The organism is Streptomyces sp. NPDC057287 (assembly GCF_042667905.1).
GTDB lineage: Bacteria > Actinomycetota > Actinomycetes > Streptomycetales > Streptomycetaceae > Streptomyces.
Genome location: NZ_JBHUYV010000009.1, coordinates 115344 through 173014, shown reverse-complemented (window position 1 = coordinate 173014; position 57671 = coordinate 115344). Strand labels below are relative to the sequence as shown.

Genomic DNA, 57671 nt, shown 5'->3' with positions numbered 1-57671 from the left:
GAGCTGCTCCAGACCGCCAGCGGTGTGGGTCCCCGGCTCGCCCAGGCGATGCTCGCCACGCACAGCCCGGACGCCCTGCGCGCCGCGGTCGCCACCGGTGACGAGAAGGCACTCACCGCGGTCTCCGGCATCGGCAAGAAGGGTGCCCAGAAGCTCCTCCTCGAGCTCAAGGACCGGCTCGGCGAGCCGGTCGGCGCACACATCGGCCGGCAGGGCATCGGCACCCCCGTCAGCTCCTCCTGGCGCGACCAGCTGCAGGCCGCGCTGATCGGCCTCGGCTACGCCACCCGCGAGGCCGACGAGGCGGTGAGCGCCGTCGCCCCGCAGGCCGAGGCGGCGATCGCCGGCGGCGGCCAGGCGCCCGTGCCGCAGCTGCTGCGCGCCGCTCTGCAGACACTCAACCGCGCACGCTGACCCCAGGGGCCGCGCGCCCCCGTACCGCCGGCCGGAGCACCGCACGGCCCGGCACCGAAACACCCGAGGCGGGACTGACGAGATGAACTGGGACGAGACCGGATCCAGCACCGGCGACCTTGACGACGAGCGGCTGGACGACCGGCTGGTCGACGCCGGCGCCGACGGCGAGGACACCGCGGTCGAGGCCGCCCTTCGACCGAAGGACCTCCACGAGTTCGTCGGCCAGGAGAAGGTGCGCGAGCAGCTCGACCTGGTGCTCAAGGCCGCCCGCGCCCGGGGCGCCACCGCCGACCACGTCCTGCTCTCCGGAGCCCCGGGGCTCGGCAAGACCACCCTCTCCATGATCATCGCGGCCGAGATGGGCGCCCCGATCCGGATCACGTCGGGCCCCGCCATCCAGCACGCCGGAGACCTCGCGGCGATCCTCTCGTCGCTCCAGGAGGGCGAAGTCCTCTTCCTCGACGAGATCCACCGCATGTCGCGGCCCGCCGAGGAGATGCTCTACATGGCGATGGAGGACTTCCGCGTCGACGTGATCGTCGGCAAGGGGCCCGGCGCCACGGCCATCCCGCTGGAACTGCCGCCGTTCACGCTTGTCGGCGCCACCACCAGGGCCGGACTGCTGCCGCCCCCGCTGCGTGACCGCTTCGGCTTCACCGGCCACATGGAGTTCTACGCCCCCACCGAGCTGGAGCGGGTCATCCACCGCTCCGCCGGACTGCTCGACGTCGCCATAGACACAGCGGGGGCGGCCGAGATCGCCGGACGCTCCAGGGGCACGCCCCGCATCGCCAACCGGCTGCTGCGCCGTGTCCGGGACTATGCCCAGGTCAAGGCCGAGGGGCGGATCGACCGGGACATCGCCGCCGCGGCCCTGCGCGTCTACGAGGTCGACGCCCGGGGGCTCGACCGTCTCGACCGGGCGGTGCTCGGCGCCCTGCTGAAGCTCTTCGGCGGAGGCCCCGTCGGGCTCTCCACCCTCGCGGTGGCCGTGGGGGAGGAGCGGGAGACGGTCGAGGAGGTCGCCGAGCCCTTCCTCGTACGGGAGGGGCTGCTCGCCAGGACGCCCCGGGGCAGGGTCGCCACCCCCGCTGCCTGGGCACACCTCGGGCTGGTGCCCCCGCAGCAGGGCGCAAAGGGACAACAGGGCCTGTTCGGGGCGTGACGGAGCGTGGGTTGGCCAGCAGGGGAACCACGGTGCGATGCTGGACGTTGTTCCAATGATGCGGACTCGCTTAGACTCCGCCGATGCCGCCCTTACAGGTCGGTGTACCCACCCCCGTAGACCAGGCCGCGTGATTCCAGCGTGGTCGTGCGAAGGAAGTTCCGTCCCGTGAGTCTCGTGACCCTCCTCCCCTTCATCGTGCTCATCGGGGCCATGTTCCTGATGACCCGGTCCGCCAAGAAGAAGCAGCAGGCGGCTGCGCAGATGCGCAACGACATGCAGCCCGGCACCGGCGTCCGGACGATCGGGGGCATGTATGCCACCGTCAAGGAGATCCAGGACGACACGGTCATCCTCGAGGTCGCGCCGGGCGTCCACGCCGTCTACGCCAAGAACTCCATCGGTGCCGTCCTGGACGACGCGGAGTACAACCGCATCGTGCACGGCGACGACGAGCTGGAGGACGAGGGCACGGTCGTGCCCGACGACGCCTCCTCTCTCACCGCCGGTGAGGCCACGGACACGGACGGCGACGTCGCGAAGATCGACCTGGGCAAGAAGGCCGAGGACGCCGACGCGCCCAAGGACGCCGAGGTAAAGGGCTCCGAGGCCAAGGCCGACGGCGAGGGCGACGCGAAGTAGTTCCACGACCCAGAGACGCCGGACACCCACGGGTGTCCGGCGTCTCACGGGCCGTGCGGTCTTCTGCGGGGGCGGGTCCCCACAACACTTCGTGGCCGCTCGGGCGCGTACCCGGCGCGGGGCGGTTGGACAGGGAGAAACGAAAAGGTGGCAGCACCGAAGAAAGGCCGGGGCTCAACCGGTGGACAGGGCAGGCCGGGCCGCGCCCTGGCGCTGATCCTGATTGCCATGGTCGCCCTGACCGGCGGGATGTTCCTGTCCGGTCACACCACGCCCCGGCTCGGTATCGACCTGGCCGGCGGCACATCGATCACGCTCAAGGCGAAGAGCCAGCCCGGCAAGCCTGACGCGATCAACGAGACCAACATGAACACCGCGGTCAGCATCATCGAACGCCGTGTCAATGGTCTGGGTGTCTCCGAGGCCGAGGTTCAGACCCAGGGCGCATCGAACATCATCGTCAACATCCCCAAGGGTACGAACTCGAAGCAGGCCCGGGACCAGGTCGGCACGACCGCCCAGCTCTACTTCCGGCCCGTGCTCACGGTCACCGACGGTGGACCGACGCCCAAGGGCTCCGCGAGCCCGTCGGCGAGCGGTTCCGGGAAGCCGAGCGCCACGCCCAGTGCGAAGGCGAGCGACCCGGAGACCGCCTCGGGTTCGAAGGCGACGCCCTCGGCGAGCGCCACCACCCAGGGCCGTGCCGTCACGGACGCCCTGAAGAAGGACGCGACGCCGACGCCCTCCGGTGCGGCGAAGTCGGACGCCCCCGCGGCGACCGAGACGCCCGACCCGGCCACCGCCGCACTCGAGAAGAAGTTCACGGCGCTGGACTGCTCCGACAAGTCCGCCCGCGCCAAGGCCGGAGACGGCGTCAAGCCCGAGGACCCCACGGTCGCGTGCAGCTCCGAGGGTGACGCCAAGTACCTCCTCGGCCCGGCCGAGGTCTCCGGTACGGACGTCGACGACGCGAAGGCCCAGTTCGACCAGCAGCGCGGCATCTGGCTCGTCTCCATGGAGTTCACCGACAAGGGCTCCAAGAAGTTCCAGACGATCACCAAGAAGCTGTCGACGCAGCAGTCCCCGCAGAACCAGTTCGCGATCTCCCTCGACGGTGAGGTCGTCTCCGCACCCCAGGTGAACGAGACGCTCAGCGGCAGCGCCGAGATCTCCGGCAGCTTCACCCAGCAGTCCGCGGAGGACCTGGCCAACGTGCTGTCATACGGTGCGCTCCCGTTGTCCTTCAGCGAGGACACGGTCACCACCGTCACCGCCGCCCTCGGTGGCGAGCAGCTGGAGGCCGGTCTCATCGCCGGCGCCATCGGCCTCGCCCTGGTCGTCATCTACCTGGTGGCCTACTACCGCGGCCTGGCGCTGATCGCTCTCTTCAGCCTGCTGGTCTCCGGCATCCTGACGTACACGATCATGGCTCTGCTCGGCCCGGCCATCGGCTTCGCGCTGAACCTCCCGGCCGTCTGCGGTGCCATCGTGGCGATCGGAATCACGGCGGACTCGTTCATCGTCTACTTCGAACGCATCCGCGACGAGATCCGTGAGGGCCGTACGCTCCGTCCGGCCGTGGAACGCGCCTGGCCCAGGGCCCGTCGCACCATTCTGGTCTCCGACTTCGTGTCGTTCCTCGCAGCGGCCGTGCTCTTCCTCGTCACCGTCGGCAAGGTCCAGGGCTTCGCGTTCACGCTGGGCCTCACCACCCTGCTGGACGTCGTCGTGGTGTTCCTCTTCACCAAGCCGGTCATGACACTGATGGCCCGCACGAAGTTCTTCGGCAGCGGTCACCCGTGGTCCGGCCTGGACCCGAAGCGCCTCGGCGCCAAGCCGCCGCTGCGCCGCTCCCGCCGCATCAACCACCCGAAGGAGGCGTGAGATGTCGCGACTCGGCGATCTCGGCGCCCGGCTCTACCGTGGCGAGGTCGGTTACGACTTCATCGGCAAGCGCAAGATCTGGTACGGCGTCTCGATCCTGATCACCATCACGGCCATCCTCGGCCTGGCGGTCAGCGGCCTGAACATGGGCATCGAGTTCAAGGGCGGTGCCGTCTTCACGACGGACACCAAGGCCAAGGTGTCCGTCTCCCAGGCCCACGAGGACGCGGTCGCGGCCTCCGGCCACGAGGCGATCGTCCAGGAGCTCGGCAACGGCGGGCTCCGGATCCAGATCACCGAGGTCGACACCGCCAAGGCCGACCAGATCAAGACCCAGCTCTCCGAGGACCTCGGTGTCCCCGAGGCGAAGATCAACGCGGACCTCGTCGGCCCCAGCTGGGGTGAGCAGATCGCCAACAAGGCCTGGGCGGGCCTCGGCATCTTCATGGTCCTCGTGGTGGTCTACCTGGCCATCGCCTTCGAGTGGCGGATGGCCATCGCCGCGCTCGTCGCGCTGATCCACGACATCACCATCACGGTCGGTGTCTACGCCCTGGTCGGCTTCGAGGTCACCCCGGGCACCGTGATCGGTCTGCTGACCATCCTCGGTTACTCCCTCTACGACACGGTCGTCGTCTTCGACAGCCTCAAGGAGGGCACGAAGGGGATCACCAAGCAGACCCGCTGGACCTACAGCGAGATCGCCAACCGCTCCATCAACGGCACGCTGGTGCGCTCCATCAACACCACCGTCGTCGCGCTGCTGCCGGTCGCCGGTCTGCTGTTCATCGGTGGCGGTGTCCTCGGCGCCGGCATGCTGAACGACATCTCGCTGTCCCTCTTCGTCGGCCTCGCCGCCGGCGCGTACTCCTCGATCTTCATCGCCACCCCGCTGGTCGCCGACCTCAAGGAGCGCGAGCCGCAGATAAAGGCACTGAAGAAGCGGATCCTCGCCAAGAGGGCCGCGGCCGCCGCCAAGGGCGAGTCCGTCGAGGACGAGCGTGACGACCGGGCGGACGACCTCGACGAGGACGACGAGCGCGCGGGGGCCGTCGTCGGCCAGCGCCGGCAGACCGGAGGCCACGGCCGTTCCCCGAGGAACCGCCGATGACCAGCACGGACGTCGACGACGCCACCCGGGAGCTGCTGCTCAGCCGGATCCGTGACGTACCGGACTATCCGAAGCCCGGAGTGCTGTTCAAGGACATCACCCCGCTGCTCGCGGACCCGGTGGCCTTCTCCGCGCTCACGGACTGGTTCGCGGAGCTCTGCGTGCGCCACGGGGCCACTAAGATCGTCGGCCTCGAGGCGCGCGGATTCATCCTGGCCGCGCCGGTCTCGGTCCGGGCCGGGATCGGGTTCGTACCCGTGCGCAAGGCGGGGAAGCTGCCGGGCGCCACGCTCGGGCAGGCCTACGAGCTGGAGTACGGCACCGCGGAGATCGAGATCCACGCCGAGGACCTCTCCGCCGACGACCGCGTCATGGTCATCGACGACGTCCTTGCCACCGGTGGCACCGCGGAGGCCTCGCTGGAGCTGATCCGGCGGGCCGGTGCCCAGGTCGCGGGGGTCTCGGTCCTCATGGAGCTCGGCTTCCTCGCCGGCCGCGGGCGACTGGAGGCAGGGCTGCGGGACGCCCCGCTGGAGGCTCTGATCAGCCTCTGACCTGCACCGCGCGACCGTAGCGCGCGTAAGGACCTACAGGACGGGTATCCGGGAACATCCGGGTACCCGTCCTGTGTTGTGAGGGGTTCCGCAGTCCCCGGGCGAGGACCTGCCCGGGGGTCGATACCATGGGCTTTCCGGTAGCCCGGATCCGCACGAGGAGCGCTCTTGCCAGACGAGGCCCAGCCCGCCGCCGCCCCGCAGCCCGAAAGGCCCGAGGCGGCCTCCGCCACGCCCGGGAAGGCGCAGTCCGACGGGGCCGCCGAGCCCGGGACCGCCGGCGAGCACACGCAGGGCCCCGCCGAGGCTCCGGCCCCCCAGGCGCCCGCCACACAGGCTAAGCCGACCCCGCCTCCCGGGACGAAGGCCGTGCCCTCCTCCGGGACGAAGCCCGCACCCCCCGCCGAGCCCTCCGGGGCCCCCGCCGCGAAGCCCGTGACCGGAGCTCCGGCACCGAAGACCCCGGCGCCAGCGGCGAAGCCTCCGGCGCCCGCGCCCGTCGCGAAGCCCCCGGCCAGGTCCGCCGCCACCCCGCCGACCGCGCCCGCACGCTCCGGTGGCTCCTCCAACCGCGTCAGGGCCCGCCTCGCCCGACTGGGGGTACAGCGCTCCAGCCCGTACAACCCGGTCCTCGAACCCCTCCTGCGCACGGTGCGCGGCAACGATCCCAAGATCGAGTCCGCCACTCTCCGCCAGATCGAGAAGGCCTACCAGGTCGCCGAGCGCTGGCACCGGGGCCAGAAGCGCAAGAGCGGCGACCCCTACATCACCCATCCGCTCGCCGTCACCACGATCCTCGCCGAGCTCGGCATGGACCCGGCGACCCTGATGGCCGGTCTGCTGCACGACACCGTCGAGGACACCGAGTACGGCCTGGACACCCTGCGCAAGGACTTCGGCGACCAGGTCGCCCTGCTCGTCGACGGCGTCACCAAGCTCGACAAGGTCAAGTTCGGCGAGGCCGCCCAGGCCGAGACCGTGCGCAAGATGGTCGTCGCCATGGCGAAGGACCCCCGGGTCCTCGTCATCAAGCTCGCCGACCGGCTGCACAACATGCGCACCATGCGCTACCTCAAGCGGGAGAAGCAGGAGAAGAAGGCCCGCGAGACCCTCGAGATCTACGCGCCGCTGGCCCACCGCCTGGGCATGAACACCATCAAGTGGGAGCTGGAGGACCTCGCCTTCGCGATCCTCTACCCCAAGATGTACGACGAGATCGTCCGCCTCGTCGCCGAGCGTGCGCCCAAGCGCGACGAATACCTCGCCATAGTGACCGACGAGGTCCAGTCCGACCTGCGCGCCGCCCGCATCAAGGCCACCGTCACGGGGCGGCCGAAGCACTACTACAGCGTGTACCAGAAGATGATCGTGCGGGGCCGCGACTTCGCCGAGATCTACGACCTGGTGGGCATCCGCGTCCTCGTCGACACCGTCCGCGACTGCTACGCGGCGCTCGGCACCGTCCACGCCCGGTGGAATCCGGTGCCCGGGCGGTTCAAGGACTACATCGCGATGCCGAAGTTCAACATGTACCAGTCGCTGCACACCACGGTGATCGGCCCCAGCGGCAAGCCCGTCGAGCTCCAGATCCGTACGTTCGACATGCACCGCCGCGCCGAGTACGGCATCGCCGCGCACTGGAAGTACAAGCAGGAGGCCGTCGCGGGCGCCTCCAAGGTGCGTACGGACGTCCCCAAGAACACGGGCGGCCGCGGCCAGGACACCGTCAACGACATGGCGTGGCTGCGCCAGCTCCTGGACTGGCAGAAGGAGACCGAGGACCCCAGCGAGTTCCTGGAGTCCCTGCGCTTCGACCTCTCGCGCAACGAGGTCTTCGTCTTCACCCCGAAGGGCGACGTGATAGCGCTGCCCGCCGGTGCGACGTCGGTCGACTTCGCGTACGCCGTCCACACGGAGGTCGGCCACCGGACCATAGGAGCACGGGTCAACGGTCGGCTCGTGCCACTTGAGTCGACCCTCGACAACGGCGACCTGGTGGAGGTCTTCACCTCCAAGGCGGCCGGCGCCGGGCCCTCCCGGGACTGGCTGCAGTTCGTCAAGTCGCCCCGGGCGCGCAACAAGATCCGCGCGTGGTTCTCCAAGGAGCGGCGTGACGAGGCGATCGAGCAGGGCAAGGACGCCATCGCGCGGGCCATGCGCAAGCAGAACCTGCCGATCCAGCGCATCCTGACCGGCGACTCCCTGGTCACGCTGGCGCACGAGATGCGCTACCCCGACATCTCGTCTCTGTACGCGGCGATCGGCGAAGGGCACGTCGCCGCGGCGGGTGTCGTCCAGAAGCTCGTCCAGGCGCTCGGCGGCGAGGACGCGGCCAACGAGGACCTGGCGGAGAGCTCGCCGCCCTCGCACGGTCGCAACAAGCGCCGGGCCAAGGCGGATCCCGGTGTGGTCGTCAAGGGCGTCGATGACGTCTGGGTCAAACTGGCCCGCTGCTGCACGCCTGTTCCCGGCGACCCCATCATCGGGTTCGTGACCCGGGGCAGCGGAGTCTCCGTGCACCGCGCGGACTGCGTGAACGTCGACTCGCTCTCGCAGCAGCCCGAGCGGATCCTGGACGTCGAGTGGGCGCCCACCCAGTCGTCGGTCTTCCTCGTCGCCATCCAGGTCGAGGCGCTGGACCGGTCACGGCTGCTCTCCGACGTCACCCGCGTCCTGTCCGACCAGCACGTGAACATCCTGTCGGCAGCCGTGCAGACCTCCCGGGACAGGGTGGCCACCTCGCGCTTCACCTTCGAGATGGGCGACCCCAAGCACCTGGGACACGTCCTGAAGGCCGTGCGGGGCGTGGAGGGCGTCTACGACGTCTACCGGGTCACCTCGGCGCGCAGGCCCTGAGGACGCCGTGTCCGGCAGGCGCTCAGCCTGCCGGACACGGCGGCCCCGGCCGTCTACGCGTCGACCTCGTACCGGCCGTACTCCAGGAAGTAGCGCATCTCCTCGGGCGTGCCGTCGACGGCCTCCTGGACCGCGGCGCGCAACGCGGCGCTGATGCCGGGGCGGTTCAGGATGCTGACGATGGCGACGCGGTCGTCCTCGGCCTGGGCGACGCGGTAGCCGGTTTCGAGCCAGGTGCGCATTTCGTCGGGGGTGCCGTTGTCGAGGAGTGTGTTGATCTCCTTGACGACCCTCCTGCCGGAGTCCGGGTCGGCGAGTATGCGGGAGAGGGCGACGCGGACGTCGTCGTCGGACATCTCGTCCACCGGGGTCTCCAGGACCACGACCGCCGGCGACACAGCCACAGGGGCGGGTGAGGAGACGGGTCCGGCGGCGAAGGCCGGGCCGGCCAGAAGGAGAGCCGGGGCCAGGGCGGTGGCCGCGACGGTCAGGGCGGCACGAGTGGATCTCATGGGTGAACCTGCCCCAAGGTCGTAGCGAACCCGGTGCCGGCACAGTGCGCGTGCCGACGTGGAGATCATCGCGCCCGGGTCTGACAATCACCGGCGGACTCCGGCAGCGCCGCATGGTTCCGCGTTGCCGTCCACATGCGAGAGGGGCTCCCGTACGCCAGGCGTACGGGAGCCCCTCTCGTTCGGGACGGGATCGCCCGGCTCAGCCGCCGAACTCCTCCAGGCCCTTCAGCGCCTGGTCCAGCAGCGCCTGCCGGCCCTCGAGCTCGCGGGAGAGCTTGTCCGCCCGGGCGTTGTTGCCCGAGGCACGGGCCGTGTCGATCTGCGTGCGCAGCTTGTCGACGGCTCCCTGGAGCTGCCCGGTCAGACCCGCGGCGCGCGCCCGCGCCTCCGGGTTCGTCCGGCGCCACTCGGACTCCTCGGCCTCCTGGAGGGCCCGCTCCACGGCGTGCACCCTGCCCTCGACCTTCGGGCGGGCGTCGCGCGGGACGTGGCCGACGGCCTCCCAGCGCTCGTTGATGGAACGGAAGGCCGCCCTGGCCGCCTTCAGGTCCGTCACCGGGACCAGCTTCTCGGCCTCGGCGGCGAGCTCCTCCTTGACCTTGAGGTTCTCGCCCTGCTCGGCGTCCCGCTCGGCGAAGACTCCGCTGCGGGCGGCGAAGAACACGTCCTGGGCACCGCGGAATCGGTTCCACAGGTCGTCCTCGGACTCGCGCTGGGCGCGGCCCGCGGCCTTCCACTCGGTCATCAGGTCGCGGTAACGCGCGGCCGTCGTACCCCAGTCGGTAGAGCCGGAGAGCGACTCGGCCTCGGCGACCAGCCGCTCCTTGACCTTGCGGGCGTCCTCGCGCTGGGCGTCCAGCGCGGCGAAGTGGGCCTTGCGGCGCTTGGAGAAGGCGGAACGCGCGTGCGAGAAGCGGTGCCACAGCTCGTCGTCGGACTTGCGGTCCAGACGGGGCAGCCCCTTCCACGTGTCGACCAGCGCCCGCAGGCGCTCACCGGCCGACCGCCACTGCTCGCTCTGCGCCAGCTCCTCGGCCTCGACGACGAGCGCCTCCTTGGCCTGACGGGCCTCGTCGGTCTGCTTCGCCTTCTGGACCTTGCGCTCCTCGCGCCGGGAGTCGACCGTCGCGACGAGCGCGTCCAGCCGCTTGCCGAGCGCGGCGAGGTCGCCGACTGCATGGTGCTCGTCGACCTGCTGACGCAGGTGATCGATCGCCGCCGTGGCGTCCTTGGCCGAGAGGTCGGTGGTCTTCACCCGCCGCTCGAGGAGGCCGATCTCGACCACCAAGCCCTCGTACTTGCGCTCGAAATAGGCCAGAGCCTCCTCAGGGGAACCGGCCTGCCACGATCCGACGACCTGCTCGCCGTCGGCTGTACGCACGTACACGGTGCCTGTCTCGTCGACACGGCCCCACGGGTCGCTGCTCACAGCGCCTCCTCCACCTGATGCATCGAGGGGGTTCGCCCCCCGTGCATCGTCCACAGTTTCCTGGGGCGGGCAGCGCCCGCCCTGCACAACGCCAATCTAGGCGACCGGCCGCCCGGCTGTCCGCACTCAGCGCGGCTGAAATTCTCCGGTGCGGTCCGTGACCCCGCGCCGGGCGGCCCCGCGCACGGTCAGGCCTTGTCGACCGTCGCCTTCTCGACCGTGACGGTCTTCTTCGGGGCGCCGTCCCCCGCGCCACCGGTGACGCCCGCCTCGGCGACCTTCTTGACCGCCTTCAGACCGGCATCGTCCATGGTGCCGAACGGCGTGTAGCTGGGCGGCAGTTGGGTGTCCTTGTAGACCAGGAAGAACTGGCTGCCGCCGGTGCTCGGCTGGCCGGTGTTCGCCATCGCGACGGTGCCCGCCGGATACGTCACCGAGCCCTCGGCGCCCGCCTTGCCCAGCGCGGTCAGATTCTCGTCCGGGATCGTGTAGCCGGGACCACCCGTGCCGTCGCCCTTCGGGTCACCGCACTGCAGGACGAAGATGCCCTCCGTGGTCAGCCGGTGACACTTCGTGTCGTCGAAGTACCCCTTGTCCGCGAGGGCCTTGAACGAGTTCGTGGTGTGCGGGGTCTTCGCCGCGTCCATCGCGATGCCGATGTCGCCCTGGCTCGTCTTGAGCGACATCGAGTACTTGGCCTTCTTGTCGATCTTCATCGCGGGCTCGGGAGCCTTGCTCTCGCTCTCCGAGGGCGAGGGCGAAGGCGTCGCCGACGGGTCGGCGCTCGCGGCCGCGTCCGCGGAGCTCTTCGAGTCGTCGTCGCCGCGGGCGAGGTAGGCGCCGGCACCGATGACCGCCACCACGGCCACCGACGACGCGATGATCATCGTGAGACGCCTGGTCCTCCGGCGCGCTTCCTCCCGGCGCGTCTGCTGCCGCTCGAACTTCTCCCGGGCGAGCTGCCGCCGCCGCTGATCGCTGCTGACCACCGGATGGTCTCCTTGTGCGTCGTGTGATCGGACCTGGAATGCCCGTACGGTATATGGGTTAGCTGTGGAATGAGGAGCGCCGGTAGTCTCTGGTCTGCCGCATTTCCCTCCGCGGCCCTCCTCGTCGGACGAAACACTAAGGACGATCGTGCTCATTGCCGGGTTCCCCGCCGGGGCCTGGGGGACCAATTGCTACCTGGTCGCCCCTGCCGCCGGTGAGGAGTGCGTGATCATCGACCCGGGCCACCAGGCCGCCCAGGGCGTCGAGGAAACGCTGAAGAAGCATCGGCTCAAGCCCGTCGCCGTCGTCCTCACCCACGGCCACATCGACCACGTCGCCTCGGTCGTCCCCGTGTGCGGTGCCCATGACGTGCCCGCCTGGATCCACCCCGAGGACCGCTACATGATGAGCGACCCGGAGAAGGCGCTCGGCCGGTCCATCGGGATGCCGCTGATGGGCGAGCTGACCGTGGGCGAGCCGGACGACGTGCACGAGCTGGGCGACGGCGCCGTGCTGAATCTGGCGGGCCTGGAGTTCGGCGTCGCGCACGCGCCGGGGCATACGAAGGGGTCGGTGACGTTCAGGATGCCCGAGGCCGCGGATGTCCCGCAGGTCCTCTTCTCGGGCGACCTGCTCTTCGCCGGCTCCGTCGGACGCACCGACATGCCCGGCGGCGACCCGGCCGAGCTGCTCGATTCGCTGGCCCGCGTGTGCCTGCCGCTCGACGACTCGACCGTGGTGCTGTCCGGCCACGGCCCCCAGACGACCATCGGCCGCGAGCGCGCCTCCAACCCGTACATGAACGGTCTGGCAGCGCCCCGCCGAGGAATGTGACGAGAGAAAAACACCGTGAGCACCTTCCAGGCCCCCAAGGGCACGTACGACCTGACCCCGCCGCGCTCCGCGAAGTTCCTCGCGGTGCGCGAGGCGATCTCCGCACCCCTGAAGAACTCCGGTTACGGCTACATCGAGACGCCCGGCTTCGAGGACGTCGCCCTCTTCGCGCGCGGTGTCGGTGAGTCCACCGACATCGTCTCCAAGGAGATGTACGCCTTCGAGACCAAGGGCGGCGACAAGCTCGCGCTGCGCCCCGAGGGCACGGCCTCCGTGCTGCGCGCGGCGCTGGAGGCCAACCTCCACAAGGCGGGCAACCTCCCGGTCAAGCTCTGGTACTCCGGCTCGTACTACCGCTACGAGCGCCCGCAGGCGGGCCGCTACCGCCACTTCTCGCAGGTCGGTGCCGAGGCCATCGGCACCGAGGACCCGGCGCTCGACGCCGAGCTGATCATCCTCGCCGACCAGGCGTACCGCTCCCTCGGCCTCAGCCAGTTCCGCATCCTGCTGAACTCGCTGGGCGACAAGGAGTGCCGCCCCGTCTACCGCGAGGCCCTCCAGGCGTTCCTGCGCGACCTCGACCTCGACGAGGAGACCCGCCGGCGCATCGAGATCAACCCGCTCCGGGTGCTCGACGACAAGCGGGCCGACGTCCAGAAGCAGCTGACCGGCGCCCCGATGCTCCGCGACTTCCTCTGCGACGCCTGCAAGGCGTACCACGAGGAGGTCCGCGACCTGCTGACGGCGGCGGGCGTGGCGTACGAGGACGACGAGAAGCTGGTCCGGGGTCTCGACTACTACACCCGCACGACCTTCGAGTTCGTCCACGACGGACTGGGCTCCCAGTCCGCGGTGGGCGGCGGCGGCCGGTACGACGGGCTGTCCGAGATGATCGGCGGCCCGGCCCTGCCGTCCGTCGGCTGGGCCCTCGGCGTGGACCGCACGGTGCTGGCGCTGGAGGCGGAGGGCGTCGAGCTGGAGACCCCGTCGGCCACCAGCGTGTACGCCGTGCCCCTCGGGGAGGAGGCCCGGCGGGTGCTCTTCGGCCTCGTGACGGAGCTCCGCAAGGCCGGCGTCGCCACGGACTTCGCCTTCGGCGGCCGTGGGCTGAAGGGCGCGATGAAGAGCGCGAACCGTTCCGGCGCCCGTTTCACGGTCGTGGCCGGTGAGCGCGATCTCGCCGAAGGCGCGGTCCAGCTCAAGGACATGGAGTCCGGCGAGCAGGAGCCGGTCGCGCTCGACGCGCTCGTGGCCACGGTGCGCGCGAAGCTGGCCTGATCCGCACCTGTTCCCACCGCTGTGCCCGCCCGGTCCGTCCGGGCGGGCACAGTGCGTCCGGGCGCCGGAGAACCGCCGCTCGACACCGGTGGTCCCCGTACCGTCAACTCCGCGCAAGCGGATTCATCCTCCGGGCCGCTTCGGGTACGGGGCGCCCGCCCTCACCCGGCGCGGTGCCCGTCGCGGGGACGGCGTTCGACGGCCGCGCCCCCTCCTGCCGCGCAGGATCCGCGCGGCGCCGCCTCCGTCCCGTTCACCGGGACCGCGTGCTCCGCGGTGCCGGACCGCCCGGGCGCGGGCGCTGCGCGCGCACATTTATGCCGATCGAACAGCTGGCCGCAACACCGGTGCGGCACAATGACCCTGCCCGGCTGACTACTCAGTGATGGAACGGCGATATGACGATGGCAGCGGTAGATCATCCCTCCTCCCGACAGGACGAGGACAACGGCGCGAAGACATTCGGCGGCAGCCGCGCCCTCGCGCTGCTGCTGGTGATCACCGGCGCGGCCGGGCTGCTGGCCGCCTGGGTGATCACGATCGACAAGTTCAAGCTGCTGGAGGACCCGAGCTTCACCCCGGGCTGCAGCCTGAACCCGGTGGTCGCGTGCGGCAACATCATGAAGAGCGAGCAGGCGGCCGCCTTCGGCTTCCCCAACCCGATGCTCGGCATCGCCACCTTCTCGGTGGTCATCGGCATCGGCATGGCACTCCTCGCCGGCGCACGCTTCCGCTCCTGGTACTGGCTGGGCCTCAACGCGGGCACCCTCTTCGGCGTCGGCTTCTGCACCTGGCTGCAGTACCAGTCGCTGTACAACATCAACTCGCTCTGCCTGTGGTGCTGCCTGGCCTGGGTCGCCACGATCTTCATGTTCTGCTACGTCACCACGCACAACATCAAGCACGGCATCCTGCCCGCACCCGCCTGGCTGCGGAACACGCTCACCGAATTCCACTGGGTGCCGCCGGTGCTCTGGATCGGGATCATCGGCATGCTGATCCTGACCCGCTGGTGGGACTTCTGGACCAGCTGACTCGGCAGGGGGTCCTGTCAGTGGGGTGACATAGGCTTCTGAGCGTGGAGCCCGACCTCTTTACCGCAGCAGCCGAAGACCGCCAGGAGAAGGACCCGTCCAGCAGCCCCCTCGCTGTCCGGATGCGTCCTCGCACGCTGGAGGAGGTCGTCGGCCAGCAGCATCTGCTCAAGCCGGGCTCACCCCTCCGCCGGCTCGTCGGCGAGGGCAGCGGAGGTCCCGCCGGCCCCTCCTCGGTGATCCTCTGGGGCCCGCCCGGCACGGGGAAGACGACCCTGGCGTACGTGGTCAGCAAGGCCACCAACAAGCGCTTCGTGGAGCTCTCCGCGATCACCGCGGGCGTCAAGGAGGTGCGGGCCGTCATCGAGGGCGCACGCCGCGCCACCGGCGGCTTCGGCAAGGAGACCGTCCTCTTCCTCGACGAGATCCACCGCTTCTCCAAGGCGCAGCAGGACTCCCTGCTCCCGGCCGTCGAGAACCGCTGGGTCACGCTGATCGCCGCCACCACGGAGAATCCGTACTTCTCGATCATCTCCCCGCTCCTGTCGCGCTCGCTGCTCCTGACGCTGGAACCGCTCGGGGACGAGGATCTGCGGTCCCTCCTGCGCCGGGCCGTGGCGGACGAGCGGGGGCTGGGCGGGGCCGTCACCATGCCCGAGGACGCCGAAGCACATCTGCTGCGGATCGCGGGGGGAGACGCCAGGCGGGTGCTGACCGCGCTGGAGGCGGCCGCCGGTGCCGCGCTCTCCAAGCACGAGCAGGAGATCACGCTGGAGACGCTCGAGGAGACCGTCGACCGGGCCGCCGTGAAGTACGACCGCGACGGAGACCAGCACTACGACGTGGCGAGTGCCCTGATCAAGTCGATCCGCGGCTCCGACGTGGACGCCGCCCTGCACTACCTGGCCCGGATGATCGAGGCGGGAGAGGACCCGCGCTTCATCGCCCGGCGGCTGATGATCTCCGCGAGCGAGGACATCGGGCTGGCCGATCCGACGGCCCTGCCCACGGCCGTCGCGGCGGCCCAGGCCGTAGCCATGATCGGCTTCCCCGAGGCGGCGCTCACCCTCAGCCACGCGACGATCGCGCTGGCGCTCGCCCCCAAGTCCAACGCGGCGACGCTGGCGATCTCCGCCGCGCAGGAAGACGTGCGCCGGGGCCTCGCGGGACCGGTCCCCGCCCATCTGCGCGACGGCCACTACAAGGGCGCGGCCAAGCTGGGCCATGCCCAGGGCTACGTCTACCCGCACGACGTGCCCGGCGGGATCGCCGCCCAGGAGTACGCCCCGGAAGCGGTCCGGGGCAGGCGCTACTACGAACCCACGCGGTACGGCGCGGAGGCGCGCTACGCCGACGTCGCGGACCGGGTCCGCGAGCGGCTCGGCCGGAGCGAACCGGGTGGTCCGGCCTCTTCGTGACCGTCCCGGGTCAGCAGGACGCCGCCTCGAAGAGGGTGTGCATCGCCCGGCGCAGCTCGCCGATGTCACGTACGGGGTCGGGAAATTCGAACCGGGCGTCGAAGCAGGCGCTCCCGTCCTCGACGAACCGCACCCGGAGGCCGAAGCGGTCCAGCGCCACCGGGACGGCGTCGAGCCGGTGCTCCGCACAGCCGCACTCGGCCCGGTCACCGAGCAGCGCGGAGAGTGTGGCCATCTGCTCGCCGTGGGCGGCGTGCAGGTGCTGGAGCAGCTCGGCCTCGTGAGTGACCAGCGGGTCGGCGACGGCGTCCCGGAAGGCCTCCGGCTCCACCTCCTCGAATCCCCACAGATCGTCGACGGACGCCTCCCCGGTCTCCAGCCGGAGCATCATCCGGCCGGGCTGTGCCAGCCCGGGGACGGCGGTGAGCCAGCCGCCGATCCGGGCGCGGCCGCGGATCCGGTGCGGGACGGAGACGGGCGCGACATCGGTGATCTCCAGCACGGCGGTCAGCTCGTCCCCCAGGGCGCGCGTCGCGGCCCGTACGACCGGGGAATCGGCGGGGAAGCCGAGGAACAGGTCCCCCTCGGGACCGATGCTCCTGCTGTCGGGCATCAGCTGGTCCGGATGGATGACCGACAGCCCCGGTACGAGCAGCACCGCGGAGCAGGTACTCTGTACGAGAGTTCGTGTGCGCTCGGCTGCTGACGGCATCCGAGTGTTTTCAAGCCCGCTGGGACGCGGCTGACCACGATCAGATCGGCCTTCCGTCGTAGCAGCACCTTCAGGTGTGCTGCCGCTGTCTGTGCTGTCCGTGACGTGTGTGGTGTTCCCAGGGCGAGACATGCGATCTCCTTGAGTAAGGTAAGCCTAACCTAACCTACAACGGAGGTCTGGAGAACGTGCCTAACCAGTCGCGTCCCAAGGTCAAGAAGTCGCGTGCCCTCGGCATCGCCCTGACGCCGAAGGCTGTCAAGTACTTCGAAGCCCGCCCCTACCCGCCGGGCGAGCACGGCCGTGGCCGCAAGCAGAACTCGGACTACAAGGTCCGTCTGCTCGAGAAGCAGCGTCTCCGTGCGCAGTACGACATCAGCGAGCGCCAGATGGCGCGCGCCTACGACCGTGCCCGTAAGGCCGAGGGCAAGACGGGCGAGGCGCTGGTCGTCGAGCTCGAGCGCCGTCTCGACGCCCTGGTCCTGCGTTCGGGCATCGCCCGCACCATCTACCAGGCCCGTCAGATGGTCGTCCACGGCCACATCGAGGTCAACGGTGGCAAGGTCGACAAGCCGTCCTTCCGCGTGCGCCCCGACGACGTCGTGATGGTCCGCGAGCGCAGCCGCTCCAAGGTCCCCTTCCAGGTGGCCCGTGAGGGTGGTTACGACACCGACGGCGAGACCCCGCGCTACCTCCAGGTGAACCTGAAGGCCCTGGCCTTCCGCCTGGACCGTGACCCGAACCGCAAGGAAATTCCGGTCATCTGCGACGAGCAGCTCGTCGTCGAGTACTACGCCCGCTGATCCAGGCGTAGCTCTCAACCGAGCTCGGGCCCGCCCCTCCCTGTCGTACGGGAGGCGGCGGGCCTTCGCGTTTCCCCGGACGCCCCGGCTCCGGTGGCCCCCTCCGCGGCCGGGGCCTCGTCCGCCCCGGTCCCGGACGTCGTCTCCCGGCCCGCTCCGCCGTCCGTCCCTGCCCGGAGCGCCCGCGTCACCACGGCGTTCGGGTCCAGCCGGCGCCCGGAGCGCCGCTGCGCGTCGTACCGCGCGTCGCCGAGCTCCGCCCTGGCCCGCTCCTCGCAGTCGGCACGGGGCCTGCCGTAGTGCGCGGACCCGAACAGGGGCAGGCCCACCGACGGCCAGATCCGGTCCGCCGCGCCCTGGAGCACCGCCGCCTCCGCCGCGTCGCCCTCGGTCACCGTGATGAGGGCCAGCAGCTCCAGCGAGAGGACGGTGCCCAGCAGATCGTGGAAGGCGTGCGCGATGGACAGCGACTCCCCGAGCATCCGGCGCGCCCGCCCGCTCAGCCCGGCGTGCAGCGCCGCGTAGCCCAGGACGTACAGCGCGTAGGCCAGGGTCCACCGCTCGCCGTGGTCCTCGCAGATCTCGCGGACCTCGTCGCAGATCGCCGCGGCCCCGTCCAGATCCCCGCGGAACGCCACGGCCATGCCCAGTTCGACCTGGGCCATCAGCACGTTGCTGTTCAGCTCGCCGATCTCCCGGTAGCGCCCGAGCGCCTCGCGCAGCAGCTCCTCGGCCCGGACCGGGTCGTCCGTGACGATCGCGAGACAGCCCGTGCGGTGCACGGCGTAGGCCACCGCCGTGGCGTCCCCCGAGCGCTCGCCCTCCTCGCGGCACTCCTGCAGGGCCGACACCGCGCCGATCGGATCGCCCTGCAGCACCGCGACGTAACCGAGCACCCACAGGGCCTTCAGCCGCGAGTGGTCATAGGGGGTCTCCTCCTCCAGGACGTGGTCCAGCCAGTGGCGGCCCTCGGAGAGGCGTCCGCAGCCCGCCCAGTAGAACCAGAGGGTGCCCGCCAGGTACTGCGCGAGGTGGACCTCCTCCGGGCTCTCCATCGAGCACTCCATCGCCCGGCGGAGATTGGGCAGTTCGCTGTCGATCCGGGCCGCGGCCTCGGCCTGCCGGGGGCTGAACCAGTCGAGCTCGCACCAGGTCGCGAGCCCCAGGTACCAGTCCCGGTGCCTGCGGCGCAGCCGCTCGGCGTCCCCGGTCGCCCGCAGCCACTCGGCGCCGTACTCCCGCACCGTGTCCAGCAGCCGGTAGCGGCTGCCGACGGCGGAGTCCTCGCGCAGCACCACGGACTGCGCCAGCAGTTCGTCCAGTACGTCCAGCACGGAGTCGGCCGGCAGGCCGGGACCGCTGCAGATGTACTCGACGGCCTCCAGGTCGAACTGACCGGCGAACACCGAGAGCCGAGCCCACAGCAGCCGCTGCTCGGGAGCGCACAGCTCATGGCTCCAGCCGATGGCCGTGCGCAGCGTCTGGTGGCGGGGGAGCGCGCTCGGGCTGCCTCCGGTCAGCAGCCGGAAACGGTCGTCGAGACGGTGGAGCACCTGCTCCACCGTGAGGGCCCGCAGCCGCCCGGCTGCGAGCTCCAGGGCCAGCGGGATGCCGTCGAGCCGACGGCAGAGCTCGCGCGCGGTCTCCCGGCCCGAGTCCGTCAGCCGGAACCCGGGCCGGACCGCGGCGGCCCGTCGGGTGAAGAGTTCCAGGGCGTCGCTGTCGGTCATCGGCGCCAGCGGGAAGGTGAGTTCGCCGTCCACCCGCAGCGGACGGCGCCCCGCCGCGAGGACCTGGAGGCCGGGCGCCCGGCGCAGCAACTCCCGGACGAGTTCCGCGCACGCGTCATTGAGGTGCTCGAAACCGTCGATCACGAGCAGGAGCCGGCGTCCCGCGCAGTGCTCGACCAGTATGGCGCGCGGCGGCCTGCTGGTGTGGTCGGTGAGCCCGAGTGCGTCGGCGAGCGCGTGTTCGAGGAGCTCCGGGTCGTGGACGGCCGACAGCTCGGCGAGCCAGACGCCATCGCAGTACCGTTTCTCCATCAGGGCGGCGATCCGGGTGGCGAAACGGGTCTTGCCGACCCCCGCGACCCCTGCCACGGTGACGAGCCTGGACTTGCCCAGGAGCGAACGGAGTTCGGCCAGTTCGGCGTCCCGCCCGACGAAGGCGTTCAGTTCTGCCGGGAGATTTCCGCGCACGGGGACGGGCTCCGGGTCGTCGGGTGCGGGGGAGGGGCGCTGAGGGCGTCGCATGAAACACGCAGAGTACTGGCACGTAAGCTCTCCGTACAATCGCCCCGCGTCCGGGGCCCGCGCCGCACGCCCGTAATGCGGTACGGCGCGCGACGCCCGGCGCGATAGGCTCGGGGGACGACGATCGGCAGTGGCGGCAGGACGCGCCGGCCGAGCGGCGACAGGCAGAAACCGGCCGGGGGAGGTCCCGGCCGACGAGGGCGACGAGCAGAGAGCGGTGCACTGTGTCCGGTGGAGAGGTGGCCGGCATCCTGGTGGCTGTCTTCTGGGCGATCCTGGTCTCCTTCCTCGCCGTGGTACTGGTGAGGCTGGCCCAGACGCTCAAGGCGACCACCGCCCTGGTGGCGGACGTGACGGAGCAGGCGGTCCCGCTGCTCGCCGACGCCTCCGCCACGCTGCGTTCGGCGCAGACCCAGCTCGACAAGGTCGACGCCATCGCCAGCGACGTCCAGGAGGTCACCTCCAACGCCTCCGCGCTCTCGACCACCGTCGCGTCGACGTTCGGCGGTCCGCTCGTGAAGGTCGCCGCGTTCGGCTACGGGGTGCGGCAGGCGATCGGCCGCCGCACCGCCGCGGAGCCGGAACCTCCCCGCCGAGCCTCCCGCCGCACCGTGATCGTCGGCCGAACCGTGCCGTCCGCCCGTGACAGGAAGCGGAACGGCCGAAGCTCCCGCGGACAGAAGGACTGATCCAGCGATGTTCCGCCGTACCTTCTGGTTCACCGCCGGCGCAGCCGCCGGCGTCTGGGCCACCACCAAGGTCAACCGCAAGATCCGGCAGCTGACCCCCGAGAGCCTCGCGGCGCAGGCCGCGGACAAGGCGATCGAGGCAGGTCACAAGCTGAAGGACTTCGCCCTCGACGTGCGTGAGGGCATGGTCAGGCGCGAGGCCGAACTGGGCGGGGCGCTCGGCATCGAGGCGCCGGCCGACCCCGACTTCGTCACCCACCGCACACTCCCCTACAACTCGAACAACCGGAATGAGGACCACTAATGGAGTCGGCTGAAATTCGCCGCCGCTGGCTGAGCTTCTTCGAGGAGCGCGGCCACACCGTCGTGCCTTCGGCGTCGCTCATCGCGGACGACCCGACTCTGCTGCTGGTCCCCGCGGGCATGGTCCCCTTCAAGCCCTACTTCCTCGGCGAGGTCAAGCCGCCCGCACCGCGCGTCACCAGCGTGCAGAAGTGCGTGCGTACGCCGGACATCGAAGAGGTCGGCAAGACCACCCGGCACGGCACGTTCTTCCAGATGTGCGGCAACTTCTCGTTCGGCGACTACTTCAAGGAAGGCGCCATCGAGTTCGCCTGGGCGGCGCTCACGGACTCCGTCGAGGACGGCGGCTTCGGCCTCGACCCCGAGCGTCTGTGGATCACGGTCTACCTGGACGACGACGAGGCCGAGCAGATCTGGCGCGAGAAGATCGGCGTCCCCGCCGAGCGCATCCAGCGCCTGGGCAAGAAGGACAACTTCTGGTCCATGGGCGTCCCCGGACCCTGCGGCCCGTGCTCCGAGATCAACTACGACCGCGGCCCCGAGTTCGGCGTCGAGGGCGGCCCCGCCGTCAACGACGAGCGCTACGTGGAGATCTGGAACCTGGTCTTCATGCAGTACGAGCGCGGCGCCGGCGATGGCAAGGAGGACTTCCCGATCCTCGGGGACCTGCCGTCGCAGAACATCGACACGGGTCTCGGCCTCGAGCGCCTCGCCATGATCCTGCAGGGCGTACAGAACATGTACGAGACCGACACCCTGCGCGTCGTCATGGACAAGGCCACCGAGCTCACCGGCGTGCGCTACGGAGCCGAGCGGGGCTCCGACGTTTCCCTCCGGGTCGTCGCCGACCACATCCGCACGTCGGTGATGCTCATCGGCGACGGCGTCACCCCGGGCAACGAGGGCCGCGGCTACGTCCTGCGCCGCATCATGCGCCGCGCCATCCGCAACATGCGCCTCATGGGCGCCACCGGCCCGGTCGTCCGTGAGCTGGTCGACGTCGTCGTCGACACCATGGGGCAGCAGTACCCGGAGCTGATCACCGACCGCAAGCGCATCGAGACGGTCGCCCTCGCCGAGGAGGCCGCCTTCCTCAAGGCCCTCAAGGGCGGCACGAACATCCTCGAGACCGCCGTCACCGAGACCAAGGCCGCCGGCGGCAAGGTCCTGGCCGGCGACAAGGCGTTCCTGCTCCACGACACATGGGGCTTCCCCATCGACCTCACGCTGGAGATGGCCGCCGAGCAGGGCCTCGCGGTCGACGAGGACGGCTTCCGCCGTCTGATGCAGGAGCAGCGGGACAAGGCCAAGGCCGACGCCAAGGCCAAGAAGACCGGCCACGCCGACCTGTCCGCCTACCGCGAGGTCGCAGACAACTCCGGAGTCACCGAGTTCACCGGCTACACGAGCAACGAGGGCGAGTCGAAGATCGTCGGCCTGCTCGTCGACGGTGTGCCCTCGCCCGCCGCCTCCGAGGGCGACGAGGTCGAGGTCGTCCTCGACCGCACCCCGTTCTACGCCGAGGGCGGCGGCCAGCTCGCCGACCAGGGCCGGATCAGGCTCGACACGGGCGCCGTCATCACCGTCCGCGACGTGCAGCAGCCCGTCCCCGGCGTCTCGGTGCACAAGGGCTCGGTCCAGGTCGGCGAGGTGACGGTCGGTGCCTCCGCCTACGCCGCCATCGACAACACCCGCCGTCGCGCCATCGCCCGCGCCCACAGCGCCACGCACCTCACGCACCAGGCGCTGCGTGACGCCCTCGGGCCGACGGCCGCCCAGGCCGGTTCGGAGAACTCGCCCGGCCGCTTCCGCTTCGACTTCGGCTCGCCCGCCGCCGTACCCGGCACGGTCCTGACCGACGTGGAGCAGAAGATCAACGAGGTCCTCGCCCGGGAACTCGACGTCCAGGCCGAGGTCATGTCCATCGACGACGCCAAGAAGCAGGGCGCCATCGCGGAGTTCGGCGAGAAGTACGGCGAGCGGGTCCGTGTCGTCACCATCGGCGACTTCTCCAAGGAGCTGTGCGGCGGCACGCACGTCGGCAACACGGCCCAGCTGGGCCTGGTGAAGCTGCTCGGCGAGTCGTCCATCGGTTCCGGGGTGCGCCGTATCGAGGCCCTGGTCGGTGTGGACGCGTACAACTTCCTCGCCAAGGAGCACACGGTCGTCGCCCAGCTCCAGGAGCTGCTCAAGGGCCGCCCCGAGGAGCTTCCCGAGAAGATCTCCGGAATGCTCGGCAAGCTGAAGGACGCCGAGAAGGAGATCGAGAAGTTCCGCGCGGAGAAGGTGCTCGCCGCCGCCGCCGGGCTCGTGGAGTCGGCCAAGGACGTACGCGGCCTCGCCCTCGTCACCGGGCAGGTGCCGGACGGCACCACGGCCGACGACCTGCGCAAGCTCGTCCTCGACGTGCGCGGACGCATCCAGGGCGGCCGGCCGGCGGTCGTGGCCCTGTTCACCACGGCCAACGGCCGCCCGCTGACGGTCATCGCCACCAACGAGGCCGCTCGCGAGCGCGGTCTCAAGGCCGGCGACCTGGTCCGCGCCGCCGCCAAGACCCTCGGCGGCGGTGGCGGCGGCAAGCCGGACGTCGCCCAGGGCGGCGGCCAGAACCCGGACGCCATCGGCGACGCCGTCGCCGCTGTCGAACGCCTCGTCACCGAGAAGGCGTGACCCCGGACATGTCGCAGATGCGCCGTGGACGCCGACTCGCGATCGATGTCGGTGATGCCCGTATCGGGGTCGCCTCGTGCGACCCCGACGGGATCCTCGCCACGCCGGTGGAGACCGTGCCGGGACGTGACGTCCCGGCCGCCCACCGGCGGCTCGGCCAGATCGTTCAGGAGTACGAGCCGATCGAGGTCATCGTGGGGCTGCCCCGCTCCCTCGGTGGCGGCGAGGGCCCGGCGGCCGCGAAGGTCCGTGCGTTCGCCCAGGTGTTCGCCGGCGCGATCGCACCGGTTCCCGTACGTCTCCTGGACGAGAGGATGACCACAGTTACGGCCACCCAGGGGCTGCGCGCTTCGGGTGTGAAGTCCAAGAAGGGCCGGTCTGTCATCGACCAGGCTGCCGCTGTGGTGATCCTTCAGAACGCTCTGGAGTCCGAACGGGCGTCAGGCGCTGCGCCGGGTGAGGGCGTCGAAGTGGTTGTCTGATCGCGATACGGTAACGTTCCGCGCGATGCGCCGGTGTTCGAACAGACACCGCACAGCAAAGCGAAGAGACGGAGCGTCGTCTCGCGGCTCAAGGGGATCGATGACTGAGTATGGCCGGGGCCCCGGCTCCGAACCGTGGCATCCCGAGGACCCCTTGTACGGGGACCAGGGGTGGGGAGGCCAGCAGGCCGCCCACGGCCAGGGCCAGTACGACGGCCAGCAGCAGCCCTACGCCCACGACCCGTACGCCCAGCAGCACCAGCAGGACCCGTACCAGCAGCACGACCCGTACGCTCCGCAGCACCAGAACCAGCAGGACCCGTACCAGCAGCAGGACCCGTACGCCCAGCAGCCCCAGCAGGACCCGTACCAGCAGCAGCCGCCGTACGGCGCGCCGCAGGACCCCTACGCCCAGCCGCAGCAGCAGCCGCCGCAGTACGACAACGGCGGCTGGGACACCGGCCAGCAGGCGGCGATGCCGTACGGCGCCCAACAGCACCAGTACGGCAACGACCCGGGCGGCTACGGCGAGCAGGCCGACTACTACGGCACCCCCGAGGCCTACCCGCCGCCGCAGCCCCCCGGCCACCGCGAGCAGGCACCTCAGCAGCCTCAGCAGCGGGGCCAGGACTGGGACCCGGACGCGCCGCAGGAAGAGACGCATCCCTTCTTCACGGGCGCGGACGAGCCGGCCGGCGAGCGCGGCTCTCGCACCCGTTCCCGCGAGGACGACGAGTACGACGACGACCCGCGTGAGTCCGGCCGGAGCGGCGGCGAGCGGCGCGGCAAGGGCAAGAAGAAGAGCCGCAACGGCTGCGCCTGCCTCGGTGTGGCGGCGGTCCTCGTCGGCGGCCTGGGGGGAGTGGGCTACTTCGGCTACTCCTACTACCAGAGCCAGTACGGAGCGGCCCCGGACTACACGGGCAGCGGCAAGGGCTCGGTCGAGATCGAGATCCCTGACGGGGCCCTCGGCAACGAGATCGCGAGCATCCTCAAGAAGGCCGGTGTCGTGAAGTCGTCCGACGCCTTCATCTCCGCGCAGAGGGGAAACCCCAAGGGGAATTCCATTCAGGCCGGTGTCTATCTCCTCAAGAAGGAGATGTCGGCGGACAGTGCCGTCACATTGATGCTGGACCCGAAGAGCCAGAACGCCCTGGTCATTCCCGAGGGAACGAGCGCCAGTGGTATCTACGCTCGGATCGACCGCAGACTGGATCTGAAAGCGGGCACTACGGCCCAGGTCGCGAAAACGAAGGCCGAGAGCCTCGGGCTGCCTGACTGGGCGGACGACGACCCCAAGATCAAGGATCCGCTGGAAGGGTTCCTCTTTCCGGCCGCTTACGCTGTTCCCAAGGGCTCGAAGCCCGAGGATGCGTTGAAGAAGATGGTCACGCGGGCCAACAAGGAATACGGAAAGCTCGACCTCGAGCAGAACGCGAAGAAGTTGAATCTGGACTCTCCGCTCGACCTCATCACCGTGGCGAGCCTCGTCCAGAAAGAGGGAAAGTACAAGCACGACTTCGACAAGGTCGCGAGGGTGGTCTACAACCGGCTCAAGCCGGACAACCTCGAGACCGTCGGAAGGCTCGAATTCGACTCCACAGTCAATTACATTCGAGATGAGAGCACGCTGGACATCGGTGCCGTCGACGACCTGCGGAAGATCGACGATCCGTACAACACGTACAGCATCAAGGGGCTCCCTCTCGGGCCTATCTCCAATCCGGGTGCGGACGCCTTGCATTCGGCGATCAGCCCGGCATCCGGTCCTTGGTACTACTTCGTCTCCGTGACCGAGGACAAGACGCTGTTCGCGGTGACGAACGAGGAGCACGAGCGCAACCGCAAGCAGTACGAAGAGAACAAGGCAGACCAGTGAGTGCTACGCACAGGGCCGCCGTCCTCGGCTCGCCCATCGCCCACTCCCTCTCCCCGGCCCTGCACCGCGCCGCGTACGCGGAGCTAGGACTTGAGGACTGGTCGTACGACCGCCACGACATCGACGAGGCGGCGCTCCCCGGCTTCATCAAGAACCTGGACGCCTCCTGGGCGGGGCTCTCCCTGACCATGCCGCTGAAGCGGGCGATCATTCCGCTGCTGGACGGGATCAGTGACACGGCGGCGTCGGTCGAGGCCGTCAACACCGTCGTGTTCACCGAGGACGGCCGCCGCCTCGGTGACAACACGGACATCCCCGGGATGGTCGCGGCTCTGCGTGAACGCGGCGTCGAGAAGGTCGAGTCCGCCGCCGTCCTGGGGGCCGGCGCCACGGCTTCCTCCGCGCTGGCCGCGCTCGCCGAGATCTGCACCGGGCCCGTCACGGCCTACGTGCGCAGTGCGGCACGGGCCGAGGAGATGCGTGGCTGGGGCGCACGCCTCGGCGTCGACGTCAGGATCGCGGACTGGGCCGAGGCCGACGACGCCCTGCGCGCGCCCCTGGTGATCGCCACCACCCCGGCCGGTACCACGGACGACCTGGCCGGCTCCGTCCCCTCGGCGCCCGGCACGCTCTTCGACGTCCTCTACGACCCCTGGCCGACCGCGCTGGCCTCGCGCTGGGCGGCGACCGGAGCGGGTGTCGTGGGAGGCCTCGACCTCCTGGTGCACCAGGCAGTCCTGCAGGTGGAGCAGATGACCGGCCTGGACGCCCCGCTCGCCGTCATGCGCGCGGCAGGCGAGGCGGCGCTCGCGGCGCGGAGTCACTAGTTCTCGCCGATCGGTGGTGTTCGATCCGCTCCCACCACGCCGGTGCGGCCCAGGGCGGCTCGCTGACGGGGGGAGACGGGACCACGGCGTCCGTCCCGTGGACCGGCGGCAGGGGTTCGTCCCTGTTCGTGGGAGGATCAGGGGCGGCGGGCCAGGGCCGCGCACCCGGTCGCGCCGTTGCAGTTACAGGCGCGAGCATGAGGAGCACCGTTGAGCAGGTTGCGCTGGCTGACCGCCGGAGAGTCGCACGGCCCCGCACTGGTGGCGACGCTGGAGGGTCTTCCCGCCGGTATCCCCGTCACCACGGAGATGGTGGCGGACGCGCTCGCCAGGCGACGGCTCGGTTACGGGCGCGGCGCCCGGATGAAGTTCGAGCGGGACGAGGTCACCTTCCTCGGCGGTGTCCGGCACGGCCTGACCATGGGCTCGCCCGTCGCCGTCATGGTGGGCAACACCGAGTGGCCCAAGTGGGAGCAGGTCATGTCGGCCGACCCGGTCGACCCCGACGTGCTCGCCGCGCAGGCCCGTAACGCTCCGCTGACCCGCCCCCGGCCCGGTCACGCGGACCTCGCCGGGATGCAGAAGTACGGCTTCGACGAGGCCCGCCCGGTCCTGGAGCGCGCGAGCGCCCGTGAGACCGCGGCGCGTGTCGCCCTCGGCGCCGTCGCGCGGTCCTACCTCAAGGAGACCGCCGGCATCGAGATCGTCTCCCACGTCGTCGAGCTGGCCGCGGCCAAGGCGCCCTACGGCGTCTACCCCAAGCCCTCCGACGTCGAGCGGCTCGACGCCGACCCCGTGCGCTGCCTGGACGCCGAGGCGTCGAAGGCGATGGTCGAGGAGATCGACCAGGCGCACAAGGACGGCGACACCCTCGGGGGAGTCGTCGAGGTGCTCGCCTACGGCGTCCCCGTCGGCCTCGGCTCGCACGTCCACTGGGACCGCAGGCTCGACGCGCGGCTCGCCGCCGCGCTCATGGGCATCCAGGCCATCAAGGGCGTCGAGGTCGGCGACGGCTTCGACCTCGCCCGGGTGCCCGGCTCCCAGGCGCACGACGAGATCGTGGCCACTGCGGACGGGATCAGGCGTACCTCCGGCCGCTCCGGCGGCACCGAGGGCGGGCTGACGACCGGTGAGCTCCTGCGCGTCCGCGCGGCGATGAAGCCCATCGCCACCGTGCCCCGCGCGCTCGCCACAGTCGACGTGGTCACCGGCGAGGCGGCCAAGGCGCACCACCAGCGGTCGGACGTCTGTGCCGTGCCGGCCGCCGGCATCGTCGCCGAGGCGATGGTGGCCCTGGTGCTGGCCGACGCGGTGGCGGAGAAGTTCGGCGGCGACAGCGTCGCCGAGACCCACCGCAACGTCCAGTCGTACCTCTCCCACCTCCAGATCCGGTGAGCGGCCCGCTGATCGTCCTCGTCGGTCCGATGGGGGTCGGCAAGTCCACGGTGGGGGAGCTGCTCGCCGAGCGGCTCGGCACCACCTACCGCGACACCGACGCCGACGTCGTGGCCACCGCAGGCAAGTCGATTCCCGAGATCTTCTTCGACGAGGGCGAGGAACGCTTCCGGGCCCTGGAGCGCGAAGCCGTGCGGGAGTCCGTCGCAGGGCACCGGGGCGTACTCGCGCTCGGCGGCGGCTCCGTCCTCGACGAGTCGACCCGCGCGCTGCTCGCGGGCCACACGGTGGTCTATCTCTCGATGGACGTGGACGAAGCGGTGAAGCGGGTCGGGCTGAACACCGCCCGTCCCCTGCTCGCCGTCAACCCGCGCCGGCAGTGGCGCGAGCTCATGGACGCCAGGCGGCATCTGTACGAGGAAGTGGCGGGCGTGACCGTCGCGACCGACGAACGCACCCCCGAAGAGGTCGCCCAGGCGGTCCTCGACGCAACGGAACTGCCGGAGCGCACGGCCGGGGCCGTGCCGTCCGGCCGGGAGAACACACGCATGAGCGAGCAGGGCACCACGCGCATCCAGATCGCCGGCACGGCGGGCACCGACGCCTATGAGGTGCTCGTCGGCCGCCAGCTCCTCGGCGAGCTGCCGAACCTCATCGGGGACCGGGCCAAGCGGGTCGCCGTCCTTCACCCCGAGGCGCTCGCCGAGACGGGTGAGGCGGTTCGCTCGGACCTCGCGGCCCAGGGCTACGAGGCCATCGCGATCCAGCTGCCGAACGCCGAGGAGGCCAAGACCGTCGAGGTCGCCGCCTACTGCTGGAAGGCGCTCGGCCAGACCGGCTTCACCCGCACCGACGTCATCGTCGGCGTCGGCGGCGGCGCCACCACCGACGTCGCCGGGTTCGTCGCCGCGTCCTGGCTGCGCGGGGTGCGCTGGATCGCCGTGCCGACGACCGTGCTCGCCATGGTCGACGCGGCGGTCGGCGGCAAGACCGGCATCAACACCGCCGAGGGCAAGAACCTCGTGGGTGCCTTCCACCCGCCGGCCGGAGTCCTCTGCGACCTCGCCGCGCTGGACTCGCTCCCGGTCAACGACTACGTCTCCGGCATGGCCGAGATCATCAAGGCCGGCTTCATCGCCGACCCGGTGATCCTCGACCTCGTCGAGGCGGACCCGGAAGCCGCCCGGACGCCGACCGGGCCGCACACCGCGGAGCTGATCGAGCGTTCCATCCGGGTCAAGGCGGAGGTCGTCTCCAGCGACCTCAAGGAGTCCGGTCTCCGGGAGATCCTCAACTACGGCCACACCCTGGCCCACGCCATCGAGAAGAACGAGCGCTACAAGTGGCGCCACGGCGCGGCCGTCTCGGTCGGCATGGTCTTCGCGGCGGAGCTGGGCCGGCTCGCCGGACGCCTCGACGACGCGACCGCCGACCGGCACCGTGCCGTCCTGGAGTCCGTCGGACTGCCGCTCACCTACCGCGGTGACCAGTGGCCGAAGCTCCTGGAGAACATGAAGGTCGACAAGAAGTCCCGCGGCGACCTGCTGCGCTTCATCGTCCTGGACGGCATCGGGAAGCCCACCGTGCTGGAGGGCCCCGACCCCGCCGTCCTGCTCGCCGCCTTCGGAGAGGTCTCGGCATGACGACCCGCAGGGTCCTGGTGCTCAACGGCCCGAACCTCGGACGTCTCGGCTCCCGCGAGCCCGACGTCTACGGCGCGACGTCCTACACCGGTCTCGTCGACACCTGCCAGGCCGTCGGCAAGGAGCTCGGCTTCGACGTCGAGGTCCGGGAGACCAACGACGAGGGCGAGTTGATCCGCTGGCTCCACGAGGCGGCGGACGGTTCGGTCCCGGTGGTCATCAACCCGGGCGCGTTCACGCACTACTCGTACGGGATGCGCGACGCCGCAGCCCAGCGCACCGCCGCACTGATCGAGGTGCACATCTCGAACCCGTACGCGCGCGAGGAGTTCCGCCACACCTCGGTGATCGCCCCGGTGGCCACCGGCACCGTGGCGGGGTTCGGGATCGGCTCCTACCGGCTGGCCCTGCGCGCCCTGGCCGACGAGCTGACGGACTGACACCGGGCACTTCGTGCCTTCCCCGCCCGTTCACCGCATGGCGGCCGGGGAAGGTACGGTTGCCGTCCGACCAGCGGCAGTTGCCTGTACGAGACGGAGTGGCACCGGATGCAGCACGCAGTGGGGGCCCCGCTGCCTCCGCCCCAGGGTCCCGGTACCGGGCCGTGGACGCACCAGGCCCAGCACTCAGGCCACCCCGGCCAGGCAGGTCCCCCGCCTCCTCCCGTGGCGCCGGGTCCCCAGCCGGCCTTGCCCGGGCCGCCCGGGCCCCAGCACGCCCCGGTGCCGTCCTCCCGGGAGACCACCGGACACGTCCAGCTGCCGCCCGGGGGCCCCGTCCCGCTGCCCGCTCCGCCCGCGGAGTCGGGTACCGGCGCCGCGACCCTGGCCGTGCTCCTGATCGGCCCCGCCGGTGCGGGCAAGACCACGGTCGCCAAGCTCTGGGCCGGACGCCGCCGGGTTCCCACCGCGCACGTGTCCCTGGACGACGTCCGCGAATGGGTCTGTTCCGGTTTCGCCGATCCGCAGGCGGGGTGGAACGACCACTCCGAGGCCCAGTACCGCCTGGCCCGGCGTACCTGCGGCTTCGCCGCCCGTAACTTCCTGGCCAACGGAATCTCCTGCATCCTCGACGACGCCGTCTTCCCCGACAGGCCCGTCGTCGGCCTCGGAGGCTGGAAGCGGCATGTCGGTCCCGGTCTGCTCCCCGTCGTCCTCCTGCCCGGCCTGGAGGTCGTCCTGGAGCGCAACGCGGCCCGCAGCGGGAACCGCAGGCTCTCCGACGAGGAGGTCGCCCGGATCCACGGCCGGATGGCCGGCTGGTACGGCTCGGGTCTGCCGATCATCGACAACTCCACCTACGACGTCGAGACGACCGCACGGGTCCTCGACGACGTCCTGGCCCGCTCCATAGCCAGCCCGCCCGCCTGGTAGGGACCCCGCGGTTCCCGGTCGGGTGCGCTGACCGGGCGGGGCTCCGCCCGCGCTCGTAGGCTCGGGAACATGTCAGAGGTGTACGCCGTCCGACGCGGGCTGCTGCGTCACCGGTACGCCGCCGCCGGATCCGCGGCCGCACTGGTCTCCCGCCCCGCCAACGTCCGCTATCTCGCGGGTGGGGCCCCGCCCGGCGCCGTGCTGCTGCTCGGCCCCGGCGAGGACGTCCTGCTCTCCCCCCGCGCGCCGACCGGCGACCCCGCCCACGGGCGCCCCGACGAACAGCTGCGGCTGACCGTCCTGTCCGACCCCGACGGCGACCCCGTGGTCGCGGCGGCAGACCTCGCGGGCGGCCTGCACGCCGAATCCCTGGCGGTCGAGGAACACGACCTGACGGTCGCCCGCCACCGTGCCATGGGCTCCGTGGCCCCGCGCCTGCGCCTGGGCGACCTCGGCAGCACGGTGGAGCAGCTGCGCCTGGTGAAGGACGAGGAGGAGATCGCCTGCCTGCGCATCGCGGCGGAGATCACCGACCAGGCGCTCGGCGAGCTCCTGGAATCCATCCTGGTGGGGCGCACCGAACGTCACCTCGCCCTGGAGCTGGAGCGCCGGCTCGTGGACCACGGCGCGGACGGCCCGGCCTTCGCCACCTCCGTGGGAACGGGGCCCCACTCGGGGCTGGGCCGCCACCGGCCCACCGATCGCAGGGTCGAGGAAGGTGATTTCCTGTCCGTCTGCCTCGGGGCGAACTACCGCGGATACCGCTGCGAGATCGGCCGGACGTTCGTCATCGGGACCAGCCCCGCGGACTGGCAGATCGAGCTCTACGACCTTGTTTTCGCCGCTCAGCGGGCCGGACGGGAGGCGCTGGTCCCCGGTGCCGCCTACCGCGACGTGGACCGCGCAGCCCGCCATCTCCTGGACTCGGCGGGCTACACGGAGGGCCTTCAGCCCAGCACCGGGCACGGGGTCGGACTCGAAATCGACGAGGACCCGCAGTTGGCACCGACAGCCATGGGTAAACTGGACGCTTGTGTGCCGGTCACCGTCGAACCGGGGGTCCACCTCCCGGGCCGGGGCGGTGTCCGGATCGATGACACGCTCGTCGTGCGCCCCGAGGCGGACGGCGGACCCGAGCTACTCACCATTACGACCAAGGAGCTGCTCGCGCTCTAGCGCGCATCCTCGGTCGTCCACCAGCTTCAGTCCAGGAGATTCCGCAACCGTGGCTTCCACGAACGACCTCAAGAACGGCCTGGTGCTCAAGCTCGACGGAGGCCAGCTCTGGTCCGTCGTCGAGTTCCAGCACGTCAAGCCCGGCAAGGGCCCGGCCTTCGTGCGCACCAAGCTCAAGAACGTGCTCTCCGGCAAGGTCGTCGACAAGACGTTCAACGCCGGCGTGAAGGTCGAAACGGCCACCATCGACCGCCGCGACATGCAGTTCTCGTACATGGACGGCGAGTACTTCGTCTTCATGGACATGAACACGTACGACCAGCTCATGGTCGACCGCAAGGCTGTCGGCGACGCGGCCAACTTCCTGATCGAGGGCTTCACCGCCTCCGTGGCCCAGCACGAGGGCGAGGTGCTCTACGTCGAGCTGCCCGCCGCCGTCGAGCTGACCATCCAGCACACCGACCCCGGCGTGCAGGGTGACCGCTCCACCGGCGGCAGCAAGCCCGCCACACTGGAGACCGGTTACGAGATCGGCGTGCCGCTCTTCATCACCACCGGCGAGAAGATCAAGGTCGACACCCGTACGGGCGACTACCTCGGCCGGGTGAACAGCTAACCGTGGCTGCCCGGAACAAGGCCCGCAAGCGCGCCTTCCAGATCCTCTTCGAGGCCGACCAGCGCGGTGAGTCCGTGCAGACGGTCCTCGCGGACTGGGTACGGCTCTCGCGGACCGACGACCGCCAGCCGCCGGTCGGAGAATTCACGATGGAGCTGGTCGAGGGGTACGCGCAGTACGCGGACCGGATCGACGACCTCATCGTCACCTACGCCGTGGACTGGGAGATCGACCGCATGCCGGTCGTCGACCGGAGCATCCTGCGGCTCGGTGCGTACGAGCTGATCTGGATGGACTCGACTCCGGACGCCGTCGTCATCGACGAGGCGGTCCAGCTCGCCAAGGAGTTCTCCACGGACGACTCCCCGACCTTCGTGAACGGCCTGCTGGCCCGGTTCAAGGACCTCAAGCCGAATCTCCGCCGGGAGCAGTAGCCTCCGGCGGTGCCGAGCCGAAGAAGGGCCCACGGTCTCCCCGACCGTGGGCCCTTCGGCGTGCCCCACCGCGATCCGGAGGCGGTGCGGACAATCCGGAGGCGGTGCGGACACGAAAACGCCGGGTGGGCGGGGTCCTCGGGACCCCGCCCACCCGGCGGTACCGCGTCTTGGTCCGGGGCCGGTCAGCCCTCGTCGTGCGCCACCGCGCGGCGCGCGTCGGCGTCCAGGACGCCCCAGCTGATCAGCTGCTCGGTGAGCACGGACGGCGACTGGTCGTAGATCACGGCGAGGGTCCGCAGGTCGTCCTGGCGGATGGAGAGCACCTTGCCGTTGTAGTCGCCGCGCTGGCTCTGGATCGTCGCCGCGTAACGCTGCAGCGGTCCGGCCTTCTCCGGCGGCACGTGGGCGAGGCGCTCGAGGTCGAGGACCAGCTTCGGCGGAGGCTCGGCGGCGCCGCCGGGGGTCGTGCCGGGCAGGAGCTCCTGCACCGGGACGCCGTAGAAGTCGGCCAGCTCGGCAAGGCGCTGCACGGTCACGGCGCGGTCGCCGCGCTCGTAGGAACCGACCACGACGGCCTTCCAGCGGCCCTGGGACTTCTCCTCCACGCCGTGGAGGGAGAGGCCCTGCTGGGTGCGGATGGCGCGGAGCTTGGCCCCGAGCTGCTTTGCGTATTCGCTGGACATAAGGCTCCCCGGACGCTGGAACATTCTGCGGCTGGGCCGCGTGGCTGGTAACTCACTGTGAGGTTACGCAGCGTTACTTGGCTGCGTCAAGCCGAAAGGTCCGGACTGCCACCTCTTGGGGGCGGTCCCAGGGCCTCGCACAAGCCCTGGTATCGTGGATGACGCAATTTAGACGTCCTTTAACGTCCGTCCAGTGAGGCGGAGAAGGAGGTCCGTTTCTTATGGACTCACAGCATGACCACACCGGCAATGCGGCACGCCCCGTTCTCGAGGCTCCCGACATCGCCCGGGTACTGACCCGAATCGCCCACGAGATCGTCGAACGCGCCAGGGGCGCTGACGATGTGGTGCTTCTGGGCATCCCGACACGCGGGGTCTTCCTCGCCCGTCGGCTCGCCGGAAAGCTCGAAGAGATCACCGGCCGGAAGACGCCGGTCGGGTCACTCGACATCACCATGTACCGCGACGACCTCCGGATGCGCCCCGCGCGTGCCCTGGGACGCACCGAGATCCCCGGTGAGGGCATCGAGGGCCGCCTCGTCGTGCTGGTGGACGACGTGCTCTTCTCCGGCCGCACGATCCGGGCCGCACTCGACGCGCTCGGCGACATCGGCCGGCCCCGCGCCGTACAGCTCGCGGTCCTCGTCGACCGCGGCCACCGAGAACTCCCGATCCGTGCCGACTACGTCGGCAAGAACCTCCCCACGTCGCTGCGGGAGACGGTCAGGGTCCAGCTCGCCGAGGAGGACGGCCGCGACGCCGTGCTGCTCGGCGTCAAGCAGACCGTCCCGGCAGGCGAGCAGTAGCGGAGTCCCACCCCGTGCGTCCCATCGGCCGCACGGCCGCTCCGGCACGCCCGCCTGCCTGATTCCTCCACCCTTCACGGAGATCCCAGATGCTGCGCCCCCCAGGGGACAACCCCCGGACCCCCCGTCACCTCATCTCGGCCGCAGACCTCACCCGCGACGACGCCGTCCTGATCCTCGACACCGCCGAGGAGATGGCCCGGGTCGCGGACCGGCCGATCAAGAAACTTCCCACGCTGCGTGGACGAACGGTCGTCAACCTTTTCTTCGAGGACTCGACCCGTACGAGGATCTCGTTCGAGGCCGCTGCAAAGCGTCTCTCCGCCGACGTCATCAACTTCTCCGCGAAGGGCTCGTCCGTCTCCAAGGGCGAGTCGCTCAAGGACACCGCCCTGACCCTGGAAGCCATGGGCGCGGACGCCGTCGTCATCCGGCACGGCGCCTCCGGGGCCCCGTACCGCCTCGCGACGTCCGGCTGGATCGACAGCGCGGTCGTCAACGCCGGTGACGGCACGCACGAGCACCCGACCCAGGCCCTGCTGGACGCGTTCACGATGCGGCGCAGGCTGGTCGGGCCCGACGTGGGGATCGGCCGGGACCTCGAAGGCCGGCGGATCACGATCGTCGGCGACATCCTGCACAGCCGCGTCGCCCGCTCCAACGTCCACCTGCTGCACACGCTCGGCGCGCACGTCACCCTGGTGGCCCCGCCCACCCTCGTGCCCGTCGGCGTCGAGCAGTGGCCCTGCGACGTCAGCTACCGGCTCGACGACGTGCTGCCGAAGTCGGACGCGGTCATGATGCTCCGGGTGCAGCGCGAGCGGATGAACGCCGCCTACTTCCCGACCGAGCGCGAGTACTCCCGGCGCTACGGCCTGGACGGTGAGCGCATGGCGAAGATGCCGGAGCACGCGATCGTGATGCACCCCGGCCCGATGGTCCGCGGCATGGAGATCACGGCCGAGGTCGCCGACTCCGACCGCTGCACCGCCGTCGAGCAGGTCGCGAACGGCGTCTCCACCCGCATGGCCGTCCTGTACCTGCTGCTCGGCGGTTCCGAGACCGCGCTGCCCTCCGCCTCCGCCCGTACCGAGGAGAACAAGTAATCATGAGCAAGATCCTTATCCGCGGTGCGAAGGTCCTCGGCGGCGAGCCGCAGGACGTCCTCATCGACGGCGAGACCGTCGTCGAGGTCGGCACCGGCATCGAAGCGGGAGACGCCACCGTGATCGAGGCGGCCGGCCAGATCCTGCTGCCCGGCCTCGTCGACCTGCACACCCACCTGCGCGAGCCCGGGCGCGAGGACTCCGAGACCGTCCTCACCGGTACGAAGGCCGCCGCGGTCGGCGGCTTCACCGCCGTCCACGCCATGGCCAACACCTTCCCCGTCGCCGACACCGCCGGCGTCGTCGAGCAGGTCTGGCGGCTCGGCAAGGAGTCCGGCTACTGCGACGTGCAGCCCGTCGGCGCCGTCACCGTCGGCCTGGAGGGCAAGCAGCTCGCCGAGCTCGGCGCCATGCACGACTCCGCCGCCGGAGTGAAGGTCTTCTCCGACGACGGCAAGTGCGTCGACGACGCCGTGATCATGCGCCGCGCGCTGGAGTACGTGAAGGCCGTCGACGGCGTCGTGGCCCAGCACGCGCAGGAGCCCCGCCTCACCGAGGGCGCCCAGATGAACGAGGGCATCGTCTCCGCCGAGCTCGGTCTCGGCGGCTGGCCCGCCGTGGCCGAGGAGTCGATCATCGCCCGCGACGTCCTCCTCGCCGCCCACGTCGGCTCCCGGGTGCACATCTGCCACCTGTCGACCGCCGGCTCCGTGGAGATCGTCCGCTGGGCCAAGTCCAAGGGCTGGAACGTCACCGCCGAGGTCACGCCGCACCACCTGCTGCTCACGGACGAGCTCGTACGGACCTACAACCCGGTCTACAAGGTGAACCCGCCGCTCCGCACCGAGGCCGACGTCATGGCCCTGCGCGAGGCGCTCGCCGACGGCACCATCGACTGCGTCGCCACGGACCACGCCCCGCACCCGCACGAGGACAAGGACTGCGAGTGGGCGGCCGCCGCCATGGGCATGGTGGGCCTGGAGACCGCGCTCTCCGTGGTCCAGCAGACGATGGTGGACACCGGTCTCCTCGACTGGGCGGGCGTCGCCGACCGCATGTCGTTCCGCCCCGCGGCCATCGGCAGGCTCGAAGGACACGGCCGGCCCGTCTCGGCGGGTGAGCCCGCCAACCTCACTCTGGTCGATCCGGCATACCGTGGAGCTGTGGACCCCGCGGGCTTCGCCTCCCGCAGCCGCAACACTCCGTACGAGGGTCGCGAGCTGCCCGGCCGAGTGACCCACACCATCCTGCGGGGCCGTGCAACGGTCGTCGACGGGAAGCTCGCGTGACAACACTCAACCCCCTCCACCTGCTGGCCGCCGAACAGAAGTCGGCCGAAGTGACGGACTGGTCGGCCCGCGTCAGCTGGGTCCTCGGACTGGTCGTCTTCATCGCGTTCGTCTACTGGCTGATGCGCCAGGGATGGAAGTGGCGGGGGAGCCTGCAGTCCGGGCTGCCTGAGCTCGCGACGACCCCCGCAGGGTTCACCGACGGTGAGACGCTCCTCACGCTGACCGGCCGCTACCACGCGTCCACGACCGCCGGGCAGTGGCTCGACCGGATCGTGGCGCACGGCCTCGGCACCCGCAGCCGGGTCGAGCTGACCCTCACCGCCGAGGGCCTCGACGTCGTGCGTCCCGGGGCGGCCGACTTCTTCGTACCGGCCGCCGCACTGCGCGAGGCCAGGCTCGACAAGGCCCTCGCCGGCAAGGTCCTGCCCGAGGGCGGCCTGCTGGTCATCACCTGGGACCACGGCGGGACGCTGATCGACTCGGGATTCCGCTCCGACCGCGCGGCCGAGCACCAGGCATGGGTCGACGCCGTCGACCACCTCACCGGCACAGCCGGCAAGAACCTCACCGGCACAGCCGGCAACAACCTCACCAGCACGAAGGAAGGCACCGCACGATGACGATCTCCACCCGGGGAGCCGGAAAGGCTCCCGCCGTACTCGTCCTGGAGGACGGCCGCTCCTTCCGCGGCCGCGCCTACGGGGCCGTGGGGGAGACCTTCGGAGAGGCGGTTTTCTCCACCGGCATGACCGGTTACCAGGAGACGCTGACCGACCCCTCGTACCACCGCCAGGTCGTCGTCATGACCGCCCCGCACGTCGGCAACACCGGCGTGAACGACGAGGACCCCGAGTCGAAGCGGATCTGGGTCTCCGGCTACGTCGTGCGCGACCCCGCACGGACACCCTCCAACTGGCGCTCCCGCCGCTCGCTGGACGAGGAGCTCGCGAGCCAGGGCGTCGTGGGGATCAGCGGCATCGACACCCGCGCCCTCACCCGCCACCTGCGTGAGCGCGGCGCGATGCGCGTCGGCATCTTCTCCGGGAACGCCGTCCAGGACGAGGGCGTCCTGCTCGCCAAGGTGCGCCAGGCCCCCGAGATGGCAGGCGCCGACCTCGCCGCCGAGGTCGCCACCAAGGAGGCGTACGTCGTCCCCGCCATCGGCACCAGGAAGTTCACCGTCGCGGCGATCGACCTCGGCATCAAGGGCATGACCCCGCACCGCATGGCCGAGCGCGGCATCGAGGTGCACGTCCTGCCCGCGACCGCCACCCTCGACGAGGTCTACGCGGTCCGGCCCGACGGAGTCTTCTTCTCCAACGGCCCCGGCGACCCGTCCACCGCCGACCACCCGGTCGCCCTCATGAGGGGCGTCCTGGAGCGGAAGACCCCGCTCTTCGGCATCTGCTTCGGCAACCAGATCCTCGGCCGCTCGCTCGGCTTCGGCACCTACAAGCTGAAGTACGGCCACCGCGGCATCAACCAGCCGGTGCAGGACCGCACGACCGGCAAGGTCGAGGTCACCGCGCACAACCACGGCTTCGCCGTCGACGCCCCGCTCGACAAGGTCTCCGACACGGAGTTCGGCCGCGCCGAGGTCTCCCACGTCTGCCTGAACGACCAGGTCGTCGAAGGGCTGCAGCTGCTCGACCAGCCGGCCTTCAGCGTTCAGTACCACCCCGAAGCAGCCGCCGGCCCGCACGACGCCGCGTACCTCTTCGACCGTTTCGTCACCCTGATGGAGGGCCAGCGTGCCTAAGCGCTCCGATATCCAGTCCGTCCTGGTCATCGGCTCCGGCCCGATCGTCATCGGGCAGGCAGCCGAGTTCGACTACTCCGGCACCCAGGCCTGCCGCGTACTCAAGGCCGAGGGCCTGCGCGTCATCCTGGTGAACTCCAACCCCGCGACGATCATGACCGACCCGGAGATCGCCGACGCCACGTACGTCGAGCCGATCACCCCCGAGTTCGTCGAGAAGATCATCGCCAAGGAGCGCCCCGACGCGCTCCTGCCCACGCTGGGCGGCCAGACCGCGCTCAACACCGCGATCTCCATGCACGACAACGGCGTGCTGGAGAAGTACGGCGTCGAGCTCATCGGCGCCAACGTCGAGGCCATCAACAAGGGTGAGGACCGCGACCTCTTCAAGGGAGTCGTCGAGGCCGTCAAGGCGAAGATCGGCTACGGCGAGTCCGCCCGCTCCGTCATCTGCCACACCATGGACGACGTCATCGCCGGCGTCGACACCCTCGGCGGCTACCCCGTCGTCGTCCGCCCCTCCTTCACCATGGGCGGCGCCGGCTCCGGCTTCGCCCACGACGAGGAGGAGCTGCGCCGCATCGCCGGGCAGGGCCTCACCCTCTCGCCGACCACCGAGGTGCTCCTCGAGGAGTCCATCCTCGGCTGGAAGGAGTACGAGCTGGAGCTGATGCGCGACAAGAACGACAACGTCGTGGTCGTCTGCTCCATCGAGAACTTCGACCCGATGGGCGTCCACACCGGCGACTCGATCACGGTCGCCCCGTCGATGACGCTCACCGACCGTGAGTACCAGCGGCTGCGTGACATCGGCATCGCGATCATCCGCGAGGTCGGTGTCGACACCGGCGGCTGCAACATCCAGTTCGCCATCGACCCCGCCGACGGCCGGGTCATCGTCATCGAGATGAACCCGCGCGTCTCCCGCTCCTCGGCGCTCGCCTCCAAGGCCACCGGCTTCCCGATCGCCAAGATCGCCGCCAAGCTGGCCGTGGGCTACACGCTGGACGAGATCCCCAACGACATCACCGAGAAGACCCCGGCCTCCTTCGAGCCGACCCTCGACTACGTCGTCGTGAAGGCCCCGCGCTTCGCCTTCGAGAAGTTCCCCTCCGCCGACTCCACCCTCACCACCACCATGAAGTCGGTGGGCGAGGCCATGGCGATCGGCCGGAACTTCACCGAGGCCCTCCAGAAGGCCCTGCGCTCCCTAGAGAAGAAGGGCTCGCAGTTCGCCTTCACCGGGGAGACCGGCGACAAGGCCGAGCTGCTCGCCGAGGCGGTCCGCCCGACCGACGGCCGGATCAACACCGTGATGCAGGCGATCCGGGCCGGAGCCACCCAGGAGGAGGTCTTCGACGCCACGAAGATCGACCCCTGGTTCGTCGACCAGCTCTTCCTGATCAAGGAGATCGCCGACGATCTGGCCTCCGCCGAGCGCCTGGACGCCGACCTGATCGCCGAGGCCAAGCGGCACGGCTTCTCCGACGCCCAGATCGGCGAGATCCGCGGTCTGCGCGAGGACGTCGTCCGGGAGGTCCGGCACGCGCTCGGCATCCGCCCGGTCTACAAGACCGTCGACACCTGCGCCGCCGAGTTCGCCGCGAGGACGCCGTACTTCTACTCCTCCTACGACGAGGAGAGCGAGGTCGCGCCGCGCACCAAGCCCGCGGTGATCATCCTCGGCTCCGGCCCGAACCGCATCGGCCAGGGCATCGAGTTCGACTACTCGTGCGTCCACGCCTCCTTCGCCCTGAGCGACGCGGGCTACGAGACCGTGATGGTCAACTGCAACCCGGAGACCGTCTCCACGGACTACGACACCTCCGACCGGCTCTACTTCGAGCCGCTCACCCTCGAGGACGTCCTGGAGATCGTGCACGCGGAGTCGCTGGCCGGCCCGATCGCGGGCGTCATCGTCCAGCTGGGCGGCCAGACCCCGCTCGGCCTCTCGCAGGCCCTCAAGGACAACGGTGTGCCGATCGTGGGCACCTCCCCGGAGGCCATCCACGCCGCCGAGGACCGCGGCGCCTTCGGCCGGGTCCTCGCGGAGGCGGGCCTGCCGGCCCCGAAGCACGGCACCGCCACCACCTTCGCCGAGGCCAAGGCCATCGCCGACGAGATCGGCTACCCCGTCCTCGTACGCCCGTCGTACGTGCTCGGCGGCCGCGGCATGGAGATCGTCTACGACGAGACACGGCTCTCCTCGTACATCTCCGAGTCCACCGAGATCAGCCCCACCCGGCCGGTCCTGGTCGACCGCTTCCTCGACGACGCCATCGAGATCGACGTCGACGCGCTCTACGACGGCACCGAGCTCTACCTCGGCGGCGTCATGGAGCACATCGAGGAGGCCGGCATCCACTCCGGCGACTCCGCCTGCGCGCTGCCCCCGATCACCCTCGGCGGCTACGACATCAAGCGGCTGAGGGCCTCCACCGAGGGCATCGCCAAGGGCGTCGGCGTACGCGGACTGATCAACATCCAGTTCGCGCTCTCCGGCGACATCCTCTACGTCCTGGAAGCCAACCCGCGCGCCTCGCGGACCGTCCCCTTCACCTCGAAGGCGACCGCGGTCCCGCTCGCGAAGGCCGCCGCCCGCATCTCGCTGGGCGCGACCGTCGCGGAACTGCGCGAGGAGGGGCTGCTGCCGAAGCAGGGCGACGGCGGCACCCTGCCGCTGGACGCGCCGATCTCCGTCAAGGAGGCCGTCATGCCGTGGTCGCGCTTCCGCGACATCCGCGGCCGCGGCGTGGACACGGTCCTCGGCCCGGAGATGCGCTCCACCGGTGAGGTCATGGGCATCGACTCCGTGTTCGGCACGGCGTACGCCAAGTCGCAGGCCGGCGCGTACGGCCCGCTGCCCACCAAGGGCCGCGCCTTCATCTCCGTCGCCAACCGCGACAAGCGCTCGATGATCTTCCCGGCCCGCGAGCTCGTCGCCCACGGCTTCGAGCTGATGGCCACCTCCGGCACGGCCGAGGTGCTCAAGCGCAACGGCATCAACGCCACCGTCGTGCGCAAGCAGTCCGAGGGCGAGGGCCCCGACGGCGAGAAGACCATCGTCCAGCTGATCCACGACGGCGAGGTCGACCTCATCGTCAACACCCCGTACGGAACGGGCGGCCGGCTCGACGGCTACGAGATCCGCACCGCGGCCGTGGCCCGGTCCGTGCCGTGCCTCACCACGGTCCAGGCGCTCGCCGCCGCCGTGCAGGGCATCGACGCGCTCAATCACGGCGGGGTCGGCGTACGTTCCCTCCAGGAACACGCGGAACATCTGACCGCGGCCCGCGACTAGCCTGCTCCCCAGGGGGACACCGGAAACGGTGTCCCCCTCTTCATGAGGACACCGTGATGTACAAACTCTTCTTCCAGCTGGTCTTCAAGCGGATGGACCCGGAGCAGGCCCACCACCTGGCGTTCCGGTGGATCCGCCTCGCCGCCCGCACCCCCGTGCTGCGCACCTTCGTCGCCGCCGCGCTCGCCCCCCGCCACGAGGAGCTGCGCACCGAGGCCCTCGGCCTGCGGATGCACGGTCCGTTCGGGCTCGCCGCCGGCTTCGACAAGAACGCCGTCGCGATCGACGGCATGTCGATGCTCGGCTTCGACCACATCGAGATCGGCACGGTCACGGGGGAGCCGCAGCCCGGCAACCCGAAGAAGCGGCTGTTCCGCCTGGTCGCGGACCGCGCGCTGATCAACCGCATGGGCTTCAACAACGAGGGCTCCGCGGCCGTGGCGGAGCGCCTCGCCGGCCGCACCCCCGTCTTCCGCACGACCGTCGGCGTCAACATCGGCAAGACCAAGGTCGTCCCCGAGGCCGAGGCCGTGGGCGACTACGTGAAGTCCACCGAGCGGCTCGCCGCCCACGCGGACTACCTCGTCGTTAACGTCTCCTCGCCCAACACACCCGGTCTGCGCAACCTCCAGGCCACCGAGTCGCTGCGCCCGCTGCTCACCGCGGTGCGCGAGGCGGCCGACCGCACCGTCACGGACCGCCGGGTCCCGCTGCTCGTCAAGATCGCCCCGGACCTCGCGGACGAGGACGTCGACGCGGTGGCCGACCTCGCCGTCGAGCTCGGCCTGGACGGCATCATCGCCACCAACACCACCATCGCCCGCGACGGCCTCGGCCTGAGGTCCCCCGCCTCCCTGGTCGAGGAGACCGGAGGACTCTCCGGCGCGCCCCTCAAGGAGCGCTCCCTGGAGGTCCTGAGCCGCCTGTACGCCCGCGTGGGGACCCGGATCACCCTGGTGGGCGTCGGGGGCATCGAGACCGCCGAGGACGCCTGGCAGCGCATCCTGGCCGGTGCCACGCTCGTCCAGGGCTACAGCGCCTTTATCTACGAGGGCCCGTTCTACGCCCGCGCGATCAGCAAGGGCCTGGCCGCCCGCCTGGCCGCCTCCCCGTACGCCACCCTCGCCGAAGCCGTCGGCGCCGAGACACGGAAGGTCATGCAGTGACCCCTGAACCCTTCGGCGCGCGCCTGCGCCACGCCATGGACACCCGCGGGCCGCTCTGCGTCGGCATCGACCCGCACTCCTCCCTGCTCACCTCCTGGGGCCTGAACGACGACATCGCGGGCCTGGAGCGCTTCACGCGCACCGTCGTCGAGGCACTGGCCGACCGGGTCGCCGTGCTCAAGCCGCAGTCCGCGTTCTTCGAGCGCTTCGGCTCGCGCGGCATCGCGGTCCTGGAGAAGGCCGTCGAGGAGGCCCGCGCGGCAGGGGCGCTGGTGCTCATGGACGCCAAGCGCGGCGACATCGGCTCCACGATGGGCGCCTACGCGGCCACCTACCTCGACAAGGACTCGCCGCTGTTCTCCGACGCGGTCACCGTCTCGCCGTACCTCGGTTTCGGCTCGCTGCGCCCGGCGCTCGACGCCGCCGAGGTGTCCGGCGCGGGTGTCTTCGTGCTCGCCCTCACCTCCAACCCGGAGGGCGCCGAGGTCCAGCGCGCCACCGCCGCGGACGGGCGTTCGCTGGCCCAGCTGATGCTCGACCACATGGCCGCCGAGAACGCCGGCGCGACGCCGCTCGGCTCCGTCGGCGCGGTGGTCGGCGCGACGCTCGGGGACGTGGGCGCCGACCTGTCGATCAACGGCCCGCTGCTCGCCCCCGGCATCGGCGCCCAGGGAGCCACGCCGGCGGATCTTCCCCGGGTCTTCGGCGCCGCGGTCGGCAATGTCGTGCCGAGCGTGAGCCGGGGTGTGCTGCGTCACGGACCGGACGTGTCAGGGCTGCGCGAAGCCGCCGGGCGGTTCGCGGACGAGGTCCGATCGGCCGTCTCGGAAGCTTGACCATGCCACGTAACTGCCTGTGGGTGGAATCCTGACCAGAATTCCGGGTTGTTATGGCCGAAATGTCCGGCTCGATCGAGGCTGACCAGGACTTTTCCGCTGTTCTCGCTGACTCAGGCGGCCTTGGCCGCTAGTCTCCGTCGAGAGCCAACGAGTACACGTTGTTCGTTGGCTCACCAGGTGCGGAGCCATCAGGTTCCTCGCCGGTCCGTATCCGACAGATCGACATCCGAGGTGACGTAGGCGTGGCTCTTCCGCCCCTTACCCCTGAACAGCGCGCAGCCGCGCTCGAAAAGGCCGCCGCGGCTCGCCGGGAGCGGGCCGAGGTCAAGAATCGACTCAAGCACTCCGGCGCCTCGCTCCATGAGGTCATCAAGCAGGGCCAGGAGAACGACGTCATCGGCAAGATGAAGGTCTCCGCCCTTCTCGAGTCCCTGCCGGGCGTGGGCAAGGTCCGTGCCAAGCAGATCATGGAGCGGCTCGGCATCTCCGAGAGCCGCCGGGTCCGGGGTCTTGGCTCCAACCAGATCGCATCCTTGGAGCGTGAGTTCGGCGGCAGTGCCGCCTGACGTTCTCAGGCACTCCTGAGAGCGGGGATAATCGCCCCATGGCTGCAACATCCCGGGGGACGTCCCCCGTACCCCCGGACGTACGTCCGCGGCTGACCGTGCTCTCCGGCCCCTCGGGGGTCGGCAAGAGCACGGTCGTCGCTCATATGCGCAAGGTTCACCCCGAGGTGTGGCTCTCGGTGTCGGCCACGACCCGCAAGCCGCGCCCCGGCGAACGCAACGGCGTCCACTACTTCTTCGTGGACGACGAGGAGTTCGACAAGCTGATCGCCAACGGCGAGCTGCTGGAGTGGGCCGAATTTGCGGGCAACCGCTACGGCACGCCCCGCCGGGCCGTGCTCGACCGCCTGGAGGCGGGCGAGCCGGTGCTGCTGGAGATCGATCTGCAGGGTGCCCGCCTGGTCCGCCAGTCGATGCCCGAGGCGCAGCTCGTCTTCCTCGCACCGCCCGGCTGGGACGAGCTGGTGCGCCGGCTCACCGGCCGGGGCACGGAGGCGCCCGACGTGATCGAGCGCCGGCTCGCGGCGGCGAAGATCGAGCTGGCGGCCGAGGCCGAGTTCGACACCACACTCGTCAACACCTCCGTCGAGGACGTGGCACGCGAGCTGCTAACGTTGATGCTGCAGGCTTCCGGCCTCCACGGTACCGACGACTGACCTCACCGGTCCCTCCGCCGGCCCGCGGACGCAGAGCATCACCACTGCGGAACCAGCATGATCAAAGATCTCTTTGATCACTATCCCCTTCGGAAGGCAGAGAGTGTCCTCTTCCATCACCACGCCCGAGGGCATCATCAACCCGCCGATTGATGAGCTCCTCGAGGCCACCGACTCGAAGTACAGCCTCGTGATCTACGCCGCCAAGCGCGCGCGCCAGATCAACGCGTACTACTCGCAGCTCGGTGAAGGCCTCCTCGAGTACGTCGGTCCGCTCGTCGACACCCACGTGCACGAGAAGCCGCTCTCGATCGCGCTCCGCGAGATCAACGCGGGCCTGCTGACCTCCGAGGCCATCGAGGGCCCCGCGCAGTAAGCAGGCGGCACGCAGGAAACGCACCTTCACCACAGGCCCGGCGGTCTTCACCCGCCGGGCCTGTGGTGTGTCCGGCGCCGGACCCGGCGTGGGCCGCCCGGCGCGGTGAGGCAGCATGGGGTCCGTACGTCATGAGGCCGCACGCGAGTGCGCGGAGACACGAGTGCGGGGAGACGCAGTGGAGAAGCCGAGGGTCGTCCTGGGGGTCAGCGGAGGCATCGCCGCGTACAAGGCGTGCGAGCTGCTGCGCAGGCTGACCGAGTCCGGCCACGACGTACGGGTCGTGCCGACCGACGCGTCGCTGCACTTCGTCGGGGCGGCCACCTGGTCGGCCCTCTCCGGGAACCCCGTGTCCACCGAGGTATGGGACGGCGTGCACGAGGTGCCCCACGTCCGGATCGGCCAGGCCGCCGATCTCGTGGTGGTGGCTCCCGCCACCGCGGACATGCTCGCCAGGGCCGCGCACGGCCTCGCCGACGACCTGCTCACCAACACCCTGCTCACCGCTCGCTGCCCGGTCGTCTTCGCCCCCGCGATGCACACCGAGATGTGGGAGCACCCGGCCACCCAGGAGAACGTCGCCACCCTGCGCCGCCGCGGCGCCGTCGTGATCGAGCCCGCGGTCGGCAGGCTCACCGGAGTGGACACGGGCAAGGGCCGGCTGCCCGACCCCGGGGAGATCTTCGAGGTCTGCCGCCGGGTCCTGGCCCGCGGGCCCGTCGCCCCCGACCTCGCCGGCCGTCACGTGGTGATCAGCGCGGGCGGCACCCGTGAGCCGCTCGACCCGGTCCGCTACCTGGGCAACCGGTCCTCGGGCAAGCAGGGCTACGCCCTCGCCCGCACGGCCGTCGCCCGGGGCGCCCGCGTGACCCTGATCGAGGCCAACACCGGGCTCCCCGACCCCGCCGGAGCCGACGTCCTGCGCGTCGGGACCGCCGTGCAGCTCCGCGAGGCGGTGCTGAAGGCGGCGGCCGACGCCGATGTGGTCGTGATGGCCGCGGCGGTCGCCGACTTCCGTCCGGCCGCCTACGCGACGGGGAAGATCAAGAAAAAGGACGGCCAGGAGCAGCCCCCCATCGCACTCGTCCGCAACCCCGACATCCTCGCCGAGGTCGCCGCCGACCGGGCCCGCGCGGGGCAGCTCGTCGTCGGATTCGCCGCCGAGACCGACGACGTCCTCGCCAACGGCCGCGAGAAGCTCCGCCGCAAGGGCTGTGATCTCCTCGTCGTGAACGAGGTGGGGGAGCGCAAGACCTTCGGTTCCGAGGAGAACGAGGCGGTCGTGCTCGGGGCCGACGGTGGCGAGACCGCTGTGCCGTACGGGCCCAAGGAAGCGCTCGCCGACACCGTGTGGGACCTCGTCGCGGCGCGTTTCCGTTAGATTGCGTGAATGCCGTTCCGCGGGTGGGAGCCCACGGCGATGGCGATGTCCCGCACCCGGAAGGAGTGATTGTCGTACTGCTGTCAACAGTGCCGCAGGTCACAGACCTCCCAAGGGGCGAGACGCGTGACCCAAACACCGGAAGCGACCGATAAACTGGTCGACGGAATGTGCCGGGCGCAGCTCCCGGAGTTCCATCAATGATCAGCCAGCAGCCGCTGCAACCCCAGGGAGCGATGTGTCCCGCCGTCTCTTCACCTCGGAGTCCGTTACCGAGGGCCACCCCGACAAGATCGCTGACCAGATCAGCGACACGATTCTCGACGCGCTCCTGCGTGAGGACCCCTCCTCGCGCGTCGCCGTCGAGACCTTGATCACCACCGGTCTGGTGCATGTCGCGGGTGAGGTCACGACCAAGGCCTACGCCGACATCCCCAACCTCGTGCGCAACAAGGTGCTGGAGATCGGCTACGACTCCTCCAAGAAGGGCTTCGACGGAGCCTCCTGCGGCGTCTCGGTGTCCATCGGAGCGCAGTCCGCGGACATCGCCCAGGGCGTCGACACCGCGTACGAGAAGCGGGTCGAGGGTGCCTCCCGGAGGGAAGAGGAGGACGAGCTCGACAAGCAGGGCGCCGGCGACCAGGGGCTGATGTTCGGCTACGCCTGCGACGAGACGCCCGAGCTGATGCCGCTGCCGATCCACCTCGCGCACCGGCTCTCGCGCCGCCTCTCCGAGGTCCGCAAGAACGGGACCATCCCGTACCTGCGCCCCGACGGCAAGACCCAGGTCACCATCGAGTACGACGGCGACAAGGCCGTCCGCCTCGACACGGTCGTCGTCTCCTCGCAGCACGCCTCCGACATCGACCTGGACTCGCTGCTCGCACCCGACATCCGCGAGTTCGTCGTCGAGCACGTCCTGAACCAGCTCATCGAGGACGGCATCAAGCTGGACACCGAGGGCTACCGCCTGCTGGTGAACCCGACCGGCCGTTTCGAGATCGGCGGCCCGATGGGCGACGCCGGCCTCACCGGCCGCAAGATCATCATCGACACCTACGGCGGCATGGCCCGCCACGGCGGCGGCGCCTTCTCCGGCAAGGACCCGTCCAAGGTCGACCGCTCGGCCGCCTACGCCATGCGCTGGGTCGCCAAGAACGTCGTGGCGTCCGGCCTCGCCACCCGCTGCGAGGTCCAGGTCGCGTACGCGATCGGCAAGGCCGAGCCGGTGGGCCTCTTCGTCGAGACCTTCGGCACCGCCGCGGTCGACACGGAGAAGATCGAGCACGCCATCGGCGAGGTCTTCGACCTCCGCCCGGCCGCGATCATCCGTGACCTCGACCTCCTCCGCCCGATCTACGCCCAGACCGCGGCCTACGGACACTTCGGCCGTGAGCTTCCGGACTTCACCTGGGAGCGCACCGACCGCGTGGACGCGCTGCGCCGGGCGGCGGGGCTCTAGCACCGCTTGCCGTCCTTCACGCCGGGGCCCGGACACCGCACCAGGTGTCCGGGCCCCGGTGTGCTGTCCGGCCGTTCCCGGCGGCCGGGGCGTGTCAGTGGTGTCTGGTAGGAATGTGGCTGTGAGCAGCGACGACGAGCGGTCCGACGAGCCCGGGGCCGGGGCACCGGAGCAGCTTGCGCTCATCCGGGAGGCCGTGCGACGGGCCGACGTGCCGCGCGCCAAGCCGCGGACCTGGCGGGGCGCCGCACTCGCCGAAGAGCTGCCGGTCGCCCGCGTCCTGGTGAACAAGGGCGCCCTCCACCTCGATCAGTACTTCGACTACGCCGTTCCCCAGGAGCTCGACGCGGACGCCCGGCCCGGCGTGCGGGTCCGGGTGCGCTTCGGAGCCGGCGGGCGCCAGGTGCGCGGCGGGCGGCGCGAGGGCGGCGGTCTGATCGACGGCTTCCTGATCGAGCGGCGCGCCACCTCGGACTACCAGGGGGCCCTCGCGGCCCTCGCCTACGTCGTGTCACCCGAGCCGGTCCTCGGGCCGGAGCTGCTCGAGCTCTCGCGGGCCGTCGCCGACCGATACGCCGGCAGCCTCGCGGACGTGCTCCAGCTCGCCGTGCCCCCCAGGAACGGCCGCGCGGAGGGCAAGCCGTCGCCCGAGCCCCTTCCGCCGCCCCCCACCCCTGAGCCCGGGACCTGGGTACGGTACGCGCAGGGGCCCGGTTACCTCCGGGCACTGGCCGAGGGCGGTGCGCCCCGGGCCGTGTGGACCGCGCTCCCCGGACCGCACTGGCCCGAGGAGATCGCCCGCGCCATGGCCGCGACCCTGGCCTCGGGCCGGGGCGCGCTCGTCGTCGTACCGGACGGCCGGAGCGCGGGCCGGGTCGACGCCGCGCTCACCGCGTTGCTGGGGGAGGGGCGCCACGCCCTGCTGACCGCCGACTCCGGGCCGGAGAAGCGCTACCGCCAGTGGCTGGCGGTCCGGCGCGGCTCCGTGCGCGCGGTGGTCGGCACCAGGGCCGCGATGTTCGCCCCGGTCGCCGACCTCGGCCTGGTGGCGCTCTGGGACGACGGCGACTCCAGCCACAGCGACGACAACGCCCCCTTCCCGCACGTCAGGGAGGTCCTGGAGCTCCGGGCGGCGCACGGTCGTTGCGCGTTCCTGCTGGGCGGGACGAGCTGCACGGTCGAGGCCGCCCAACTGGTCGAGAGCGGCTGGGCCCTGCCCCTGCGGGCGGAGCGGGAGCAGCTGCGGATCGCCGCCCCCCTCGTGCGCACCGTCGGCGACGGGGAGCTCGCACGCGACGGCGCCGCCCGCTCGGCGCGGCTCCCCAGCCTGGCCTGGCAGACCGTGCGGGACGGGCTGCGCAGCGGCCCCGTGCTCGTCCAGGTGCCACGCCGGGGGTACGCCCCCCGGCTGGCCTGCGAGCGTTGCCGCGAGCCCGCGCGGTGCCGGCACTGCGCGGGGCCGCTCCAGGCCCCGGATCAGCAGGATCTCGACTGCGCCTGGTGCGGGCGGGCCGAGACGGCCTGGAGCTGTGCCGCCTGCGGCGGTGTGCGGCTGCGGGCGCAGATCGTCGGTGCCCGCAGAACGGCCGAGGAGCTGGGACGGGCGTTTCCCGCGGTGCCCGTTCGGACGTCGGGGCGGGACCACGTGCTGGACTCCGTGCCCGACCAGCCCGCCCTGGTCGTGAGCACCCCGGGGGCGGAGCCGGTGGCCGAGGGCGGATATGCGGCGGCGCTGCTGCTGGACGGCTGGGCGATGGTCGGCCGCCCCGACCTGCGGGCGGGGGAGGAGGCGCTGCGGCGCTGGACGGCCGCCGCCGCGCTGGTGCGGGGGCAGCCCGAGGGCGGCACGGTGGTGATCGTGGCGGAGCCGACCCTTCGGCCCGTGCAGGCGCTGGTCCGCTGGGACCCGGTCGGCCATGCCCGCCGCGAGCTCGCGGAGCGGGCGGAGCTCGGTTTCCCGCCGGTGTCCCGCATGGCCTCGGTGACCGGCCCGCCGGAGGCGGTGGCCGCGTACCTCGCGGGCGCGGAGCTGCCCCCCGAGGCGGAGGTGCTCGGCCCGGTGCCGGTGGCGGGGGCCGCCCCCGGCCAGCCCCGCAGGCAGGGCGACGCGCCGCCCGGGGAGACCTGGGAGCGCGCGCTGGTGCGGGTCCCGCCCGGCCGTGGGGCGGCGCTGGCGGCCGCCCTGAAGACGGCTCAGGCGGCCCGGACGGCCAGGGGCACCGGGGATCCCGTACGCATCAGGATCGACCCGCCGGACATCGGCTGACGCGGCCGGGGCCGCGCGGGAGGCACCGGGCGCCGCCGGGCCCCGGCCCCTCCGGCTACAGCCGGGCCCAGGCTCCACGGCGACGGCCGGGCCCACCCGATCACCGGTCCGGGCCCGACCCGGCCGGCCCCGGGTCCGTCTCAGCCGTTGCGCGGGCCGGGGAAGGCGCCGGGGCGGTCGGACGGCTGCGGCGGCATGGAGCGGGCCGCGGGCACCGCCGGCACCGCGGGGGAGGAGCCCGGCCCGGCGGGCACCGTACGGTTCACGGTCTCCGCGACGGCCTCCGCCGTCCCCGGCTGCGGGGTCGAGCGGCGCGCCCCGTAACGGCGGTGCACCGCCTGCTTGGTGACCCCGAGGGCGGAACCCACCGCGTCCCACGAGAAGCCCAGCGAACGGTCGAAGTCCACCGCCGCCGTGACCAGCGTCTCGACACTGTCCCGCAGTTCCTGGGCCAGCCGGACCGTCGGGGCCGGCGCCCTGCCGTAGACGACGAAGCCCGCGGACGGGCCGGAGCGGCGGGGGCGGTAGACATTGCCCAGCTGCGCAGTGAGGGTGCGCAGCGCGTCCACCTGCCGCCGGACCCGCTCGATGTCCCGCACCAACAGGTGCAGACTGGCACGCGCTTGGGCGTCGTGGGTTGCGTGGTCGGCCATGAACAAGCCTCTCGAACCGGCGTTGAAAGGGATCGGACCGCGCGGCGGCGGCCCACTTCGGTCAATCTCACTTGACCAACGCGTCACCCGGCCATGTGGTCACGCAATAGGGGCGTATGTGCATATGCGCGGGGCGCATACGACTGCGTACGCCCCCGGGCCGCCGGGGGCGGGGCGGCCCGGGCGGGACGCGGAGGTCACCCCCTAGACTGGTGTGCTGCTCGCCACGTACGTCCCGCCCGAGAGGCAGTGCGCCACCCATGAAGCTCGTCTTCGCAGGCACCCCCGAGGTCGCCGTTCCCGCTCTGGACGCCCTGATCGCCTCCGAACGCCACGAGGTGGCCGCCGTGGTGACCCGTCCCGACGCACCGGCCGGCCGGGGCCGCAGGCTGGTCGCCAGCCCCGTCGCCGAGCGCGCCGAGGAGGCGGGCATCGAGGTGCTCAAGCCCACCAGGCCGCGTGACGAGGACTTCCTGGCGCGGCTGCGGGAGATCGCGCCGGACTGCTGCCCCGTCGTCGCCTACGGCGCGCTGCTGCCCAAGGTGGCGCTCGACGTCCCCGCGCGTGGCTGGGTCAACCTGCACTTCTCGCTGCTGCCCGCCTGGCGCGGAGCCGCGCCCGTGCAGCACGCGGTGATGGCCGGCGACGAGGTCACCGGCGCGTCGACCTTCCTGATCGAGGAAGGACTGGACTCGGGTCCGGTGTACGGCGTCCTGACCGAGGAGATCCGGCCCACCGACACCAGCGGCGATCTGCTCACCCGGCTCGCCTTCGCGGGCGCCGGGCTGCTCGCGGCGACCATGGACGGAATCGAGGACGGCACCCTGCACGCCGTGCCGCAGCCGGCCGAGGGCGTCACCCTCGCGCCGAAGATCACCGTCGAGGGCGCCCAAGTGCGGTGGACGGAGCCCGCGCTCCGGGTCGACCGCGTGGTGCGCGGCTGCACGCCCGCCCCCGGCGCATGGACCCTCTTCCGCGGTGAGCGCCTCAAGCTGGTCCAGGCCGTCCCCGTCCTGGACCGCACCGACCTGGCTCCGGGCGAGCTGTCGGCCGGCAAGAACAACGTGTACGTCGGCACCGGCTCCCACGCCGTGGAGCTCCTCTGGGTCCAGCCGCAGGGCAAGAAGCCGATGAGGGCCGCCGACTGGGCCCGCGGCGTGCGCATCGCCCACGGCGAACTGCTCGGCAACTGAGGCGCCGGGGCGGGCCACCGGGGCTCGGGACCCGGGGCCCCCGGGCGGCGACGTACGCTGGACGGGTTCGCCCCCTCACCATCAGCGGAGCACCTTTCACGTGAACGACCAGCAGCGTCGACGTCCCGCCAAGCCCCACCGCCGTCCCAAGAAGGACCCGGTCCGGTTCCTCGCCTTCGAGGTCCTCAGGGCGGTCGACGAACGCGATGCCTACGCCAACCTCGCTCTCCCCCCGCTGCTGAAGAAGGCGCGCGCCAAGGGTGACTTCGAGGGCAGGGACGCGGCGCTGGCGACCGAGCTGGTCTACGGGACCCTGCGCCGTCAGGGCACCTACGACGCGATCGTCGCCGCCTGCATCGACCGGCCGCTGCGCGAGGTCGACCCGCCGGTGCTCGATGTGCTGAACATGGGCGTCCACCAGCTGCTCGGCACCCGCATCCCGACCCATGCGGCCGTCTCCGCCAGTGTGGAGCTGGCACGGGTGGTGCTGGGTGAGGGCCGCGCCAAGTTCGTCAACGCCGTACTGCGCAAGGTCTCCGCACACGACCTCGAGGCGTGGGTGGAGCGCGTCGCCCCCTCGTACGAGGAGGATGCCGAGGAGCACCTCTCGGTCGTCCACTCGCACCCCCGCTGGATCGTCTCCGCCCTCTGGGACGCCCTGGGCGGCGGCCGCGCCGGGATCGAGGACCTGCTGGAGGCCGACAACGAACGGCCCGAGGTGACCCTGGTGGCCCGGCCCGGCCGCTCCACCACCGACGAGCTCCTCGACGCCCTCGGCGAGGAGAGCGGCCTCCCCGGCCGCTGGTCGCCCTACGCCGTGCGGATGGCCGAGGGCGGCGAGCCGGGCGCCCTGGCCGCCGTCCGGGACGGCAGCGCCGGTGTGCAGGACGAGGGCAGCCAGCTCGTCGCGGCCGCTCTGGCCAACGCCCCGGTCGAGGGCGGCGACACCCGGTGGCTGGACGGCTGCGCGGGCCCGGGCGGCAAGGCCGCGCTGCTGGCGGCGCTCGCCGCCGGCCGCGGCGCGACGCTGCTCGCCGCGGAGAAGCAGCCGCACCGCGCCCGGCTCGTCGAGCGCGCCCTGGCGGGCAACCCGGGGCCGTACCAGGTGATCACCGCCGACGGGACCCGGCCGCCGTGGCAGCCGGGGTCCTTCGACCGGGTGCTCATGGACGTGCCGTGCTCCGGTCTCGGCGCGTTGCGCCGGCGCCCGGAATCCCGCTGGCGGCGGCGCGCCGAGGACCTGGAGAGCTTCGCTCCCCTGCAACGGGGTCTGCTCCGAGAGGCGTTGAAGGCCGTCCGGATCGGCGGAGTGGTCGGTTACGCGACCTGCTCGCCGCACCTCGCGGAGACCCGGGTCGTCGTCGACGACGTGCTCAAGGGGCGCGGCGGGGCGTCCGTCGAGGCCGAGTGGATCGATGCCCGCCCGCTGCTCCCGGGTGTGCCCGCGCTGGGCGACGGGCCGGACGTCCAGCTGTGGCCGCATCTGCACGGTACGGACGCGATGTACCTCGCTCTCCTGCGCCGGACGGCCTGACCGGGGGGAAAAGGCCGGGATTGCGCGAACCGTAATGATCCCGTGAGGCTTTGAGGCACACCGAGGCGGGGAAGTGGCGCGGAGCATGGCAGGCTTGGGTGCATGGCCCAGATCAACCCCAGCATCCTGTCCGCCGACTTCGCCCGTCTCGCCGAGGAGGCGAAGGCCGTGGAAGGCGCCGACTGGCTCCATGTCGATGTCATGGACAACCATTTCGTGCCCAACCTGACGCTGGGCGTGCCCATCGTGGAGGCGCTGAGCAGGGCCACGGACACCCCGCTGGACTGCCATCTCATGATCGAGGACGCGGACCGCTGGGCGCCGCAGTACGTCGAGGCGGGTGCGGGCTCGGTCACCTTCCACGCGGAGGCCGCGGCCGCCCCCGTGCGGCTGGCCCGGGAGATCAGGGCCAAGGGCGCCCGAGCCTCCATGGCCCTGAAGCCTGCGACGCCGATCGAGCCGTATGAGGACCTCCTCCCCGAGCTCGACATGCTGCTGATCATGACGGTGGAGCCGGGTTTCGGCGGTCAGGCGTTCCTGGACATCATGCTGCCGAAGATCCGCCGCACCCGTGAGCTGATCTCGAAGCACGGCCTAGAGCTGTGGCTCCAGGTCGACGGCGGTGTCTCCGCCACCACCATCGAGCGGTGCGCCGAAGCCGGCGCCGACGTCTTCGTCGCAGGCTCGGCGGTCTACGGGGCCCAGGACCCCGCCGAGGCGGTGCGGGCGCTCCGTGCGCAGGCCGACACGGTCACGGCCTCTGCGCCCTGGGCATGTGGCCACTGAACCAAGCTCAGACGAACGCGGCCCGTCGGGCCTGATCAAGGATCGCCGGATCTGACAGGATGAACGGCGTATCGAGCGTGTGAACAGCAGTGAGGAGATCGCGGTGTCTGGCATCTCGGCGGGTCGGTCAGCCATGCGGATGGGACCCGCGGAGCTGGTCCAGGCGGCGGCCATGGCCCGCCGGTTCTACCTCGAGGGAAAGTCGAAGATCCAGATCGCCGAGGAGTTCGGCGTCAGCCGCTTCAAGGTGGCCCGGGTCCTGGAGACGGCCCTCGAGCGTGATCTCGTACGGATCGAGATCCGGGTACCGGCGGAGCTGGACGCGGAGCGCTCCGACGCGCTCCGCGCGCGGTACGGCCTGCGGCATGCCGTCGTGGTCGAGTCCCCGGCGGAGGAGCAGGACGACGCCGCCGATCCGGAGAACCTCGGTGAGGTGGCGGCCGACCTGCTCGGCGAGCTGGTGAACGAGGGCGATGTGCTGGGGCTGGCATGGGGCCGCTCCACCATCCACATGGCGGCGGCCCTCGACCGGCTGCCCCCGTGCACGGTCGTCCAGCTGACCGGCGTCTACGACGCGGGTACGGCCGAGCGCGGCTCGGTCGAGGCGGTCCGCCGTGCCGCGCAGGTGTCCGGCGGCGAGGCGCACCCCATCTACGCGCCGATGCTGCTGCCCGACCCGGCGACGGCGGCGGCGCTGCGCCACCAGACGGGTATCGCCCGCGCCTTCGAGTACTTCGACAAGGTCACGGTCGCCGCGGTCTCCATCGGATCCTGGGAGCCCGGGATCTCCACGGTCTACGACATGCTCTCGGACGACGAGCGGAACCACTACGCCTCACTCGGTGTGGCGGCGGAGATGTCCGCCCACCTCTTCGACGCGAACGGGCGACGGGTCGGCCGGGACCTCGGCGAGCGGTGCATCACCGTGGAGGCCGACAGGCTGCGCCGGATCCCCGAGGTCGTGGCCATCGCGGGCGGCCAGCGCAAGGCCGCGGCGATCGGCGCGGTGCTGCGCTCGGGGCTGGTCACCAGCCTCGTGACGGACACGGCCGCGGCCGACTTCCTCCTGACGGAGTCCGCCGCCGGCCAGCGGCCCGCCCTGGAGCGGGCCGACCCCGACAACTGACACCGGGACGACCGGCACCGGTCATGACGGAGGCCGGGCACCTGCGCAGGTGCCCGGCCTCCGTCATGACCGGCTCAGCGAAGGCCGCGGCCCGCGCCCAGCCACGCGTCGCCGGCGTCCAGCCGTGCGTCACCCGCGTCCAGCCGCGCGTGGTCAGGGCCGTCCTGCCGTGCGCGGTCCGGGGCCGGGCGCGCCTCGCCGGTGTCCGGCTGTGCGGGCTCCGCGCCCACGCCGAGGACGGACTCCTCCAGATACGCCCCGGGCTCGGCGTACTGGCTGACGTCCGCCGGGTTGTAGCGGGGCGTCTGCCGCGACCAGTCCAGATTCCCGCGCATCCAGCTCCGCATCCCGTCGAGATACGGCACGAGCAGACCGGCCAGCTCCGGGTGCAGGTCGAGCAGCTCGGCCTCGGCGGTGAGGAAGCGCCTCGTCTCGGTGGCTATCTCCGCGCACACGTGCTCGAGCGCCTCCCGCTTCCCGTAGCCGCGGTGGTGGCGGACCAGGTGCACGAGGTTGTGGATCTCGCCCAGCACCTGCTCCTTCTCGTAGGAGTAGACGTCGTTGGCCCAGCACACGACGTTGCAGGACGCCTCCAGCGCGGTGATGAACCGGGCGTCGTTGTGGACCGACTCGGGCGCCCCCGTGCCGGTCACGATCTCTATCAGGTCCATGCATACGTGGATCGCCCCGGTGTGCCGGCGCCTGGCGATGTACGTCTCCTCGGGCGGCACGACACCGGCGGCGCGGTTTCCCGCCTCCCAGGTGGTGGCGGTCGTCAGATACGTCATGAGGTGCCAGGTGAAGCGGGCGCGCCAGTGCGGGGCGGCCTGCGGAGTCGTACGTTCCCACAGGTCCGCCAGGGCGACGAGCGCGGCGGGGGCCTCCTCGCCCGGCAGGGGGCCGGGAGCGGTGCCCTCGACCACGGCGCGCATGCGCTCCACCACGTCGCGTACACGGTCGGGGCTGCGGCCCAGGTGCCCGTCGTCGAGCTGGTCGTCGACGAGGAAGAGCCAGACGAACCAGTCGGCGACCAGATCGAGGTGCTCGCTGTCCGCCGTCGGGTACACCATGCCCACGAAGGCGCCGAAGTCGGCCTGTTCGAAGCGCCGCCGGGCGGATTCGCGGTGGACCAGGCCGGTGCGCCGTGTCCAGGCGTCGAGGTGCTCACGGGTGTGGTCCACATGCGGATTGCTCCGCTGGGGGAAAGGGCAGTAGATGTCGGGCAGTTCGCTCTCCACAGGCGGATCCCCATCCTCTCCGGCCATACGCGCGACAGGTGTTCCGGGCTCGTGGACGGCATGGTGCCCACCGCCGAGACCTGCGGGTTTGAAGCTAC

At 71.1% G+C, this 57671-nt stretch carries 51 protein-coding genes (1 of these 51 only partly in view); 43 read left to right on the top strand and 8 right to left on the bottom strand.

Annotated elements, in window-relative coordinates:
- The 7 genes from ruvA to ACFUNE_RS19405 form a co-directional block, all read left to right on the top strand.
- Positions 1-414: the 3' portion of a Holliday junction branch migration protein RuvA gene (ruvA, locus tag ACFUNE_RS19435; protein ID WP_383569078.1), read on the top strand. The gene continues 213 nt to the left of window position 1, outside the view; only the last 414 of its 627 coding nucleotides appear in the window; the start codon falls outside the window, past its left edge; the stop codon is at positions 412-414.
- Positions 415-496: 82 nt separating this feature from the next.
- Positions 497-1582: a Holliday junction branch migration DNA helicase RuvB gene (ruvB, locus tag ACFUNE_RS19430; protein WP_383569075.1), complete on the top strand. Its 1086-nt coding sequence runs from the start codon at positions 497-499 to the stop codon at positions 1580-1582.
- Between the two features lie 168 nt (positions 1583-1750).
- On the top strand, positions 1751-2224 hold the full coding sequence (gene yajC / locus ACFUNE_RS19425; RefSeq protein WP_383569072.1) for a preprotein translocase subunit YajC: 474 nt from the start codon (positions 1751-1753) through the stop codon (positions 2222-2224).
- Positions 2225-2371: 147 nt separating this feature from the next.
- Entirely contained in the window at positions 2372-4108 is a 1737-nt protein-coding gene (gene secD, locus ACFUNE_RS19420) for a protein translocase subunit SecD (protein ID WP_383569069.1), read from the top strand.
- A 1-nt stretch (position 4109) separates the two neighbouring features.
- Positions 4110-5219 (top strand): protein translocase subunit SecF, encoded by a 1110-nt coding sequence (gene secF / locus ACFUNE_RS19415; RefSeq protein ID WP_383569066.1) that lies wholly within the window; start codon positions 4110-4112, stop codon positions 5217-5219.
- The gene (locus ACFUNE_RS19410) at positions 5216-5773 is read left to right on the top strand and encodes an adenine phosphoribosyltransferase (RefSeq protein WP_383569063.1); all 558 of its coding nucleotides are present in this window, start codon (positions 5216-5218) and stop codon (positions 5771-5773) included. The genes secF and ACFUNE_RS19410 overlap by 4 nt, the downstream gene beginning before the upstream one ends.
- Positions 5774-5941: 168 nt before the next feature.
- On the top strand, positions 5942-8629 hold the full coding sequence (locus ACFUNE_RS19405) for a RelA/SpoT family protein (protein WP_383569060.1): 2688 nt from the start codon (positions 5942-5944) through the stop codon (positions 8627-8629).
- A 53-nt stretch (positions 8630-8682) separates the two neighbouring features.
- On the opposite strand, the gene ACFUNE_RS19400 is transcribed toward ACFUNE_RS19405, so the two are convergent.
- From ACFUNE_RS19400 to ACFUNE_RS19390, 3 genes are all read right to left on the bottom strand, one after another.
- Positions 8683-9141, bottom strand: a complete 459-nt coding sequence (locus ACFUNE_RS19400) for an ALF repeat-containing protein (protein WP_383569058.1) — start codon at positions 9139-9141, stop codon at positions 8683-8685.
- Between the two features lie 202 nt (positions 9142-9343).
- Positions 9344-10573: a DUF349 domain-containing protein gene (locus ACFUNE_RS19395; protein ID WP_383569055.1), complete on the bottom strand. Its 1230-nt coding sequence runs from the start codon at positions 10571-10573 to the stop codon at positions 9344-9346.
- A gap of 188 nt (positions 10574-10761) precedes the next feature.
- Positions 10762-11562 (bottom strand): peptidylprolyl isomerase, encoded by an 801-nt coding sequence (locus tag ACFUNE_RS19390; protein WP_383569052.1) that lies wholly within the window; start codon positions 11560-11562, stop codon positions 10762-10764.
- Between the two features lie 148 nt (positions 11563-11710).
- Between ACFUNE_RS19390 and ACFUNE_RS19385 the strand changes: the two genes are divergently transcribed.
- The 4 genes from ACFUNE_RS19385 to ACFUNE_RS19370 all read left to right on the top strand — a co-directional run bounded on the left by ACFUNE_RS19385 (position 11711) and on the right by ACFUNE_RS19370 (position 16127).
- On the top strand, positions 11711-12397 hold the full coding sequence (locus ACFUNE_RS19385; protein WP_383569049.1) for an MBL fold metallo-hydrolase: 687 nt from the start codon (positions 11711-11713) through the stop codon (positions 12395-12397).
- 15 nt (positions 12398-12412) lie between these two features.
- Complete coding sequence (gene hisS / locus ACFUNE_RS19380; protein WP_383569046.1) at positions 12413-13675, top strand: histidine--tRNA ligase; 1263 nt, start codon at positions 12413-12415, stop codon at positions 13673-13675.
- A gap of 398 nt (positions 13676-14073) precedes the next feature.
- The gene (locus tag ACFUNE_RS19375) at positions 14074-14709 is read left to right on the top strand and encodes a vitamin K epoxide reductase family protein (RefSeq protein WP_383569043.1); all 636 of its coding nucleotides are present in this window, start codon (positions 14074-14076) and stop codon (positions 14707-14709) included.
- A 44-nt stretch (positions 14710-14753) separates the two neighbouring features.
- Positions 14754-16127, top strand: a complete 1374-nt coding sequence (locus ACFUNE_RS19370; protein ID WP_383569040.1) for a replication-associated recombination protein A — start codon at positions 14754-14756, stop codon at positions 16125-16127.
- A 10-nt stretch (positions 16128-16137) separates the two neighbouring features.
- On the opposite strand, the gene ACFUNE_RS19365 is transcribed toward ACFUNE_RS19370, so the two are convergent.
- Positions 16138-16839, bottom strand: a complete 702-nt coding sequence (locus ACFUNE_RS19365) for a DUF2470 domain-containing protein (protein WP_383569037.1) — start codon at positions 16837-16839, stop codon at positions 16138-16140.
- 188 nt (positions 16840-17027) lie between these two features.
- On the opposite strand from ACFUNE_RS19365, the gene rpsD reads away from it, so the two are divergent.
- The gene (gene rpsD / locus ACFUNE_RS19360) at positions 17028-17642 is read left to right on the top strand and encodes a 30S ribosomal protein S4 (RefSeq protein ID WP_103516281.1); all 615 of its coding nucleotides are present in this window, start codon (positions 17028-17030) and stop codon (positions 17640-17642) included.
- Between the two features lie 14 nt (positions 17643-17656).
- Here rpsD and ACFUNE_RS19355 read toward each other — a convergent pair whose 3' ends face one another.
- On the bottom strand, positions 17657-19894 hold the full coding sequence (locus ACFUNE_RS19355; protein WP_383569032.1) for an ATP-binding protein: 2238 nt from the start codon (positions 19892-19894) through the stop codon (positions 17657-17659).
- Between the two features lie 239 nt (positions 19895-20133).
- Between ACFUNE_RS19355 and ACFUNE_RS19350 the strand changes: the two genes are divergently transcribed.
- The 13 genes from ACFUNE_RS19350 (at position 20134) to nusB (ending at position 33381) form a co-directional block, all read left to right on the top strand.
- Complete coding sequence (locus ACFUNE_RS19350; RefSeq protein WP_383569029.1) at positions 20134-20583, top strand: DUF948 domain-containing protein; 450 nt, start codon at positions 20134-20136, stop codon at positions 20581-20583.
- Positions 20584-20590: 7 nt separating this feature from the next.
- Positions 20591-20887: a hypothetical protein gene (locus tag ACFUNE_RS19345; RefSeq protein WP_383569026.1), complete on the top strand. Its 297-nt coding sequence runs from the start codon at positions 20591-20593 to the stop codon at positions 20885-20887.
- Positions 20887-23556: an alanine--tRNA ligase gene (alaS, locus tag ACFUNE_RS19340; RefSeq protein ID WP_383569024.1), complete on the top strand. Its 2670-nt coding sequence runs from the start codon at positions 20887-20889 to the stop codon at positions 23554-23556. The genes ACFUNE_RS19345 and alaS overlap by 1 nt, the downstream gene beginning before the upstream one ends.
- 8 nt (positions 23557-23564) lie before the next feature.
- A complete protein-coding gene (gene ruvX / locus ACFUNE_RS19335; protein ID WP_383569021.1) occupies positions 23565-24038 on the top strand; it encodes a Holliday junction resolvase RuvX in 474 nt (157 codons plus the stop codon).
- Between the two features lie 100 nt (positions 24039-24138).
- Entirely contained in the window at positions 24139-25917 is a 1779-nt protein-coding gene (gene mltG / locus ACFUNE_RS19330) for an endolytic transglycosylase MltG (RefSeq protein WP_383569018.1), read from the top strand.
- Entirely contained in the window at positions 25914-26744 is an 831-nt protein-coding gene (locus ACFUNE_RS19325; protein ID WP_383569016.1) for a shikimate dehydrogenase, read from the top strand. Before mltG ends, ACFUNE_RS19325 begins: the two co-directional genes overlap by 4 nt.
- Before the next feature lie 210 nt (positions 26745-26954).
- Positions 26955-28139 carry a chorismate synthase gene (aroC, locus tag ACFUNE_RS19320; RefSeq protein ID WP_383569013.1) on the top strand — a complete coding sequence of 395 codons (1185 nt, stop codon included), beginning with the start codon at positions 26955-26957 and terminating at the stop codon, positions 28137-28139.
- Positions 28136-29782 (top strand): 3-dehydroquinate synthase, encoded by a 1647-nt coding sequence (gene aroB / locus ACFUNE_RS19315; RefSeq protein WP_383569010.1) that lies wholly within the window; start codon positions 28136-28138, stop codon positions 29780-29782. Before aroC ends, aroB begins: the two co-directional genes overlap by 4 nt.
- On the top strand, positions 29779-30222 hold the full coding sequence (gene aroQ / locus ACFUNE_RS19310) for a type II 3-dehydroquinate dehydratase (RefSeq protein ID WP_383569008.1): 444 nt from the start codon (positions 29779-29781) through the stop codon (positions 30220-30222). Before aroB ends, aroQ begins: the two co-directional genes overlap by 4 nt.
- Positions 30223-30330: 108 nt before the next feature.
- Positions 30331-31155, top strand: a complete 825-nt coding sequence (locus ACFUNE_RS19305) for a Pro-rich N-terminal domain-containing protein (RefSeq protein ID WP_383569005.1) — start codon at positions 30331-30333, stop codon at positions 31153-31155.
- Between the two features lie 69 nt (positions 31156-31224).
- Complete coding sequence (locus ACFUNE_RS19300; RefSeq protein WP_383569002.1) at positions 31225-32331, top strand: M24 family metallopeptidase; 1107 nt, start codon at positions 31225-31227, stop codon at positions 32329-32331.
- A 49-nt stretch (positions 32332-32380) separates the two neighbouring features.
- Positions 32381-32947: an elongation factor P gene (efp, locus tag ACFUNE_RS19295; protein ID WP_031097761.1), complete on the top strand. Its 567-nt coding sequence runs from the start codon at positions 32381-32383 to the stop codon at positions 32945-32947.
- 2 nt (positions 32948-32949) lie between these two features.
- Positions 32950-33381 carry a transcription antitermination factor NusB gene (nusB, locus tag ACFUNE_RS19290; protein WP_073751719.1) on the top strand — a complete coding sequence of 144 codons (432 nt, stop codon included), beginning with the start codon at positions 32950-32952 and terminating at the stop codon, positions 33379-33381.
- Positions 33382-33566: 185 nt separating this feature from the next.
- Here nusB and bldD read toward each other — a convergent pair whose 3' ends face one another.
- Positions 33567-34067, bottom strand: coding sequence for a transcriptional regulator BldD (gene bldD, locus ACFUNE_RS19285; RefSeq protein WP_014157378.1), 501 nt, complete (start codon positions 34065-34067; stop codon positions 33567-33569).
- 221 nt (positions 34068-34288) lie between these two features.
- Here bldD and pyrR point away from each other — a divergent pair, with 221 nt between their 5' ends.
- The 14 genes from pyrR to ACFUNE_RS19215 all read left to right on the top strand — a co-directional run bounded on the left by pyrR (position 34289) and on the right by ACFUNE_RS19215 (position 51043).
- Positions 34289-34873 carry a bifunctional pyr operon transcriptional regulator/uracil phosphoribosyltransferase PyrR gene (gene pyrR, locus ACFUNE_RS19280; protein WP_383568997.1) on the top strand — a complete coding sequence of 195 codons (585 nt, stop codon included), beginning with the start codon at positions 34289-34291 and terminating at the stop codon, positions 34871-34873.
- 89 nt (positions 34874-34962) lie between these two features.
- Positions 34963-35979 (top strand): aspartate carbamoyltransferase catalytic subunit, encoded by a 1017-nt coding sequence (locus tag ACFUNE_RS19275; RefSeq protein WP_383568994.1) that lies wholly within the window; start codon positions 34963-34965, stop codon positions 35977-35979.
- A 2-nt stretch (positions 35980-35981) separates the two neighbouring features.
- Positions 35982-37268: a dihydroorotase gene (locus ACFUNE_RS19270; RefSeq protein ID WP_383568991.1), complete on the top strand. Its 1287-nt coding sequence runs from the start codon at positions 35982-35984 to the stop codon at positions 37266-37268.
- Positions 37265-37891, top strand: coding sequence for a hypothetical protein (locus ACFUNE_RS19265; protein ID WP_383568988.1), 627 nt, complete (start codon positions 37265-37267; stop codon positions 37889-37891). The genes ACFUNE_RS19270 and ACFUNE_RS19265 overlap by 4 nt, the downstream gene beginning before the upstream one ends.
- On the top strand, positions 37888-39030 hold the full coding sequence (carA, locus tag ACFUNE_RS19260; RefSeq protein ID WP_383568984.1) for a glutamine-hydrolyzing carbamoyl-phosphate synthase small subunit: 1143 nt from the start codon (positions 37888-37890) through the stop codon (positions 39028-39030). The genes ACFUNE_RS19265 and carA overlap by 4 nt, the downstream gene beginning before the upstream one ends.
- Positions 39023-42331 (top strand): carbamoyl-phosphate synthase large subunit, encoded by a 3309-nt coding sequence (carB, locus tag ACFUNE_RS19255; RefSeq protein WP_383568981.1) that lies wholly within the window; start codon positions 39023-39025, stop codon positions 42329-42331. The genes carA and carB overlap by 8 nt, the downstream gene beginning before the upstream one ends.
- 56 nt (positions 42332-42387) lie before the next feature.
- Entirely contained in the window at positions 42388-43497 is a 1110-nt protein-coding gene (locus tag ACFUNE_RS19250; protein WP_383568978.1) for a quinone-dependent dihydroorotate dehydrogenase, read from the top strand.
- On the top strand, positions 43494-44333 hold the full coding sequence (gene pyrF, locus ACFUNE_RS19245) for an orotidine-5'-phosphate decarboxylase (protein ID WP_383568975.1): 840 nt from the start codon (positions 43494-43496) through the stop codon (positions 44331-44333). Before ACFUNE_RS19250 ends, pyrF begins: the two co-directional genes overlap by 4 nt.
- Before the next feature lie 245 nt (positions 44334-44578).
- A complete protein-coding gene (locus ACFUNE_RS19240; protein WP_014157387.1) occupies positions 44579-44902 on the top strand; it encodes an integration host factor in 324 nt (107 codons plus the stop codon).
- A gap of 38 nt (positions 44903-44940) precedes the next feature.
- The gene (gmk, locus tag ACFUNE_RS19235; RefSeq protein ID WP_383568972.1) at positions 44941-45558 is read left to right on the top strand and encodes a guanylate kinase; all 618 of its coding nucleotides are present in this window, start codon (positions 44941-44943) and stop codon (positions 45556-45558) included.
- Between the two features lie 103 nt (positions 45559-45661).
- On the top strand, positions 45662-45934 hold the full coding sequence (gene rpoZ, locus ACFUNE_RS19230; RefSeq protein ID WP_003970369.1) for a DNA-directed RNA polymerase subunit omega: 273 nt from the start codon (positions 45662-45664) through the stop codon (positions 45932-45934).
- A 178-nt stretch (positions 45935-46112) separates the two neighbouring features.
- Positions 46113-47315: a bifunctional phosphopantothenoylcysteine decarboxylase/phosphopantothenate--cysteine ligase CoaBC gene (gene coaBC / locus ACFUNE_RS19225; protein WP_383568969.1), complete on the top strand. Its 1203-nt coding sequence runs from the start codon at positions 46113-46115 to the stop codon at positions 47313-47315.
- A gap of 238 nt (positions 47316-47553) precedes the next feature.
- On the top strand, positions 47554-48777 hold the full coding sequence (gene metK, locus ACFUNE_RS19220; protein ID WP_383568966.1) for a methionine adenosyltransferase: 1224 nt from the start codon (positions 47554-47556) through the stop codon (positions 48775-48777).
- A gap of 121 nt (positions 48778-48898) precedes the next feature.
- Positions 48899-51043, top strand: coding sequence for a primosomal protein N' (locus tag ACFUNE_RS19215; RefSeq protein WP_383568963.1), 2145 nt, complete (start codon positions 48899-48901; stop codon positions 51041-51043).
- A gap of 140 nt (positions 51044-51183) precedes the next feature.
- On the opposite strand, the gene ACFUNE_RS19210 is transcribed toward ACFUNE_RS19215, so the two are convergent.
- Entirely contained in the window at positions 51184-51696 is a 513-nt protein-coding gene (locus tag ACFUNE_RS19210) for a hypothetical protein (RefSeq protein WP_383568960.1), read from the bottom strand.
- Between the two features lie 260 nt (positions 51697-51956).
- Here ACFUNE_RS19210 and fmt point away from each other — a divergent pair, with 260 nt between their 5' ends.
- From fmt to ACFUNE_RS19190, 4 genes are all read left to right on the top strand, one after another.
- Positions 51957-52889 (top strand): methionyl-tRNA formyltransferase, encoded by a 933-nt coding sequence (gene fmt / locus ACFUNE_RS19205; protein WP_383568957.1) that lies wholly within the window; start codon positions 51957-51959, stop codon positions 52887-52889.
- Between the two features lie 100 nt (positions 52890-52989).
- Positions 52990-54423 carry an RsmB/NOP family class I SAM-dependent RNA methyltransferase gene (locus ACFUNE_RS19200; protein ID WP_383568954.1) on the top strand — a complete coding sequence of 478 codons (1434 nt, stop codon included), beginning with the start codon at positions 52990-52992 and terminating at the stop codon, positions 54421-54423.
- 102 nt (positions 54424-54525) lie between these two features.
- Positions 54526-55209: a ribulose-phosphate 3-epimerase gene (gene rpe / locus ACFUNE_RS19195; protein ID WP_383568951.1), complete on the top strand. Its 684-nt coding sequence runs from the start codon at positions 54526-54528 to the stop codon at positions 55207-55209.
- Between the two features lie 139 nt (positions 55210-55348).
- On the top strand, positions 55349-56335 hold the full coding sequence (locus ACFUNE_RS19190) for a sugar-binding transcriptional regulator (protein ID WP_383569486.1): 987 nt from the start codon (positions 55349-55351) through the stop codon (positions 56333-56335).
- 74 nt (positions 56336-56409) lie between these two features.
- Here the strand turns inward: ACFUNE_RS19190 and ACFUNE_RS19185 are convergent, their stop codons facing one another.
- The gene (locus tag ACFUNE_RS19185) at positions 56410-57573 is read right to left on the bottom strand and encodes a terpene cyclase (RefSeq protein WP_383568948.1); all 1164 of its coding nucleotides are present in this window, start codon (positions 57571-57573) and stop codon (positions 56410-56412) included.
- Between the last annotated feature and the right edge of the window lie 98 nt (positions 57574-57671).

What these genes read in the sequence shown, in the direction of transcription:
- secF (WP_383569066.1), top strand. Translation starts at nt 4,110, where the DNA reads ATGTCGCGACTCGGCGATCTCGGCGCCCGGCTCTACCGTGGCGAGGTC.
- ACFUNE_RS19190 (WP_383569486.1), top strand. Translation starts at nt 55,349, where the DNA reads ATGGGACCCGCGGAGCTGGTCCAGGCGGCGGCCATGGCCCGCCGGTTC.
- ACFUNE_RS19400 (WP_383569058.1), bottom strand. Translation starts at nt 9,141, where the DNA reads ATGAGATCCACTCGTGCCGCCCTGACCGTCGCGGCCACCGCCCTGGCC.
- ACFUNE_RS19365 (WP_383569037.1), bottom strand. Translation starts at nt 16,839, where the DNA reads ATGCCGTCAGCAGCCGAGCGCACACGAACTCTCGTACAGAGTACCTGC.
- bldD (WP_014157378.1), bottom strand. Translation starts at nt 34,067, where the DNA reads ATGTCCAGCGAATACGCAAAGCAGCTCGGGGCCAAGCTCCGCGCCATC.
- alaS (WP_383569024.1), top strand. Translation starts at nt 20,887, where the DNA reads ATGGAGTCGGCTGAAATTCGCCGCCGCTGGCTGAGCTTCTTCGAGGAG.
- ACFUNE_RS19375 (WP_383569043.1), top strand. Translation starts at nt 14,074, where the DNA reads ATGACGATGGCAGCGGTAGATCATCCCTCCTCCCGACAGGACGAGGAC.
- mltG (WP_383569018.1), top strand. Translation starts at nt 24,139, where the DNA reads ATGACTGAGTATGGCCGGGGCCCCGGCTCCGAACCGTGGCATCCCGAG.
- carA (WP_383568984.1), top strand. Translation starts at nt 37,888, where the DNA reads ATGACGATCTCCACCCGGGGAGCCGGAAAGGCTCCCGCCGTACTCGTC.
- ACFUNE_RS19305 (WP_383569005.1), top strand. Translation starts at nt 30,331, where the DNA reads ATGCAGCACGCAGTGGGGGCCCCGCTGCCTCCGCCCCAGGGTCCCGGT.
- ACFUNE_RS19270 (WP_383568991.1), top strand. Translation starts at nt 35,982, where the DNA reads ATGAGCAAGATCCTTATCCGCGGTGCGAAGGTCCTCGGCGGCGAGCCG.
- gmk (WP_383568972.1), top strand. Translation starts at nt 44,941, where the DNA reads ATGGCTGCAACATCCCGGGGGACGTCCCCCGTACCCCCGGACGTACGT.
- pyrR (WP_383568997.1), top strand. Translation starts at nt 34,289, where the DNA reads ATGGACTCACAGCATGACCACACCGGCAATGCGGCACGCCCCGTTCTC.
- ACFUNE_RS19345 (WP_383569026.1), top strand. Translation starts at nt 20,591, where the DNA reads ATGTTCCGCCGTACCTTCTGGTTCACCGCCGGCGCAGCCGCCGGCGTC.
- ACFUNE_RS19300 (WP_383569002.1), top strand. Translation starts at nt 31,225, where the DNA reads ATGTCAGAGGTGTACGCCGTCCGACGCGGGCTGCTGCGTCACCGGTAC.
- ruvX (WP_383569021.1), top strand. Translation starts at nt 23,565, where the DNA reads ATGTCGCAGATGCGCCGTGGACGCCGACTCGCGATCGATGTCGGTGAT.
- aroQ (WP_383569008.1), top strand. Translation starts at nt 29,779, where the DNA reads ATGACGACCCGCAGGGTCCTGGTGCTCAACGGCCCGAACCTCGGACGT.
- ACFUNE_RS19275 (WP_383568994.1), top strand. Translation starts at nt 34,963, where the DNA reads ATGCTGCGCCCCCCAGGGGACAACCCCCGGACCCCCCGTCACCTCATC.
- ACFUNE_RS19355 (WP_383569032.1), bottom strand. Translation starts at nt 19,894, where the DNA reads ATGCGACGCCCTCAGCGCCCCTCCCCCGCACCCGACGACCCGGAGCCC.
- ruvB (WP_383569075.1), top strand. Translation starts at nt 497, where the DNA reads ATGAACTGGGACGAGACCGGATCCAGCACCGGCGACCTTGACGACGAG.
- ACFUNE_RS19210 (WP_383568960.1), bottom strand. Translation starts at nt 51,696, where the DNA reads ATGGCCGACCACGCAACCCACGACGCCCAAGCGCGTGCCAGTCTGCAC.
- rpe (WP_383568951.1), top strand. Translation starts at nt 54,526, where the DNA reads ATGGCCCAGATCAACCCCAGCATCCTGTCCGCCGACTTCGCCCGTCTC.
- ACFUNE_RS19410 (WP_383569063.1), top strand. Translation starts at nt 5,216, where the DNA reads ATGACCAGCACGGACGTCGACGACGCCACCCGGGAGCTGCTGCTCAGC.
- fmt (WP_383568957.1), top strand. Translation starts at nt 51,957, where the DNA reads ATGAAGCTCGTCTTCGCAGGCACCCCCGAGGTCGCCGTTCCCGCTCTG.
- ACFUNE_RS19250 (WP_383568978.1), top strand. Translation starts at nt 42,388, where the DNA reads ATGTACAAACTCTTCTTCCAGCTGGTCTTCAAGCGGATGGACCCGGAG.